Source organism: Streptomyces sp. NPDC006197 (genome assembly GCF_040613865.1).
GTDB lineage: Bacteria > Actinomycetota > Actinomycetes > Streptomycetales > Streptomycetaceae > Streptomyces.
The window spans coordinates 1-57,110 of sequence record NZ_JBEXSZ010000019.1; the positions used below are offsets into that span (position 1 = coordinate 1).

At 73.0% G+C, this 57,110-nt stretch carries 47 protein-coding genes and 1 pseudogene (1 of these 48 running past the window's edge); 25 read left to right on the forward strand and 23 right to left on the reverse strand.

Going from position 1 to position 57,110, the window contains the following annotated elements; all coding sequences use genetic code 11:
* The 5 genes and pseudogenes from ABZ318_RS08615 to ABZ318_RS08635 form a co-directional block, all read left to right on the forward strand.
* Positions 1-965, forward strand: a pseudogene (locus tag ABZ318_RS08615) (PBS lyase); the annotation flags it as partial.
* A gap of 128 nt (positions 966-1,093) precedes the next feature.
* Positions 1,094-1,864: a hypothetical protein gene (locus tag ABZ318_RS08620; RefSeq protein ID WP_356901736.1), complete on the forward strand. Its 771-nt coding sequence runs from the start codon at positions 1,094-1,096 to the stop codon at positions 1,862-1,864.
* Positions 1,861-3,252: an ATP-binding protein gene (locus ABZ318_RS08625; protein ID WP_356901737.1), complete on the forward strand. Its 1,392-nt coding sequence runs from the start codon at positions 1,861-1,863 to the stop codon at positions 3,250-3,252. The genes ABZ318_RS08620 and ABZ318_RS08625 overlap by 4 nt, the downstream gene beginning before the upstream one ends.
* Positions 3,253-3,352: 100 nt before the next feature.
* Positions 3,353-4,717 carry an FtsW/RodA/SpoVE family cell cycle protein gene (locus ABZ318_RS08630; RefSeq protein ID WP_356901738.1) on the forward strand — a complete coding sequence of 455 codons (1,365 nt, stop codon included), beginning with the start codon at positions 3,353-3,355 and terminating at the stop codon, positions 4,715-4,717.
* 92 nt (positions 4,718-4,809) lie between these two features.
* Positions 4,810-6,288 carry a penicillin-binding transpeptidase domain-containing protein gene (locus ABZ318_RS08635; protein ID WP_356901739.1) on the forward strand — a complete coding sequence of 493 codons (1,479 nt, stop codon included), beginning with the start codon at positions 4,810-4,812 and terminating at the stop codon, positions 6,286-6,288.
* Between the two features lie 38 nt (positions 6,289-6,326).
* Here the strand turns inward: ABZ318_RS08635 and ABZ318_RS08640 are convergent, their stop codons facing one another.
* Positions 6,327-6,968 carry a hypothetical protein gene (locus ABZ318_RS08640; protein ID WP_356901740.1) on the reverse strand — a complete coding sequence of 214 codons (642 nt, stop codon included), beginning with the start codon at positions 6,966-6,968 and terminating at the stop codon, positions 6,327-6,329.
* Positions 6,969-7,197: 229 nt separating this feature from the next.
* Positions 7,198-8,310 (reverse strand): ferritin-like domain-containing protein, encoded by a 1,113-nt coding sequence (locus ABZ318_RS08645; RefSeq protein ID WP_356901741.1) that lies wholly within the window; start codon positions 8,308-8,310, stop codon positions 7,198-7,200.
* A 168-nt stretch (positions 8,311-8,478) separates the two neighbouring features.
* Here ABZ318_RS08645 and ABZ318_RS08650 point away from each other — a divergent pair, with 168 nt between their 5' ends.
* From ABZ318_RS08650 to ABZ318_RS08665, 4 genes are all read left to right on the forward strand, one after another.
* Positions 8,479-9,201 (forward strand): TetR/AcrR family transcriptional regulator, encoded by a 723-nt coding sequence (locus ABZ318_RS08650; protein ID WP_356901742.1) that lies wholly within the window; start codon positions 8,479-8,481, stop codon positions 9,199-9,201.
* 27 nt (positions 9,202-9,228) lie between these two features.
* Complete coding sequence (locus ABZ318_RS08655) at positions 9,229-9,552, forward strand: hypothetical protein (RefSeq protein ID WP_356901743.1); 324 nt, start codon at positions 9,229-9,231, stop codon at positions 9,550-9,552.
* Between the two features lie 75 nt (positions 9,553-9,627).
* Complete coding sequence (locus ABZ318_RS08660) at positions 9,628-11,052, forward strand: NlpC/P60 family protein (protein WP_356901744.1); 1,425 nt, start codon at positions 9,628-9,630, stop codon at positions 11,050-11,052.
* Positions 11,053-11,155: 103 nt separating this feature from the next.
* Positions 11,156-12,487, forward strand: coding sequence for an MFS transporter (locus ABZ318_RS08665; protein ID WP_356901745.1), 1,332 nt, complete (start codon positions 11,156-11,158; stop codon positions 12,485-12,487).
* Here the strand turns inward: ABZ318_RS08665 and ABZ318_RS08670 are convergent.
* The 5 genes from ABZ318_RS08670 to ABZ318_RS08690 form a co-directional block, all read right to left on the reverse strand.
* Positions 12,405-13,640, reverse strand: a complete 1,236-nt coding sequence (locus ABZ318_RS08670; RefSeq protein WP_356901746.1) for a styrene monooxygenase/indole monooxygenase family protein — start codon at positions 13,638-13,640, stop codon at positions 12,405-12,407. The two genes, ABZ318_RS08665 and ABZ318_RS08670, sit on opposite strands and share 83 nt — an antisense overlap.
* A 46-nt stretch (positions 13,641-13,686) precedes the next feature.
* Positions 13,687-14,226, reverse strand: coding sequence for an ATP/GTP-binding protein (locus ABZ318_RS08675; protein WP_356901795.1), 540 nt, complete (start codon positions 14,224-14,226; stop codon positions 13,687-13,689).
* 157 nt (positions 14,227-14,383) lie between these two features.
* Positions 14,384-14,797: a DUF742 domain-containing protein gene (locus tag ABZ318_RS08680; RefSeq protein WP_356901747.1), complete on the reverse strand. Its 414-nt coding sequence runs from the start codon at positions 14,795-14,797 to the stop codon at positions 14,384-14,386.
* A 5-nt stretch (positions 14,798-14,802) separates the two neighbouring features.
* The gene (locus ABZ318_RS08685) at positions 14,803-15,294 is read right to left on the reverse strand and encodes a roadblock/LC7 domain-containing protein (RefSeq protein ID WP_356901748.1); all 492 of its coding nucleotides are present in this window, start codon (positions 15,292-15,294) and stop codon (positions 14,803-14,805) included.
* On the reverse strand, positions 15,291-18,179 hold the full coding sequence (locus ABZ318_RS08690) for a nitrate- and nitrite sensing domain-containing protein (protein WP_356901749.1): 2,889 nt from the start codon (positions 18,177-18,179) through the stop codon (positions 15,291-15,293). The genes ABZ318_RS08685 and ABZ318_RS08690 overlap by 4 nt, the downstream gene beginning before the upstream one ends.
* 371 nt (positions 18,180-18,550) lie before the next feature.
* On the opposite strand from ABZ318_RS08690, the gene ABZ318_RS08695 reads away from it, so the two are divergent.
* Positions 18,551-19,378, forward strand: coding sequence for a hypothetical protein (locus tag ABZ318_RS08695; RefSeq protein ID WP_356901750.1), 828 nt, complete (start codon positions 18,551-18,553; stop codon positions 19,376-19,378).
* Between the two features lie 16 nt (positions 19,379-19,394).
* Here the strand turns inward: ABZ318_RS08695 and ABZ318_RS08700 are convergent, their stop codons facing one another.
* The gene (locus ABZ318_RS08700; RefSeq protein ID WP_356901751.1) at positions 19,395-19,877 is read right to left on the reverse strand and encodes a MarR family transcriptional regulator; all 483 of its coding nucleotides are present in this window, start codon (positions 19,875-19,877) and stop codon (positions 19,395-19,397) included.
* Positions 19,878-20,112: 235 nt separating this feature from the next.
* Here ABZ318_RS08700 and ABZ318_RS08705 point away from each other — a divergent pair, with 235 nt between their 5' ends.
* Together ABZ318_RS08705 and ABZ318_RS08710 are read left to right on the forward strand one after the other, a co-directional pair.
* Complete coding sequence (locus ABZ318_RS08705; protein WP_356901752.1) at positions 20,113-20,952, forward strand: lysozyme; 840 nt, start codon at positions 20,113-20,115, stop codon at positions 20,950-20,952.
* A gap of 196 nt (positions 20,953-21,148) precedes the next feature.
* A complete protein-coding gene (locus tag ABZ318_RS08710; RefSeq protein WP_356901753.1) occupies positions 21,149-22,042 on the forward strand; it encodes a lytic polysaccharide monooxygenase in 894 nt (297 codons plus the stop codon).
* Positions 22,043-22,100: 58 nt separating this feature from the next.
* On the opposite strand, the gene ABZ318_RS08715 is transcribed toward ABZ318_RS08710, so the two are convergent.
* Positions 22,101-22,691, reverse strand: a complete 591-nt coding sequence (locus ABZ318_RS08715) for a DUF4240 domain-containing protein (protein ID WP_356901754.1) — start codon at positions 22,689-22,691, stop codon at positions 22,101-22,103.
* Positions 22,692-22,791: 100 nt separating this feature from the next.
* Positions 22,792-25,203 (reverse strand): endopeptidase La, encoded by a 2,412-nt coding sequence (gene lon, locus ABZ318_RS08720; protein ID WP_356901755.1) that lies wholly within the window; start codon positions 25,201-25,203, stop codon positions 22,792-22,794.
* Between the two features lie 131 nt (positions 25,204-25,334).
* On the opposite strand from lon, the gene ABZ318_RS08725 reads away from it, so the two are divergent.
* The 6 genes from ABZ318_RS08725 (at position 25,335) to ABZ318_RS08750 (ending at position 33,497) form a co-directional block, all read left to right on the forward strand.
* On the forward strand, positions 25,335-25,973 hold the full coding sequence (locus ABZ318_RS08725) for a GNAT family N-acetyltransferase (protein WP_356901756.1): 639 nt from the start codon (positions 25,335-25,337) through the stop codon (positions 25,971-25,973).
* Between the two features lie 122 nt (positions 25,974-26,095).
* The gene (locus tag ABZ318_RS08730; RefSeq protein ID WP_356901757.1) at positions 26,096-26,626 is read left to right on the forward strand and encodes a hypothetical protein; all 531 of its coding nucleotides are present in this window, start codon (positions 26,096-26,098) and stop codon (positions 26,624-26,626) included.
* Positions 26,627-26,775: 149 nt separating this feature from the next.
* Positions 26,776-27,447 (forward strand): spermidine synthase, encoded by a 672-nt coding sequence (locus tag ABZ318_RS08735; protein ID WP_356901758.1) that lies wholly within the window; start codon positions 26,776-26,778, stop codon positions 27,445-27,447.
* A 71-nt stretch (positions 27,448-27,518) separates the two neighbouring features.
* On the forward strand, positions 27,519-28,256 hold the full coding sequence (locus tag ABZ318_RS08740) for a response regulator transcription factor (RefSeq protein WP_030688813.1): 738 nt from the start codon (positions 27,519-27,521) through the stop codon (positions 28,254-28,256).
* 56 nt (positions 28,257-28,312) lie between these two features.
* The gene (locus ABZ318_RS08745) at positions 28,313-29,365 is read left to right on the forward strand and encodes a HAMP domain-containing sensor histidine kinase (protein WP_030688811.1); all 1,053 of its coding nucleotides are present in this window, start codon (positions 28,313-28,315) and stop codon (positions 29,363-29,365) included.
* A 331-nt stretch (positions 29,366-29,696) separates the two neighbouring features.
* A complete protein-coding gene (locus tag ABZ318_RS08750; RefSeq protein WP_356901759.1) occupies positions 29,697-33,497 on the forward strand; it encodes a multifunctional oxoglutarate decarboxylase/oxoglutarate dehydrogenase thiamine pyrophosphate-binding subunit/dihydrolipoyllysine-residue succinyltransferase subunit in 3,801 nt (1,266 codons plus the stop codon).
* A 96-nt stretch (positions 33,498-33,593) separates the two neighbouring features.
* Here ABZ318_RS08750 and fxsT read toward each other — a convergent pair whose 3' ends face one another.
* The 7 genes from fxsT to ABZ318_RS08785 all read right to left on the reverse strand — a co-directional run bounded on the left by fxsT (position 33,594) and on the right by ABZ318_RS08785 (position 45,155).
* Entirely contained in the window at positions 33,594-36,611 is a 3,018-nt protein-coding gene (gene fxsT, locus ABZ318_RS08755) for an FxSxx-COOH system tetratricopeptide repeat protein (RefSeq protein WP_356901760.1), read from the reverse strand.
* 59 nt (positions 36,612-36,670) lie between these two features.
* Positions 36,671-37,948, reverse strand: a complete 1,278-nt coding sequence (locus ABZ318_RS08760; protein WP_356901761.1) for an HEXXH motif-containing putative peptide modification protein — start codon at positions 37,946-37,948, stop codon at positions 36,671-36,673.
* Between the two features lie 78 nt (positions 37,949-38,026).
* Positions 38,027-38,233, reverse strand: a complete 207-nt coding sequence (locus tag ABZ318_RS08765) for a hypothetical protein (RefSeq protein WP_356901762.1) — start codon at positions 38,231-38,233, stop codon at positions 38,027-38,029.
* Positions 38,234-38,323: 90 nt separating this feature from the next.
* Positions 38,324-41,464, reverse strand: a complete 3,141-nt coding sequence (locus ABZ318_RS08770) for an SAV_2336 N-terminal domain-related protein (protein ID WP_356901763.1) — start codon at positions 41,462-41,464, stop codon at positions 38,324-38,326.
* Positions 41,465-41,471: 7 nt separating this feature from the next.
* The gene (locus tag ABZ318_RS08775; RefSeq protein ID WP_356901796.1) at positions 41,472-42,488 is read right to left on the reverse strand and encodes a MoxR family ATPase; all 1,017 of its coding nucleotides are present in this window, start codon (positions 42,486-42,488) and stop codon (positions 41,472-41,474) included.
* Between the two features lie 154 nt (positions 42,489-42,642).
* Positions 42,643-44,664, reverse strand: a complete 2,022-nt coding sequence (locus tag ABZ318_RS08780; protein ID WP_356901764.1) for a trypsin-like peptidase domain-containing protein — start codon at positions 44,662-44,664, stop codon at positions 42,643-42,645.
* Positions 44,661-45,155 carry a CU044_2847 family protein gene (locus ABZ318_RS08785; protein ID WP_356901765.1) on the reverse strand — a complete coding sequence of 165 codons (495 nt, stop codon included), beginning with the start codon at positions 45,153-45,155 and terminating at the stop codon, positions 44,661-44,663. Before ABZ318_RS08785 ends, ABZ318_RS08780 begins: the two co-directional genes overlap by 4 nt.
* A gap of 100 nt (positions 45,156-45,255) precedes the next feature.
* On the opposite strand from ABZ318_RS08785, the gene ABZ318_RS08790 reads away from it, so the two are divergent.
* Complete coding sequence (locus ABZ318_RS08790; protein ID WP_024761804.1) at positions 45,256-45,441, forward strand: DUF6104 family protein; 186 nt, start codon at positions 45,256-45,258, stop codon at positions 45,439-45,441.
* A gap of 33 nt (positions 45,442-45,474) precedes the next feature.
* Here ABZ318_RS08790 and ABZ318_RS08795 read toward each other — a convergent pair whose 3' ends face one another.
* A complete protein-coding gene (locus tag ABZ318_RS08795; protein ID WP_356901766.1) occupies positions 45,475-46,290 on the reverse strand; it encodes a hypothetical protein in 816 nt (271 codons plus the stop codon).
* Positions 46,291-46,450: 160 nt separating this feature from the next.
* Here ABZ318_RS08795 and ABZ318_RS08800 point away from each other — a divergent pair, with 160 nt between their 5' ends.
* Together ABZ318_RS08800 and ABZ318_RS08805 are read left to right on the forward strand one after the other, a co-directional pair.
* Positions 46,451-47,326, forward strand: a complete 876-nt coding sequence (locus tag ABZ318_RS08800; RefSeq protein WP_356901767.1) for a DUF4097 family beta strand repeat-containing protein — start codon at positions 46,451-46,453, stop codon at positions 47,324-47,326.
* Position 47,327: 1 nt separating this feature from the next.
* The gene (locus ABZ318_RS08805; protein ID WP_356901768.1) at positions 47,328-48,227 is read left to right on the forward strand and encodes a PadR family transcriptional regulator; all 900 of its coding nucleotides are present in this window, start codon (positions 47,328-47,330) and stop codon (positions 48,225-48,227) included.
* A gap of 50 nt (positions 48,228-48,277) precedes the next feature.
* Here ABZ318_RS08805 and ABZ318_RS08810 read toward each other — a convergent pair whose 3' ends face one another.
* From ABZ318_RS08810 to ABZ318_RS08820, 3 genes are all read right to left on the reverse strand, one after another.
* Positions 48,278-49,663, reverse strand: coding sequence for a cellulase family glycosylhydrolase (locus tag ABZ318_RS08810; protein WP_356901769.1), 1,386 nt, complete (start codon positions 49,661-49,663; stop codon positions 48,278-48,280).
* Between the two features lie 90 nt (positions 49,664-49,753).
* Positions 49,754-50,719 carry a quinone oxidoreductase gene (locus tag ABZ318_RS08815; RefSeq protein WP_030688786.1) on the reverse strand — a complete coding sequence of 322 codons (966 nt, stop codon included), beginning with the start codon at positions 50,717-50,719 and terminating at the stop codon, positions 49,754-49,756.
* A 195-nt stretch (positions 50,720-50,914) separates the two neighbouring features.
* Positions 50,915-52,126 carry an NADP-dependent malic enzyme gene (locus tag ABZ318_RS08820; RefSeq protein ID WP_093874118.1) on the reverse strand — a complete coding sequence of 404 codons (1,212 nt, stop codon included), beginning with the start codon at positions 52,124-52,126 and terminating at the stop codon, positions 50,915-50,917.
* Positions 52,127-52,661: 535 nt separating this feature from the next.
* On the opposite strand from ABZ318_RS08820, the gene ABZ318_RS08825 reads away from it, so the two are divergent.
* From ABZ318_RS08825 to ABZ318_RS08835, 3 genes are read left to right on the forward strand one after another with little or no spacing between them, the layout of a single operon-like run.
* On the forward strand, positions 52,662-53,627 hold the full coding sequence (locus ABZ318_RS08825) for an ABC transporter substrate-binding protein (protein ID WP_356901770.1): 966 nt from the start codon (positions 52,662-52,664) through the stop codon (positions 53,625-53,627).
* Between the two features lie 31 nt (positions 53,628-53,658).
* Positions 53,659-54,609: an amino acid ABC transporter permease gene (locus ABZ318_RS08830; RefSeq protein WP_356901771.1), complete on the forward strand. Its 951-nt coding sequence runs from the start codon at positions 53,659-53,661 to the stop codon at positions 54,607-54,609.
* Positions 54,606-55,373: an amino acid ABC transporter ATP-binding protein gene (locus ABZ318_RS08835; RefSeq protein ID WP_356901772.1), complete on the forward strand. Its 768-nt coding sequence runs from the start codon at positions 54,606-54,608 to the stop codon at positions 55,371-55,373. Before ABZ318_RS08830 ends, ABZ318_RS08835 begins: the two co-directional genes overlap by 4 nt.
* Before the next feature lie 58 nt (positions 55,374-55,431).
* Here ABZ318_RS08835 and ABZ318_RS08840 read toward each other — a convergent pair whose 3' ends face one another.
* A complete protein-coding gene (locus ABZ318_RS08840; RefSeq protein WP_356901773.1) occupies positions 55,432-56,181 on the reverse strand; it encodes a class I SAM-dependent methyltransferase in 750 nt (249 codons plus the stop codon).
* 94 nt (positions 56,182-56,275) lie between these two features.
* Here ABZ318_RS08840 and ABZ318_RS08845 point away from each other — a divergent pair, with 94 nt between their 5' ends.
* Complete coding sequence (locus ABZ318_RS08845) at positions 56,276-56,896, forward strand: CGNR zinc finger domain-containing protein (RefSeq protein WP_356901774.1); 621 nt, start codon at positions 56,276-56,278, stop codon at positions 56,894-56,896.
* On the opposite strand, the gene sodX is transcribed toward ABZ318_RS08845, so the two are convergent.
* On the reverse strand, positions 56,809-57,110 hold the 3' portion of the coding sequence (gene sodX / locus ABZ318_RS08850) for a nickel-type superoxide dismutase maturation protease (RefSeq protein WP_356901775.1). Its footprint extends 124 nt past the window's final position; only the last 302 of its 426 coding nucleotides appear in the window; its start codon lies off the right edge, out of view — the gene reads right to left on this strand; its stop codon occupies positions 56,809-56,811. The two genes, ABZ318_RS08845 and sodX, sit on opposite strands and share 88 nt — an antisense overlap.

Genomic DNA, 57,110 nt, shown 5'->3' on the forward strand with positions numbered 1-57,110 from the left:
GCACCGGGATCACCGGCTACGACAGCAACTCCGACCTCCTCGTGACGGGCGACGGCAGCACCGTCTCCGTACGGGACATGAAGAACGGCGGGGCCGGGGACACCCGCGCGGTTCCGCTGCTCGCCCGCGCCCTGGAGGAGACCGAGGTGCGGCGCGAGCTGCTGTACGCCACGGACGGGCTCGGGCCCTCCGCGGCGATGCTCGCCCCGCTGCTCCGGCGCCGGCTCGCCGAGGTCGAGTTCGACGAGCGGCTGTACGACCGGGCGGCGCCGCTGCTGTACGCCCTGGCGGCCGTGCGGGGCGCCCAGGCCCTGCCGGAGGTGCTGCGGATACTGCGCGAGGCGCCGGAGAACCGGCGCGACTGGGTGCGGGAGGCAGCCCTGCGGACCCTGGCCGCCTTCGGGCCCGCCGCCCGGGAGGCCGTACCGGACATGCGAAGACTCCTGGCCGCCGATTCGGCCGCGGTGGCCACGGCGGCGGCGCGGGCGCTGTGGGCGGCCGAGGGGGACCGGGGAGACGTGCTGCCGGCGCTGGAGCGGTGGCTGCGACCGGGCACGCCGGGCGCGGACTGGTGCGCCGCCGCGCAGGTCCTCGGCGAGATCGGCCCGGCGGCGGCCGCGGCGGCCCCGGTCCTGCGGCCCGGTCTGGTCTCGCGGGACCTGTGGGTGCGGGTCCGCGGCGCGGCGGCGCTGTGGCGGGTGTCCGGCGAGGCGTCGGCGTCGCTGCCGGTGCTGCTCGCGGCCTGGGAGGAGAACCGGCACGCGCGCGTGGACATCGCGGAGTGTCTGGCGGAGATGGGTCCGGCGGCCTCGGGGGCGCAGCTGGTCGTCCTCACCGAGCTGACCCGCAGGCGCCGCCACAACGCCCGTGAGGGCGTCTCCGGCAGCCATGACATCCATCTCGACGAGAAGCTGCTGACCCTGTGCCGGGCGGCGCTGGCGCGGATGGAGCGGGGGGCGTTCTAGTACGACCCGAAGGGCCACCCGAAGGGTCGCCCCGGTCGAAGGCGGTCCGACGATGAGACAAAAAGGACTTCGTTCCGCATAAGGTCTACTGGGAGCCCCATTCCCCACCGACCCGACCGAGGAGCAGCGTGAGACCGCGCGGAGTCCGGAGCGTCGCCGGCGCCCTGTGCGCCCTCGGTCTCGGCCTCGCGCTCACCGGCTGCGGTGGCGGCGAGGGCGGGCTCAAGAGCGCCGGGCCCACGCCCACGGCCGTGGGTCCCGTCCGGCTCTGGCCCGATCTGCCGCCCGCCACGAACCCGCCGATCGACTACGGCGAGTCCGACATCCAGCGCGTCCCCGGCATCGAGGTCGCCGACAACGACGTCCACTCCGTCGACCCGGTGGCGGTCGTCCGCGCCGAGGTGCGCGCCCGTCCCGACACGTACACCGGCGCGGACGGCCTGTACGAGCAGACCGCCCGGGCGATCGAGGCCTGCAAGACGGCGCCGGCCGCCTGTCCGGTCCTGCGGCCGTACTACCGCGACCTCACCGGCAACGGGCGGGACGAGCTGATCGTCGGGATCCGGATGCCGGACCAGCAGGTCGGGGTGCGGGTCTACCTCGCCGAGAACGGCGGCCTGACCCGGATCATGTCCACCGTCGACCAGGTCATCAGCGTGGAGCTGGCGGGCCGGGACCTGATCATGCGGGTCGGCTCGGCCGGCATTCCCGGGTACGAGTACCGGACCGCCTGGTCCTGGGACGAGCAGCAGGGCAGCATGCTGCCCACCCGGGACGAGATCGTCCGGGTGAAGCCCTCCGGCACCGGGCCCTCCATGGTGCCCGCGCCCCACCTGGTGAGCCCGACGCCGACACCCACGGACGAACCCGCCCCCCTCCCCCCGGAGGCGACGCCATGAGAACGCCCCGGCAGCCCGCCTGGACAGCGACCCTCACCTGGAAGGCCGCGGTCTTCATCGCGGTCATGTGCTGCGCCCTCGCCGCCCTGCTCGGCGTCCTCGTCCACGTCTCGGTGGCCGGCCAGACCGTGAACGACTCCCGGGAGAAGGCCCTGACGCGGCTCGCGGAGGTCAGCGGGCTCTACGAGGCGGGCGAGCCGCTCCCCCGGTTCGCGGGCGTCGATCCGCCCGGACTCCCGGCCCCGCTGCGGGCGCTCGCCGCGCGCGGGGAGCGCGGCACGATGGTCGCGGAGTACGAGGGCCGGCCGACGATGTGGGCCGCGGGCCCGGCGGACGGCCCCACAGCGAGCCCGACGGACGGCCCGACGGACCGCCCCACAGCAAGCCCGACAGACCGCCCGGCGGACGGCCCCACAGCAAGCCCGACAGACCGCCCCACGGGGGGTCGCGCCCTCGCCGTACGCCTCGACTACACCCAGAGCGCCGAGACGATCAACGCGCTCGACCGCTCGATCCTCGGCTCCTCCGTCCTGGCCATCGGGGCGACCCTGCTCGTCGGCGCCTTCGCCGTCACCCGGGTCACCCGCCGCCTGCACCTCACCGCGCAGGTCGCCCGCCGGATCAGCGCCGGCGACCTCGACGCGCGCGTGGACGATCCCCGCACGAAGGACCCGACCCGGCCCCAGGACGAGGTGGCCACGGTCTCCGGGGCGCTCGACACCATGGCCTCCTCGCTCCAGCGCAAGCTGCAGAGCGAGCAGCGGTTCACCGCCGACGTGGCGCACGAGCTGCGGACCCCGCTGACCGGACTCTCGGCCGCGGCCGAGCTGCTGCCGGAGGGCCGGCCCTCGGAGCTCGTACGGGACCGGGTGCGGGCGATGCGGGGGCTCACCGAGGACCTCCTGGAGATCTCGCGGCTCGACGCCCGCACCGAGACCGTGGACCTGGCGGTGCACGAGCTCGGGCCGCTCGCCGAACGGGTCGTGCGCGCCTCGGGCACGGACACGGAGGTGCGGGTGCTCCGGGACGCCACGGTGGAGACGGACCGGCGGCGGGTGGAGCGGGTGCTCGGCAATCTGGTGGCCAACGCGCACAAGCACGGGGCGCCGCCGGTGGTGGTGACGGTGGACGGGCCGGTGGTGTCCGTGCGGGACCACGGACCGGGATATCCCGCGTATCTGCTGGAGTCGGGGCCGCAGCGGTTCCGTACCGAGGGCGGGGGCAAGGGGCACGGCCTCGGGCTGACCATCGCGGTGGGGCAGGCGGAGGTGATCGGCGCCGAGCTGGTCTTCGCCACCGGCCCGGACGGGGGCGCCGAGGCCCGGCTGCGGCTGCCGGAGTACGTACGGTTCGACGCGTCCGGGCCCGGGTCCGAGTCCGAGAGGTGACGGCCGTCCGAGTCCGGAGCATGAGGGCGCGCCCCCACACAAACACGGCACACCGTCACACAAAAGGGACATAGGGCATACCGCTTGCTACGTTGCGGCCATGACCGCACCCCCGCCCGGCATCCGCGTCCCGAAGCGGCGCGGCGTGGAGCTGTCGCTCCTGATCGGCGCGGTCCTCATCGCCGTCCTGGGCTACGCCGAGGTCGGTCTCGCCCGCAGCGGCGCCGTGCCGCCCGACGCCGCCCGCTACGGGGCCGGGCTCGGGCTGCTCGCGCTCGTCGCCCATCTCGCGGTCCGCTTCCGCGCCCCGTACGCCGACCCCCTGCTGCTGCCGATCGCGGTCCTGCTCAACGGCCTCGGTCTGGTGCTGATCTACCGCCTCGACCTGGAGACGCCGAAGGACCAGGCGGCGACGACGCAGTTGGTCTGGTCGACGGTCGGGGTGGCGCTGTTCATCGTGGTCGTCCTGCTGCTGCGCGACCACCGGACGCTCCAGGGGTACGCGTACGTGTCGGTGGCCGCCGCGCTCGCCCTGATGATCCTGCCGATCTTCTTCCCCGCGGTGAACGGCGCCAAGATCTGGATCAGGATCGACGGACTCTCCTTCCAGCCGGGCGAGTTCGCCAAGATCCTGCTCGCCGTCTTCTTCGCCGCGTACCTCGCCGCCAACCACAACGCACTCGCGTACACCGGCCGCCGGATCTGGAAGTTCCAGTTCCCGACGGGCCGGGTCCTCGGGCCGATCGTGGCGATCTGGCTGCTCAGCGTCGGCGTCCTCGTCCTGGAACGGGACCTCGGCACCTCGCTGCTCTTCTTCGGCCTCTTCGTGATCATGCTGTACGTGGCGACCGGCCGGACCGGCTGGATCGCGGTCGGCCTCGTCCTGGCCTCCGCCGGCGCCTTCCTCGTCGGCTCGCTCGAACCGCACGTCCACAGCAGGGTGCAGGACTGGCTCGACCCGTACGCCTCGATCCGCGCGGGCGAGGGACCGGGCCAGCTCGCCCAGTCGCTCTTCGCCTTCGCCGCGGGCGGGATGCTCGGCACCGGGCTCGGTCTCGGCCATTCCGTCCTCATCGGCTTCGCCACCAAGTCGGACTTCATCCTGGCGACGGCCGGCGAGGAGTTGGGGCTCGTCGGCCTCACCGCGCTCTTCCTGCTGTACGCGCTGCTCGTCGCCCGCGGCTACCGCGCCGGCCTCGCGTTGCGCGACCCCTTCGGGCGGCTGCTCGCGATCGGCCTCGCCTCGATCGTGGCGCTCCAGGTCTTCGTGATCGCGGGCGGGGTGATGGGGCTGATCCCGCTGACCGGCATGGCGATGCCGTTCCTGGCCCAGGGCGGTTCCTCGGTCGTCACCAACTGGGTGATCGTCGCGCTCCTCATCCGGGTCAGCGACTCGGCCCGCGCGCCCCGGCCGGACGCCGCCGACACCGGGGAGCTCGCCAGGGTCGGGGAGGCCGTGCGGTGAAGGACTCCGGGACCCGAGGGGGTCGCGCGGTGACCGGCTCCGGCACCCGGGGAGGCCGTGCGGTGAAGGACTCCGGCACCCGGGGAGGTCCGATGGTCCGGTACATCCGGCGCGCGGCGGCGCTCTGTCTCGTCCTCCTGGTGGCGCTGCTCGTCAACGCCGCCCGGGTCATGGTCTTCGAGGCCGACTCCCTCGACGACAACCCGGCCAACCGGCGGATCGCGATCGACCGGTACGCGAAGCCGCGCGGCGAGATCGTCGTCGACGGGAAGCCGGTGACCGGCTCCCGGGACAGCGGGCAGCAGCTGCGCTGGGAGCGGACGTACAAGCAGGGGCCGTTGTACGCGCCGCTGACCGGCTACGCCTCCCAGACGTACGGCACGACGCTCGTCGAGCACGCCGAGGACGGGATCCTCGCGGGCACCGACCCGATGCTGGCGCCGCTGCCCCTCTGGGACGACCTCACCCGCGGCCGGCGGCCCGGCGGCGACGTGGTGACGACGGTCCGCGCCCCCATGCAGGAGGCCGCCTTCCGGGGGCTCGACGGGAAGCGGGGCGCGGTCGTGGCGGTCGAGCCGTCCAGCGGCCGGATCCTGGCGCTCGTCAGCTCACCCTCGTACGACCCCGGGGTGCTCTCCGGGACCGGACAGGGCGTCAAGGACGCCTGGCGGCGGCTGAACGCCTCGCCGAACCAGCCGATGCTGAACCGGGCGCTGCGGCAGACGTACCCACCGGGCTCCACCTTCAAGATCGTGACGGCCGCGGCGGCCCTGGACGCGGAGGTGGTGCGGGACGTGGAGGCGCCGACGGACACCCCGGACCCGTTCGTGCTGCCCGGCACCCGGCAGGTGCTGCCGAACGAGGCGACGGGCTGCGGCGACGCGTCCCTCGCGTCCGCGATCCAGTGGTCCTGCAACACGGTGATGGCCGGACTGGGGGTGAAGGTGGGGCTGACGGGGATGGTCGACGCGGCGGAGCGGTTCGGCTTCAACGACACGGGGCTCCGGGTGCCGTCCTGGGTGGCGAGGTCCAACTTCGACCGTGAGATGAGCCCGGACCAGCTGGCCCTCTCGTCGATCGGGCAGTTCGACACGACGGCGACCCCGCTCCAGATGGCGATGGTGGCGGCGGCCGTCGCCAACAACGGGGAGATCGCCCACCCGTACCTCGTCGACCGCACGACGACCTCCCGCGGCACGACCGTGAACCGCACGGGCCGCCGCAGCTACCGGCAGGCGATGAGCCCCGCGACGGCGATGCAGCTCCAGCGGCTGATGGTGCGGGCCGTGGAGGAGGGCACGGGCACGAACGCGGCGATCCCCGGGGCCCGGGTCGGCGGCAAGACGGGCACCGCCCAGCACGGCTTCGGCAACACGGGCACCCCGTACGCCTGGTTCATCGCCTGGGCGCAGGCGGACGACGCGGCCCAGCCGGCGGTGGCGGTGGCGGTCGTCGTCGAGGACGCGGAGGCCTCCCGTACGGACATCAGCGGGGGCGGCAGCGCGGCGCCGATCGCGAAGGCGGTGATGGAGGAGGCGCTGAGGCTGGAGGCGGAGGCGCGGAATCCGTAGCCGGTTCTCCGTGCCCCCGCCCCGGCCCCTCCCGGGGGTCAGCCGATCGGCTTGCGGATCTCGGCGCGGATCCTGACCGTCTTCTCCGCGAGTCCGGCCAGGTCGATGTCCTTCGGGTCGGCCGTGGTCTCCCCGGCGCCGACGAGGGCGATGGCGGCGGCGGTGTTCTCGTCGCCCCAGGCGCACATGGGCAGCGTCGTCGTGCTCAGTCCGTCCTTCGACGTGGTGACCTGGCAGCTGACGGTCACGTCGTACCCGGTGGGAGTGAAGTCCCTGGGCTTGACGACGAGCGTGGAGCCCTTGTCCGTGGCGGCCCCCTTGAGGATGGACGACCGGGTGGTACCGGGGTTCTTGATCTGCCCGTACATCCCGGAGAGCACGAGGACGGACCCGTCCTCGGCGCTGTACTGCCCGACCGCTGCCGTCGCGTCCTTCACGGTGAAGTCGGGGGTGTCCTCGATCTCCTTGCCCTGGGTGTCGGAGAGGTCGGAGACGAGGGTGAACTCGCCATCGAGGACGGTCTGCGAGACGACCAGCTTGTGCTTCGCCTCGGGGAAGGAGCCGGTGACGCCGTCGAGCCCGGCCTTGACCCCGTAGCCGAGGCCGCCGACCACGACCAGGGATCCGAGGACGATGGCGACGATCGCTCCGGCCGACAGCTTCTTCTTCGGCGGCCCCATGGGCGGTTGCCCCCAGGCCCCCGTGCCCGGTCCGGGGTACTGCGGCGGATACCCCTGCGGAGGGCCTTGCGGGGGATACCCCTGCGGCGCTCCGAACGCGCCGGGCTGTTGCGGGGGCGGTACGGGGCCTCCGTACGGATGGTGGGGCGGCGGGCTCGACGATGGCGGCATGGTCATGACGGGCACGCTACGTCACCCGTGTGACCACCCCTCACCCCTCCTCCCGCCCCTACGCCCCCTCCGCCGCCCCCTGCTCGATCGCGGCCTCCACCTCGGCGACCCGCTCCGCCTCCTCCGCCGCGAACCGTTCGCGGTCCAGCGCCTCCGCGATCTCCTCGTCCTGGCTCATCAGCAGGTCGAGGTTGGAGTCGCCGAGGTCGAAGACGCCCATGTCCAGGTAGGCCTTCTGGAGGCGTTCGCCCCAGAGGCCGATGTCCTTGACGCAGGGGACGATCCGGCTGAAGAGGAGCTTGCGGAAGAGGTGCAGGAACTCGCTCTGCTCGCTGAGCTCCTCCGCCTCCTTCTTCGGGATGCCGAAGTTCTCCAGGACCTCGACCCCGCGCAGCCGGTCGCGCATCAGGTGACAGCCCTCGATGACGAACTCCTCGCGCTCGCGCAGTTCCGCGTCGGTGAGCTGCCTGTAGTAGTCGCGCAGCGCCATCCGGCCGAAGGCGACGTGCCGGGCCTCGTCCTGCATCACGTACGCGAGGATCTGCTTCGGCAGCGGCTTGTCGGTGGTGTCGCGGATCATGCCGAAGGCGGCGAGGGCGAGGCCTTCGATGAGGACCTGCATGCCGAGGTAGGGCATGTCCCAGCGGGAGTCGCGCAGGGTGTCGTCGAGGAGACCCTTGAGGTTGTCGTTGATCGGATACAGCATCCCGATCTTCTCGTGGAGGAAACGGCCGTAGATCTCGGCGTGCCGGGCCTCGTCCATGGTCTGGGTGGCCGAGTAGAACTTGGCGTCCAGGTCGGGGACGGACTCGACGATCCTGGCGGCGCAGATCATGGCGCCCTGCTCCCCGTGGAGGAACTGGCTGAACTGCCAGGAGGAGTAGTGCCGGCGCAGGTCGCCCTTGTCCTTCTCGGTCATCTTCGCCCAGTGGCGGGTGCCGTGGAGGGTCAGGACCTCGTCGGGGGTGCCGAGCGGGTCGTACGGGTCGACCTCGACGCCCCAGTCGATCCGGGTGGCGCCGTCCCACTGTTTGTCCTTGCCCTTCTGGTAGAGGGCGAGGAGGCGTTCGCGGCCGTCGTCGTAGTCCCAGGAGAAGCGGGCGGCACCGGCGGCGGGCACCTCCCAGACGGGTCCGGCGGGGACGTTCACGTAGAGGTCGTGCGTCGACACTGGCGACTCCTTCCGTCCGTTCGCAGCAGGCTCACACGTTGGTAGACGGATCGTCAACAAGTCGCGCACAAAGGATCGGCGGTCCCGCGCGCCCGGTGCGGGGCTCCCCCTCCGGAAGCCCCGGGGCCCGCCGCCCGGGGGATGCGCTCCACGGTTACGCTGCGGTCCATGACGAGCGCCGCCACCCCCGCGTACCGCAGGCTCAGCGTCGAGGAGCGGCGCGGGCAGCTCCTCGAAACCGCCCAGGAGCTCTTCGCCCACCGGGCGCCCGAGGACGTCTCGCTCGACGACGTCGCCGAGGCGGCCGGCGTCTCGCGGCCCCTCGTCTACCGCTACTTCCCCGGCGGCAAGCAGCAGCTGTACGAGGTGGCCCTGCGCTCCTCCGCCGACGCCCTGAACCGCTGCTTCACCGAGCCGCCGGCCGGGCCGCCGACGGAGCGGCTCGGCCGGGTGCTCGACCGCTACCTGACCTTCGTCGACGGGCACGACGCCGGGTTCAGCGCGCTGCTCCGCGGCGGCAGCGTCGCCGAGACCTCCCGGACCTCCGCGATCGTGGACGAGGTGCGACGGGCCGCCGCCGAACAGATCCTCGTCCACCTCGGGGCGGAGCGGCCGGGCCCCCGGCTCGGCATGCTCGTCCGGACGTGGATCGCCGCCGTCGAGGCGGCCTCGCTCATCTGGCTCGACGGGGGGAAGCAGCCGCCTGCGGCGGAACTGCGGGACTGGCTCGTCGACCACCTCGTCGCCCTGCTCGCGGCGACCGCGGCGAGCGACGAGGAGACGGCGGGGGTCGTGAAGCGGCTCCTCGCGCAGGAGACCCCCGAGGGGCCGGTGGCGACGCTGGCCCGGCGGGTGATCCCGGTGGTGGGCGAGGCGGCGCACCTGCTGTGAGGCCGGGGGCCGGGAGAGACTGTGGGGGTGAAAAGCGAGAACACCCCCTTCCGCGGTGGCCCCCTCGACGGCCGGGTCCTGCCGATCCTGCTCGGCCCGACCGGCCACCCGCCGAAGTGGTACGAGGTCCCCGTCCCGGCGCACGACGGGCGGCCGCCGACCCTGTACGCCTACCGGCGCGAGCCCGCGGGGTACACGAAGCGGCTCGGACTCCAGCGCGGCTGGGTCTATGTGTACGTCCCCGAGGGGCGGGAGCGGCGCGAGCTGAAGTGGCCGTGGTCGAAGCCGACACCGAGGCCGGAGTCGAAGCCGGAGCCGGAGCCGGAGCCGGAGCCGGAGCCGAACGAGTGACGCGGAGGGGCACGCCCCGATTCGTACGGTAATCGGATGAAGTGACTTGCCATCATCCCCCGTGGAGGTGGTGACGTGTCACGAAGGCTGCTGCGCACGGTCTGCACGGGGGCGCTCGCCGCGGCGACGGCGCTCACGGGGGCGCTCCCGGCGGCGGGCGCCGCCCCGGACCCGCCCGTGGACCCCCCGGCCGAGGCCCCGATCGCCTGGGCGGACCCGGCGGCGGAACCGGTCGGCCCGGTCGACCCCGCCGCACCGGCCGCCACGGGTACGGACGCGGATACGGGTACGGACGCGGATACGGGTACAGACCCCGTGACGGGCGCAGGCCCCAGCGCGGCCCCCACCGGGTCGGCGGACCCGGCCGGCCCCGCCGACCCGGCGCTCCCGCCCTCCCCCTCAACCTCGCCCTCCCCCACGGCCACTCCCCCCGTCGAGGACGACGACGCCGCCGCGCTTCCCGCCCCCGGTGGGAGCTCCGTCAGTGGGCTGCTCACCCGGTTGCGGACGCTGTATCAGCAGGCCGAGGCGGCGACCGAGCGGTACAACGCCGCGGAGGAGGCGCTGAAGCGCCAGGCCGCCGACACGAAGAAGGTCACCGCTCGGCTCACCGCCGCCCGGACGGCGCTGGCGCAGGGCCGTGCCGCGGCCGGGCGGATCGCCCGGGACCAGTACCAGGGCAGGTCCGGGCTCTCCTCGTTCCCCCCGTACCTGCGGCTGCTCTTCGCCGCGGACCCCCAGTCGGCCCTGGACGAGGGGCACCTGCTGGCCCGCGCGGCCCGCGACCGGGTCACCGCCGTCTCCCGGCTCACCAGGGCCGAGCGGCAGGCCGGCAGCCTCGCGAGCGCCTCCCGCAAGGCCCTGGACCGGCAGCAGGGGCTCGCCGCCGCGCAGCGCACCCGGCGTGACGAGGTGCGGGCCAAGTTGCTCCAGGTGGAGAAGCTGCTCGCCGCCCTGTCGCCGGACCAGCTGGCCCGGATCACCGCGCTCGAACGGGTCCAGACCGCCGGCGCGCAGAGCGAGCTGCTCGACTCCGGGGTCCTGGACGGCCCGCGCACCCCGTCCCGGGCGGGCGCGGAGGCGCTGCGCTTCGCGGTGGAGCAGATCGGCAAGCCGTACGAGTGGGGGGCGGAGGGGCCGGAGGCGTACGACTGCTCGGGGCTGACGCAGCAGGCGTGGGCGGCGGCCGGCCGGGAGCTGCCGAGGACCAGCCAGGAGCAGTGGGAGACCCTGCCCCGGGTGCCGCTGGCCGAGCTCCGTCCCGGCGATCTGGTGGTCTACTTCCCGGGCGCGACCCATGTGGCCCTCTATCTGGGCGAGGGCCTGGTGGTGCAGGCCCCGCGTCCCGGCGGGAAGGTGAAGGTCTCCCCGCTCGCGGCGAACCCGGTGCTCGGGGCCGTACGGCCCGATCCGGGGGGAGCGGCCCTGGAGACGTACACCCCGCCCGAGCTTCCCGCCGGCGCCAAGGACGGCGGGGACGAGGGCTACGACCAGAGCTGAACTCCCGCCCGCCGCAAGCCCCTTGCTCCCCCAAGTAATATGCAACAAGCTTGACGGGTCCTTACCGATGGCCGATCGCCTCCACCGGACACGGAGCCCCGTCATGCCCAGCCCCGCCGTACACAGCCCCGTCCTGCACAGACTGCTGCCGGACGCCCGGCCCCAACGCGCCCTCGCCGCCTCGAACTTCGTCAACGCCGTCGGCAGCGGCCTCTTCCTGACCGCCGGAGTGCTGTACTTCACCCAGGCCGTGCGCCTCCCGGCCGCCGCCGTGGGGCTCGGGCTCGGCATCGCCGGACTCCTCTCGCCGGCCGTGGGGATCGCCGTCGGCCACCTCGCGGACCGGCGCGGGGCGCGCGGGGTCCTGGTGTCCACGCCGGCGGTGCAGGCGCTCGCCACGGCGGCCTTCGTCCTCGCCGACGGCTTCTGGCCGTTCGTCCTCGCCGTCTCCGCGGCCACCGGCGCGAAGGCGGCCGGTCTCGCCGCCCGGGCGCCGCTCGTCCGGCACTACGGAGGGGAGAGGCCCCAGGAGTTCCGCGCCCGTCTGCGGGCCGTGACCAACGTCGGCATCTCCTTCGGGGCGCTCCTCGCGGGGTGGGCGGTCCAGGTCGGCACCCTCGGCGCCTACCAGGTCCTGGTCGCCGGGAACGCCCTCGCGTTCGCGGCCTCCGCCGCCGTCCTGCTCCTGCTGCCGCCCGTCGCGCCCGCGCCCGTCGCCCGCGGACCCCGGTGGATCGCGCTGCGGGACCGGCCGTACCTGGCGCTCACCGCACTCGACGGCGTCATGGCGATCCAGTTCAAGGTGCTCACCGTCGCGATCCCGCTCTGGCTGGTGGGGTCCACCACCGCCCCGCACTGGTTGGTCTCCGGCACCATGCTCGCCAACACCGCCCTCGTCGTCGGCCTCCAGGTGCGGGCGAGCCGTGGCGTCGACTCGCCCCGGTCCGGCGGCCGCGCCTACCGGCGCGGAGAAGGGCCGTCAGCCGCCGAAGAACGAGACGATCCCGAGCACCCGGACCCCTCCGAAGACGATCGTCCCCAGCAGGCAGCCGGCGCCCACGACGAAGCCGCCGACCGGCCACCCGCCGGCGTCCGGCGTGTACTCCTCGTCCGCGCCCTCCTCATAGAAGGCGGGATCGCCCCGGTCGACGGGCCGCCCCGACTCCTCGGCACGGGCCGCCCGCACGGTCGCCGGCTGGTTCCCGGCGAACGCGGTGGCGGCCAGGTCCGCGTCCACGCGGGCGAGGGCGTTCCACTGGGACACGAACGCACGATCGAGCACCGGGGCGCACCCCCTCGACCGGATGTCGACGGCCGGGCCCGGCGCCCGGGCACCGGCCGTCGACGGCCCCCTAGCCGGCAGAGACCTCGGCCAGGTACGCGTTCGTCTTCTCCGGGTCGAAGAAGAAGTTCTCGAAGTCCGCCGGGTCGTTGAAGCCGTTGGCGAAGCGGTCGGCGACGGGCTGCAGTTGGCCGGCCGCGCCGAGCAGGTTCAGGACGTGCTCCGGCGGGGGCGCCAGCATCGCGTTCGTCCACTTGGTGACATGCTGGGCCGTCTTCCAGTAGCGGTCGAAGGCGCCCTGCATCCACTCCTCGTCGAAGGGCTTGTCGCCCTGCTCGACGATGGCGGCGAGATACGCGGCGGCGCACTTGGACGCCGAGTTGGAGCCCTGGCCGGTGATCGGGTCGTTGGCGACGACGACGTCGGCGACGCCGAGGACCAGACCGCCGCCGGGGAGCCGGCCGATGGGGTTGCGGACGGTCGGCGCGTACCGGCCGGCGAGGGTGCCGCCCGCGTCGGTCAGCTCGACCTTCGTCGCCCGCGCGTACTCCCAGGGCGTGAACTTCTCCATCAGCTCCAGGGTCAGGGAGAGGTGCTCCGCCGGGTCCTTGACGCCCTGGAAGACGTCGAGCGGGCCGCCGGGGACGCCCTCCCAGAAGAGGATGTCGGCGCGGCCGCCGGTGGTGAGGGTCGGCATGACGAACAGCTCGCCGACGCCCGGGACGACGTTGCAGCGGACCGCGTCGAAGTCCGGGTGCTCGGGGCGGGGGCCGAGGCCGTGGACGTACGCGACGGCCAGGGCGCGCTGCGGCTCGCTGTACGGCGAACGGGACGCGTCCCGGCCGAACATGGAGACCAGCTCGCCCTTTCCGGCCGCGACGAGCACCAGGTCGTAGCTGCGGGAGAAGTAGTCCAGGTCGCCGACGGCCGCGCCGTGGATCACCAGCTGTCCGCCGCGCTGGGCGAAGGTGTCCATCCAGCCGGCCATCTTCACGCGCTGGTCGACGGACTGGGCGTAGCCGTCGAGCCGGCCGACCCAGTCGATCAGGCGGGCGGAGTCGGGGCCGGCGACGGAGACGCCGAGGCCCTCGATCTTCGGGGCCTGGGACTCCCAGAAGTTGAGACCGAGGTCCCGCTCGTGCTGGAGGGCGGTGTCGAACATGCACTGCGTGGACATGACCCGGCCGGTCCGGATCTCGTCCGCGGTCCGGTTCGACATGAGGGTGACCTCGTACCCCTGCGACTGGAGTCCGAGGGCGAGCTGCAGGCCGGACTGGCCGGCGCCGACTATGAGTATCTTCCGCATGGGCGGGGCTCCTGGCGTGACGGGTCGAACTGTTCGGGGGGCGGGCTTATTCGGGCGTGGCTTCGAGGGCGTGCGCGACCATCGTGAGCAGGCTCTCGACGACGCTGTACCGCTTGCGCGCGTCCATGATCACCACGGGCACGTGCGCGGGCACGGTCAGGGCCTCCCGCACGTCGTCCGCCTCGAACAGCTCGGTGCCCTCGAAGTGGTTGACGGCCACGATGTACGGCAGCCCGCAGCTCTCGAAGTAGTCGAGCGCCGGGAAACAGTCGGTGAGCCGCCGGGTGTCGGCGAGCACGATCGCCCCGATCGCCCCGCGCACCAGGTCGTCCCACATGAACCAGAAGCGCTGCTGTCCCGGCGTGCCGAAGACGTACAGCACCAGGTCGTTGTCGAGGGTGATCCGGCCGAAGTCCATCGCCACCGTGGTGGTGAGCTTGTCCGGGGTGGCGGTGAGGTCGTCGGTGTCCTCGCTCGCCCGGGTCATCAGCGCCTCGGTCTGGAGCGGGGTGATCTCCGAGACGGCGCGGACGAAGGTGGTCTTGCCGACGCCGAAGCCGCCCGCGACGACGATCTTCGTCGCGATCGGGGCGCGGGAGTGGTCGAGCTGCCAGTCCTGGGCGCCCTCTTCGGCGTCGACCCCGTCGGTGGCGGCCTCGTCGGCGGCCGGTTCGCGCGACGCGGACCCCGGCTGGGCGGGGATGCCGACGGCGACCGCCGGCGTTTCGGAGACGGCGGTGGCGTCAGAGACGACGGAGTCCACTCAGCACCCTTTCGAGGAGCGCGCGGTCGGGCTGCCCGGTGCCGTGACCGGTCCCGTACACACGGATCTTTCCCTGGTCGGCCAGGTCGCTGAGCAGCACCCGGACGACCCCCAACGGCATCTTCAGAAGCGCCGAGATCTCCGCGACCGTCCGCATCCGGCGGCAGATCTCGACGATGGCCCGCATCTCCGGCATCAGGCCGCGGGCGGCGGGCCCACCGTCCGTCAGGACCTTGCGGGAGGCGGGCGCTTCGAGCGCCGCCACGAAGGTCTCGACGAGCAGGATGTGACCGAAGCGGGTCCGGCCGCCGGTCAGCGAGTACGGGCGCACGCGCGCGGGGCGCCGTCCCTCTCCCCGTACCGGCAGCTTGAAGGCGTGATGCGCCGAGGACATGGCCGTCACCGGGTGCTCTCCATCGATTTGCGCAGCTCACTGCGGACTTCGGGGGTGAGTACGTGACCGGCGCGGCCCACGAAGAGTGCCATGTGGTACGCCACGACGCTCATGTCGCAGTCGGGCGTGGCGTGCACGCCGAGCAGCGAGCCGTCGCTGATCGACATGACGAAGACGCTGCCCTCCTCCATCGCCACCATCGTCTGCTTGACCCCGCCGCCGTCCATCAGCCGGGCCGCCCCGATGGTGAGGCTGCCGATGCCGGAGACGATGGTGGCCAGATCGGCGCTGGAGCCGCGCGGCCCGTCGGGACGGCCGGCGTCCGCGGCGACCGTCGTGGCCTGCTGGATGGCCGGGTCCGACGAGAGCAGCATCAGTCCGTCGGAGGAGACGACGGCCACCGAGCGGACCCCCGGGACCTCCTCCACCAGATTCCCCAACAGCCATTGCAGGTTGCGGGCTTCCGTGCTCAGTCCGAACGTTCCCGTCGCGGTCAACTGCGTGCCTCCTCGACTGTGTCCCCCGTCTTCTCCCCTGTACGTGCGGTCTTCGTGGCTTCTGTGCGCGCCGTGCCCAGCTCCGCCTCCACGTCCCGGCGCCCGGCCTTGGCGCCCTGGTGGAAGCCGCCGAGCCGGCGGCGCAGGGCCTCCGCGTCCACGCCGCCCTGGCGGGGCGCGGTGGGGGCGGAGGGCTGGCGGACCACCTGCGGGGTGCGCTTGGGCAGTCCCTTGTCGGTGACCCGCTCCCACTGCGCGGGGCGCGGACCGGGCACCGTCCCGTCGGCGGCGATCGCCTCGCCGGGGGCCGCCTCGACGGGGGCCGCCTCCTCGCCGTCGGCGACGCGCTCGTGGGTGTCCGGCTCCGGCGGCGGGTCGGGCAGCCGGACCTGGAGCGTGGTCTCGGAGACGGACTCGTACGACGCCTCGTACGACGCCTCGGACGCGGCTTCCGGCTCGGGGACGTACGGCGGCTCGGGCTCGGGGGTGTACGCGGGCTCGGGCTCGTACGCCGCTTCCGGCTCCGGGGCGTACGGCGGCTCGGGCGCGGCCTCCGGTTCCGGCTCCGGGGCGTACGGCGGCTCCTGCTGCTGCGGCTGTTCCGTGTCCGCCGCCAGGAACGCGGCCTCCGCCGCCTCCACGAGGGGGTCGCGGTGCCGGGGCGGCAGGGTGTTGGAGTTGGCCTCCGCGACCGAGCCGGGCAGCTGGATCGCGGGCGCGGTGCCGACGACCCGTACGGGCTCCGACACGGCCGTCGGCGGGGTGGTCGGCAGCAGGGGCAGCGGCAGGACCACGACGGCCGCCGTGCCGCCCGGCTTCTGCTCGCGCAGCTCGACGCGCACCCCGTGGCGGGCGGCGAGCAGGGCGATGACCCGCATGCCGAGCCCCTCGCCCTCGAAGGCCTCCGGGTCGGCCTCGGCGAGGCGCGCGTTGAGCTCGGCGGACCTGGAGGCGGTCATGCCGATGCCCGAGTCCTGCACGGAGAGCATCACCTCGCCGCTCTCCAGGAGCCAGCCGGAGAGCTGGACCTCGGCGTCGGGCGGCGAGAAGGAGGTGGCGTTCTCCAGGAGTTCCGCGACCAGGTGGCTCAGGTCGTCCGCGGCGAAGCCGGCGACCTGGGCGTGCGGCGGCAGCGACTGGATGGTGACCCGCTCGTACCGCTCGATCTCGCTGACGGCCGCGCGCAGCACGTCGACGAGCGGGACGGGCCCGGCGTGGCCGTGGACGTGCTCGTGGCCGGCGAGGACGAGGAGGTTCTCGCTGTGGCGGCGCATGACGGTCGCCATGTGGTCGAGCTTGAACAGGGTCGCGAGGCGGTCCGGGTCCTGCTCGCGCTCCTCCAGCTTCTCGATGACGCCGAGCTGCCGCTCGACGAGCCCGAGGCTGCGCAGCGAGAGGTTGACGAAGGTGTGGTGGACGGTGCCCCTGAGCCGTTCGAGGTCGGCGGTGAGGAGGGCCACCCGGCCCTGGAGGTCGGCGCGCTGGGCGGCGAGCTCCGCGCCGACGGCGTCCTTGGCGGCGGCCAGGTCGGCGCGCTCGTCGGTGAGCCGCTCGGTCTGCGCGGCGAGGCCGGCGAGCTTGCCGTGCAGGGCGTTGAGGGAGCGGACGACCTGGGCGAACTCGTCGTTGCGGCCGGTGAAGCGGATCGCTTCCTCGGCGTGCGGCTCGGGGGCCGCGGCGAGCCGGGCGGCGCCGAGGCGGAGCACGGCGAGCGGCCGGGTGAGGGTGCGGGCGACGTAGGTGGAGATGCCGATCGCGACGAGGAGGCAGCCGCCGAGGAAGGCGATGCGCAGTTCGAGGGCGGTGACGTCGTCGTCGCGGAGCGCGGCGAGGCGTTCGACCCGCTGGGTGGCGAGGGCGGACTCGACGCCGCGCATCTGCTCGATGCGGGCGGAGAGGGCGGCCTCCAGGGCGACCGGGTCCGTGCCGCGCTCGGCCTCGGTCAGCCTGGGCTGGTCGGTGAGGCTGGCGAGGGCGAGCTCGGCGGTCTTGACGTCGGGGCCGGTGACGGTGGCCGCGAGGGAGTCGCGGGCGGTGGAGCCGGCGGCCTGGTCGAAGTCGCCGAGGGCGGCGAGCTCGCGGACGCGGGCCTGCTGGGCGGCCGCGGTGAGGCCGTCGCGGGCCCGCTCGGCCTCGGCGGCGCCCTCGGGCTCGTCGGCGACGTAGGTGCCGGTCCGGGAGTCGTAGTGGACGCCCCCGGTGGGCTCGGGCTGCGGCGCGGAGAGCGCGCCGAGGAGCAGGCCGCGGGTGGCGGAGGCCTGTTCGACGGCGCGGCCGAGGGCGGCGGGGGCGCGGGTGGCCCCGGTCAGCGCGGTGTCGGAGGCGCGGGCCGGGGTCTTGTCGGCGAGTTCGTCGGCGAGGGCCTGGAGCTTGCCGATGACGTCGGAGTACGCCTTGTGGGCCTCCAGGGCCGTGCCCTTGCCGGTGAGGGCGGTGCGGCGGACGGAGGGGACGCCGGCGAGGTCGCGGCGGAGTTCGGCGGGGGCGGCGTTCCGGATCTCGTCGATCTGGCGGTCGACGCGGGTGGAGCGCGCGTCGGTGACCTTCCGCCGGTGCTCGGCGTCGCCGCTCTGGGTCTCGCGTCCGGCGGCGATGTACGCCACGACCTCGTCGCGCTCGTCGGCGAGGGAGTGCGCGAGGGTGACGGCCTGCCGGTCGAGTTCGGCGAGGGTGACGAGGCGCTGGGACTCGGTGAGCTCGGTGGAGGCGGCGAGGATCGCGGGGGCTCCGGCGGCGAGGACGGTGACGCCGACGAGGGCGACGCCGGCGACCAGCCGGTTGCGGACGCGCTTGGGCCGGCCGGTGGGGGCCTGCGGCTCACCGGGGGTCTGGCTCTGCGTGCCGTTGTTGCTCCGAGGCCGCTTCTTCTGCACCGGTGCTCGCATTCTTGATTCGTCCGCCGATGAAGCAGAGGTGACGGTCGGTCACATGGAGCGCCCCCACCCCTGGTACGGCTTCCGACCATTCCAGCGCTTCCGGCAGGGGGACGGGCATCGGCCGCTCCGCCACCCGAACGAGTGAACAACACTCAGTAGTTGGCGAACAACTTCCGGAGGCGGCTTCCGGGGGCTCGCGCGGGGCGCCGGTTGGATCTTCCGGGCGGCCTTTGGCAGGATGCCCGCCCGCAGCTTCCCGGAGGTGCTTCTTCCGCCTCTCGGGCCGCGTCCGCGAGGTTGGTACAGGCCTTTTCCGGTCATTTGCAGGTCCCGTGAAGGAATTCCGGGAAGAATGCGCGGGGGCGGGCAGACTGGACGCCATGCGCAGTGAAGTCGCCTCCCTTCCCGGCAGCCCCGAACGCCCCAATGAGGACTGGGTGGCCGCCGTTCCGTCCACCTCGGACGGCGGAGGGGCGGTCGTCCTGCTCGACGGCGTCACGCCCCCCGTCGGTGATGACGGTTGTGTGCACACGGTCCCGTGGTTTACCGCGCGACTGGGCGGAGCTTTGACCGAACTGTCCGGTTCTCGCCGGGACATGCCCCTGTCCGAGATCCTGTCGCTGGCAATCCGGCGCACCGCGGACGCCCACCGCAACACCTGTGACCTTTCTCACGTGCGAACGCCCCAGGCGACCGTGGTGCTCGCCCGCTGGGACGAGACCCGGGTCGAGCACCTCGTCCTCTCCGACTCCGTCCTCCTCCTGGAGGCTCCCGACGGGACGGTGCGGGCGGTGGTCGACGACCGGCTCGACCGGGTGCCGGACGAGGTGCGGCGCTCGCTGGAGGCGACGGACCGGCTGCGGAACCGCGTGGGCGGCTTCTTCACCGCGGCGGCGGACCCGGCGGTCGCGGCGCGGGCGGTCACCGGGACGACCCCGCGCGCGGAGGTGCGGGCCCTGGCGGCGCTCACGGACGGGGCGAGCCGCTGGGTGGACCTGTTCGGCGAGGGCGACTGGGCGGACTGTTTCGGCGTGCTGCGCGAGGAGGGTCCGGCCGGTCTGCTCCGCCGGGTGCGGGCCCTGGAGGCGCGAAGCGACGGGGGCGCCCCCGGACGAAGCCCGGGGGGCGGCGCGCGGGTGGGCGGGCCGCTCCGCTGGAAGCTCCACGACGACGCGACCGCGGTGTACGCGGAGCTGTGGGACCGCTGAGCGGCGGCCCCGGGCGTCAGCCCTCCGAGCGGACGTTGAAGTGGTTCAGGAGGCGGGCCAGTTCGGCGACCTCGGCGCGGTCCCAGTCGGCGAGTTTGCGGACGTAGCGTTCGCGCCGGGCGTCGCGGACGCTGCGGAAGCGGCTGCGGCCCTCCTCGGTGAGGCGGACCAGCGAGGCGCGGCCGTCGGCGGGGTCGGGGTCGCGGGCGACGAGCCCGAGGTCCTCCAGGGCGCGGAGCTGGCGGCTCATGGTGGCCTTGCCGACGCCGAAGTAGCCGGCGAGTTCGGTGGCCCGCTGGGGTCCGGCGTCGTCGAGGCGTACGAAGAGGCCGTAGGCGGCCGGCTCCAGTTCGGGGTGGACCTCGCGGGCCATCTCGCCGGACTGGGCGCGGGCGCGGCGCAGAAAGACCGCCAGCTCCCGTTCGAGGGCGAGGAATTCCTGGTCCACACCACCTCCGGCGGTGGCCCGGCCTTCACTTCCCGTACCGCTTCCGTGCACGTCAGCACCTCCCGCACGCTTTCCGGTCGCTGAAAGTTTCTTGCCGAGGCGTCCATCGCCGCAGCTCCTTCAGTATTTCGCAGGCGTAGACCAACGGCGGCAACCGGGCCCTCTTCCGTGGGCGGGTCTACGTGCGTAGCGTCTTTCCCGGCAGCCCTGAGTGACATGTCCATTCCAGGTCGTGTCGTCCGGCCTGCCCCCACCGCTCCCCCACCGAGCCTTTCGGAGGCACGCAATGCGTGTGCACAGATCCGGAACGACCCTCGCCGGCGCCGCCCTCGCGGCCCTGACCCTCCTCCTCCCCCTCGGCCTCTCCGGCACCGCCACCGCCGCCCAGGACCCGGGCGCCGAGAAGGCGACCCCCGCCCGCGGCTCCGCCTACATGGGCATGGGCGTGATCGCGCACGACGGCCAGGGCGCCAAGCCCGGCGGCTTCTCCACCCTGGCCACCCAGACGGAAGGCGTCGACGTCTCCGGCCACCAGGGCAACGTGGCCTGGTCGACCCTGTGGAGCAGCGGCGTGAAGTGGGCCTACGTCAAGGCGACGGAAGGCACGTACTACAAGAACACCTACTTCGCGCAGCAGTACAACGGCTCGTACAACGTGGGCATGATCCGCGGCTCGTACCACTTCGCGACCCCGGACACGACCTCCGGCGCCACCCAGGCCGACTACTTCGTCAACAACGGCGGCGGCTGGTCGAGGGACGGCAAGACCCTGCCGGGCGTGCTGGACATCGAGTGGAACCCGTACGGCGCGACCTGCTACGGCAAGACGGCGTCCGGGATGGTCGCGTGGATCCAGGACTTCGTGAACCGCTACCGGTACCGGACCGGCCGCGACCCGGTGATCTACACGGCCACCAGCTGGTGGAAGCAGTGCACCGGGAACTCCGCGGCCTTCGCCTCCACCAACCCGCTGTGGATCGCGCGGTACGCCTCCGAGGTCGGCGAACTCCCGGCCGGCTGGCCGTACTACACGATGTGGCAGTACACCTCCTCCGGCCCGACGGTCGGCGACCACGACCACTTCAACGGCGACCTCTCGCGGGTCCAGGCGCTCGCGAACGGCTGAGCCGGCTCCCTCTCCGCCCGACGGCGGCCTCCCGGGTGTGCGGCACCCCGGGGGGCCGCCTTTTTCCGTCCCTCCCCTTGCCCATTGGTATGGACCAATGCGAGGCTTCCTCCGCCGGTCACCCGGGGCCCAACTCCCGGGTTTCCGGAGCGCGTTGCTCACCCGTACTCCCCCACGCACGAGAGAGAGCCCCCGCATGCCGTCCTTCCGCCGCACCGTCACCGGCGCCGCAGCCCTGTCCGCCGCCGCAACCCTGGTCAGCCTCGCCCCCGCCACCGCGAGCGCCCACGGGGCCGTCTTCAACCCCGTGAGCCGGGTGGCGGCCTGCTATGCCGAAGGCCCCGAGACGCCCAGGTCGCAGGTGTGCAAGGACCTCGTCGCCGACTCCGGCACCCAGCCGCTCTACGACTGGAACGAGGTCAACATCGCCGACGCCGCCGGGCGGCACCAGGCCCTCATCCCGGACGGCAGGCTCTGCTCGGCCAACCGCGAGAAGTACCGGGCCCTGGACTGGGCGCGCACCGACTGGCCGGCCACGGCCGTCGCCGCCGGCTCCTTCGACTTCAGGTTCCGGGTGACGGCCCCGCACTCGGGCACGATGACCGTCTACATCACCAAGGCCGGCTTCGACCCGACCCGCCCCCTGAAGTGGTCGGACCTGGACCCGACCCCCGTCGCCGTCCACGCCACCGGCCGCACCGCCACCGACGGCTACTACAACTTCACCGGCACCTTCCCGGCCCGCACCGGCCGCCACATCGTCTACAAGATCTGGCAGCGCAACGACAGCCCCGAGGCCTTCTACAGCTGCTCGGACGTCACCTTCGGCGGTACGGCGACGGCGACGGGAACAGGGACGGCGACAGGGGCCCAGGCCCCGACCGAGGCGAGGATCGCGGCCGGCGCCGAGCTGTCCACCGTGAGCCACGCGGGCCACGGCGGCGACGAGCAGCCCCCGGCCCTCTCCGCCGACACCGCCGAGGCCCCCTCCTCGCCGCTGCCGACGGCCCTCACGGGCGCGGGCGCCCTCGCCGTCTTCGCGGCGGGCAGCCTGCTCCTGGGCCGCCGCCGCAACACGTCCGCCTCCTGAGGCCGCGGGACGCCCCCGGCTCCCAGGACTTGTCCGACCCTGATCCGCCGGACGGCCCCTAGGCGCCCGAGGCGAGCGGGAAGAGGGCGGCGAGCCGGGGCGTCGCCGGCACCTCCGGCCGAGGCCCCCGGTCCTCCTCGTCCTCTTCCCACTCCCCCGCCGCCTCCGCGGCGTCCTCCGCCTCCTCGACGGCGTCGAGGAACTCCTCGCCGTCGTCGTCCTCCTGGCCCGTCAGCTCGTCGTACGCGTCCTGGGCGACGTAGTCGAGCTCCTCCCACTCGGGCCACTCGTCGTCGTCCCACTCGTCGCGGTGCCGGCCCACGAGCGCGCGCACCGCGGGCACGTCGGCCAGCGCGTCCGGGTCGGCGAGGACCGACTCGTACGCCTTGCGGCCCTGGCCCACCAGCCAGAGCGTGAAGTAGTGGAAGCCGTCGTCCGTACAGACGCCGCCCTCGATCCGGTTCGCCGCCGCCCACACCGCGCGCGTGTCCGCGGCCTCGCACGCCCGCTCCAGCCGCACCTGGAAGTCCACGCTCTCGGCCACCGGACGCCGTATCAGCTCCTCCCGCAGCCATTCGAGGCGCTCGTCCCGGTCACCGGTCCGGCGGATCGACTCGTCGATGAGAGCCCAGAAGGCGTCGTCGTTCATGCGTACGAGCATGCCAGTCCCGACTGACATCCGGGTAACGAGATCCGGGCGCGCCGGAGCGGGGTGCCGCGGACGGCACCCCGCTCCGGGACGTGGGAAGTTACGCGGCCACCTCCACCGGCACCACCGCCGGCGCGAGGGCGATCTCCAGGACCTGGCGGACGTCCGTCACCGGGTGGACCTCCAGCTTCTCCAGGATCTCGGCCGGGACGTCGTCCAGGTCGGCCTCGTTCCGCTTGGGGATCACGACGGTCGTGATGCCCGCCCGGTGCGCGGCGAGGAGCTTCTGCTTCACACCGCCGATCGGCAGCACCCGGCCGGTGAGGGACACCTCGCCGGTCATGGCCACGTCCGTGCGGACGAGCCGGCCGCTCAGCAGGGAGGCGAGGGCGGTCGTCATGGTGACGCCCGCGCTCGGCCCGTCCTTGGGCACCGCGCCCGCCGGGAAGTGGATGTGCACGCCCCGGTCCTTCAGGCCGGTGACGGGCAGCTCCAGTTCCGCGCCGTGCGAGCGGAGGAAGGAGAGCGCGATCTGCGCCGACTCCTTCATCACGTCGCCCAGCTGACCGGTGAGGGTCAGGCCGGCGGCGCCCGTCTCCGGGTCGGCGAGGGACGCCTCCACGAAGAGGACGTCACCGCCCGCGCCGGTCACGGCGAGCCCGGTGGCGACACCCGGCACGGCCGTCCGCCGCTCCGCCGGGTCCTGGGCCGACTCCGGCACGTGGTGCGGACGTCCGATGAGCTCCCGCAGGCCGTCGGGGCCGATCGCGAACGGCAGCTCGCGGTCGCCCAGTTCGTGCTGGGCCGCGACCTTGCGGAGCAGCCGGGCGATCGAACGCTCCAGGGTGCGGACGCCGGCCTCGCGGGTGTACTCGCCGGCCAGCTTCCGCAGCGCGGCCTCCTCCAGGACGACCTCGCCCGGCTCCAGACCGGCCCGCTCCAGCTGGCGCGGGAGCAGGTGGTCACGGGCGATGACGACCTTCTCGTCCTCCGTGTAGCCGTCGAGGCGCACCAGCTCCATGCGGTCGAGGAGCGCCTCGGGGATGGCTTCGAGGACGTTGGCGGTGGCCAGGAAGACGACGTCGGAGAGGTCGAGCTCGACCTCCAGGTAGTGGTCGCGGAAGGTGTGGTTCTGCGCGGGGTCGAGGACTTCGAGGAGCGCCGCCGCGGGGTCGCCGCGGAAGTCGGAGCCGACCTTGTCGATCTCGTCGAGCAGGACCACCGGGTTCATCGAACCGGCCTCCTTGACGGCGCGGACGATCCGGCCGGGCAGGGCGCCGACGTACGTCCGCCGGTGGCCGCGGATCTCCGCCTCGTCGCGTACGCCGCCGAGGGCGACCCGGACGAACTTCCGGCCCATGGCGTGGGCCACCGATTCCGCGATCGACGTCTTGCCGACGCCGGGCGGGCCGACCAGGGCGAGGACGGCGCCGCCTCGGCGGCCGCCGACGACGCCGAGGCCGCGGTCGGAGCGCCGCTTGCGCACCGCGAGGTACTCGGTGATCCGCTCCTTCACGTCGTCGAGGCCGGCGTGCTCGGCGTCCAGGACCTCGCGGGCGCCCCGGATGTCGTACCGGTCCTCGGTCCGCTCGTTCCACGGCAGTTCGAGGACGGTGTCGAGCCAGGTGCGGATCCAGGAGCCCTCCGGGGACTGGTCGCTGGACCGCTCCAGCTTCTCGACCTCCTTGAGGGCGGCCTCGCGCACCTTCTCGGGCAGGTCGGCGGCCTCCACGCGGGCGCGGTAGTCGTCGGACTCGTCGCCCTCGGACTCGCCGTTGAGGTCGCGCAGTTCCTTGCGGACGGCTTCGAGCTGGCGGCGGAGCAGGAACTCGCGCTGCTGCTTGTCGACACCCTCCTGGACGTCCTTGGCGATGGTCTCGGCGACCTCCTGCTCGGCGAGGTGCTCGCGCAGCTGGGCGGTGGCGAGCTTGAGGCGGGCGACCGGGTCGGCGGTCTCCAGGAGTTCGACCTTCTGCCCGACGCTGAGGAAGGGCGAGTAGCCGGAGTTGTCGGCGAGGGCGCCGACGCCGTCGATCTGCTGGACGCGGTCGACGACCTGCCAGGCGCCGCGCTTCTTGAGCCAGCTGGTGGCCAGCGCCTTGTACTCCTTGACCAGTTCGGTCACGGCGCCGGGCAGCGGGTCGGGGAGGGTCTCCTCGACGGTGCTGCCCTCGACCCAGAGGGCGGCGCCGGGGCCTGTCGTTCCGGCGCCGATGCGGACGCGGCCGAGGCCGCGGATCAGCGCGCCGGGGTCGCCGTCGGACAGACGGCCGACCTGCTCGACGATGCCCAGGACGCCGGTGCCGGCGTAGGTGCCGTCGACGCGCGGCACGAGCAGCACGCGGGGCTTGCCCGCGCCGGCGCGGGCCGCCGCCTGGGCGGCCTCGACGGCGGCCCGTACGTCGGTGTCGGACAGGTCCAGCGGCACCACCATTCCGGGCAGCACGACCTCGTCGTCGAGCGGCAGCACAGGCAGAGTGAGCGGCACGGACGCCATGGACTCAGAAGCCATGATCTCCCCTTCGGCAGTCAAGTTGAGCTATGTGCACTCAATGCTTGTGAGCCTCGGGATGTTCCCGGACGTCCGTTCGCTCTGAGCGATCACCCCCACACGCGCCCGCGCGGGGCGGATGTAATGCCTGCATGGATATGGCAGCTATTACTTCCGCCTGGGTGGCGGGCTGGACCGTCTCGCGGGGCACCCCGTCCGCCGTCGCCGAGCCCTGGGGCTACCGGATCGACGTCGGGCTGCCCCGGCACGTCGTACGGCACGTCCTGCCCGCCCCCGACGCGGCCTCCGTCGGCGCGCTCTGCGCCCGGCTGACCACGCCGTACAGCTGGCTCAAGGTGATGGCGGGGCCGGAGGAGGTGGCGCCGTGGATCACCGAGGGGTGGACCGTCCCCGACGATCCGGGCTTCATGATGGTCAAGCCGCTGGACCCGGGCGTCCGCCCCGCGCCCCCCGAGGGGTACGCCCGGACCACCGAGGTCGAGGACGGCGTCATCCGGGTCCGGATCCTCGCCCCGGACGGCACCCTCGCCGCCCGCGGCCAGATCGCCCCGACCGGCTCCACCGCCGTCGCCGACCAGATCGAGACCGACCCCGCGCACCGGCGCCGGGGCCTGGGCTCGAACGTCATGCGCACCCTGGAGGCCGCCGCCGCCCAGGCCGGCGCCGAGACCGGGGTGCTCGCCGCGACCACGGACGGCCTCGCGCTCTACGACTCGCTGGGCTGGCGCCACCGGGGGCCGCTCACCGGGATCGTCCGGACGGACCCCTGAGGCTCCCGACGCCCCCTGACGTCCCCCGGGACTCCTGACACTCCCCGGTGCCCCTGGTGTTCCACGACGCTCCCCGCCGCGTCCGGCTGCGCGCGGGGCCCCGGAGCGGGCATGCTCGTTCCATGGTGCGAGGCGTACGGGGTACGGGAACGTGGTGCGGGACCCTGCTGCTGGCGGGAGCCCTGGTCGGCGGCGCGAGCGGCTGCGGCCCCGGGACGCCGCCCGCGCCCGGCGGACCGTCGAGCGTGAGCGCATCGGCCCTGCCGAGCCCCACGACGGACCCCGGCACCCCGGCGGCGGACCCCCAGCCGGGCGAGGTCCTCGTCGAGGTGGTCGTCAACGGCGGCCTGGCGGGCGTCCGCAACCGGCTCGTCGTCCACTACGACGGCAGCTGGACCAGCCGCTCCGGCACCAAGCCGCCCCGGACCGGCAGACAGACCCCCGCCGAGGCCGCCGAGCTCCGGGCGGCCCTGGAGGACCCGGCGTTCGCCCTGGTCCCGGAGCGCCCGACGGGCAGGCCGATCCCGGACGGCTTCCAGTACTACGTGACGTACCGCCACCGTCTGGTCGTCGCGGACGACGGCGAGCGCTCGCCCGCTCTCCAGCGGGTCTTCGCCGCCCTGCCGGAGGGCGGACCGCCGACGAACCCCTGAGCGGGTCCGCGGGCGGACCGGCCGCGGGTGACGGCCCGTCACCTATTCGTCCCGGCCGCGCGTGCGGCTCGTTATGCGTTTGTCCCGGCCGTCGGCGCCCCGCGAGGATGGCCGGACGAACCGGACGCACACGAGACAACGGAGTGATCATGACCAGCCCCGTCACCCTCGACCGACGTGAAGGGCCGTACGGAGAAGTGGTGCTCCGCCGCCACGCCGAGCACTACGAGATCATCGCCAACGGCACCTTCCTGATGGACACCTCCGACGGGCGCTCCGAGCGGCTCCTGATCGACGCGGCCCTCGACGCCCTCCCCGAGGAGTCCCGTACCGGCGCCTCCGTCCTCGTCGGCGGCCTCGGCGTCGGCTTCTCCCTGGCCCACGCCGCCGCCGACCCCCGCTGGGGCCGGATCACGGTCGCCGAGCGTGAGGAGGCGATCATCGACTGGCACCGGCAGGGACCGCTCGCGGCGATCTCGGGGGCCGCGCTCGCCGATCCGCGGACCGTGATCCTGCACACGGACCTCGTGGCCCACCTCCGCACCACCACCGACACCTACGACGCCCTCTGTCTCGACATCGACAACGGCCCCGACTGGACGGTCACCGAGGACAACGAATCCCTGTACTCGGCCGAGGGATTGGCGACCTGCGCGGCCCGCCTGAACCCCGGCGGGATCCTCGCCGTGTGGTCCGCGCAGCCGTCCGCCGATTTCGAAGAGTCGTTGCGGAATGCCGGATTCAGCGGGGTACGGACGGAAGAGATCCCCGTTGCCCGGGGCGTCCCCGACGTGGTCCACCTCGCGGTCCGTCCCGGATAGCTCCTGGATAGCCGGGACACCGCCGGTACCTCTAGGCTGCTGCACCGACATCGGCGACGCGAGGCGGGGCAATGGAGCAGACACACACCACTCACCACGGTGCGGCGGCCACTCCGGGGGCCCAGCGGCGCGTCCTGGTGGTCGAGGACGACGCCACGATCGTGGAGGCGATCTCCGCGCGGCTGCGCGCCGAGGGCTTCCTGGTGCAGACCGCGACCGACGGCCCCGCGGCCGTCGACGCGGCCGAGGCCTGGCAGCCCGACCTGATGGTCCTGGACGTGATGCTGCCCGGCTTCGACGGCCTGGAGGTGTGCCGCAGGGTCCAGGCCCAGCGCCCCGTCCCGGTCCTCATGCTGACCGCCCGCGACGACGAGACCGACATGCTGGTCGGCCTCGGCGTCGGCGCGGACGACTACATGACCAAGCCGTTCTCGATGCGCGAGCTGGCCGCCCGGGTGCACGTGCTGCTGCGCCGCGTGGAGCGGGCCGCGCTCGCGGCGGTCACCCCGCGCAGCGGGATCCTGCGCCTGGGCGAGCTGGAGATCGACCACGCGCAGCGCCGGGTCCGGGTCCGCGCGGAGGACGTGCACCTGACCCCGACCGAGTTCGACCTGCTGGTCTGCCTGGCGAGCACCCCCCGGGCGGTCCTCTCCCGCGAGCAGCTGCTCGCCGAGGTGTGGGACTGGGCGGACGCCTCGGGCACCCGGACCGTGGACAGCCACATCAAGGCGCTGCGCCGGAAGATCGGGGCCGAGCGGATCCGTACGGTCCACGGCGTCGGCTACGCGCTGGAGACCCCGGCGCCGTGAGCCGGCCGGGGCCCGGGAGGCCGCACACGGGACAGGGGCCGCGCCGGCCCCGCCGGATCGTGATCTCGATCAAGACCAAGCTGGGCGCCCTGGTCGTCGGGGCGGTCCTGCTGACCTCCTGCCTGGCCCTGGTGGCGATCCGCACCTCCACCGAGTTCCGGTACATCACGATCTTCGCGATGATCGCAACCCTGCTGATCACCCAGTTCGTGGCGCAGTCCCTGACGGCGCCGCTGGACGAGATGAACACGGTGGCGGGATCGATCTCGCGCGGGGACTTCAGCCGCCGGGTGCGGGGCGCGGACCGGCGGGACGAGCTGGGCGACCTCGCCTCGACGATCAACCGCATGGCGGACGACCTGGAGGCCGTCGACCGGCACCGCAAGGAGCTGGTGGCCAATGTCTCGCACGAGCTGCGCACGCCGATCGCCGCGCTGCGGGCCGTCCTGGAGAACGTCGTGGACGGGGTGTCCGAGGCCGATCCCGAGACCATGCGGTCGGCCCTGAAGCAGACGGAGCGGCTCGGACGCCTCGTGGAGACCCTGCTCGATCTGTCACGTCTTGACAACGGTGTCGTCGCGCTCCGGGCGAGCCGTTTCGAGGTCTGGCCGTATCTGTCGGGCGTCCTGCGGGAGGCGAACCTGGCGGCGTCCCAGCGCGGCCTGTCGTCCACCTCGGGACTGCACCGCCGTACGGACGTGCACCTGCATCTGGACGTCTCGCCGCCCGAGCTGGTCGCGCACGCGGACGCGGAGCGGCTGCACCAGGTGATGGCGAACCTGATCGACAACGCGGTGAAGCACTCCCCGCCGCACGGCCGGGTCACGGTCCGGGCCCGGCGCGGCCCGTACCCGGACTCGCTGGAGCTGGAGGTCGAGGACGAGGGTCCCGGCATCCCGGAGTCGGAGCGGCACAAGGTCTTCGAGCGGTTCAACCGGGGCTCGGCCAAGGACCGGCAGGGGCCGGGCAGCGACGGCGGCACGGGCCTCGGGCTCGCGATCGCCCGCTGGGCGGTGGATCTGCACGGCGGCGGGATCGGAGTGGCCGAATCGTCACGTGGATGCCGCATCAGAGTCACTCTTCCGGGCAGCCTTCCCCCCAGAGATTGACGTAGGGTTCGAACCGGAAGCGCACGTTCTGCGTGTACGTGAGCAGGACCTGCGTCAACGTGAGCGGGAGTGCGCTTCCGTGAGCGAGACCTGCGTCTACGTGAGCGGGACGTGATCAGGGGTGCGGCCGAACCGGGCCGTGCTCGCGCTTTTCCGTACCCTCACACATGGTGAACCACGGTTGTTTCCCGCCATTCACAGCGTCGAAACACCTCGTCAAGTGTGACTTGCACGACGTTGGACTGCCCGGCCTGCACCTCCCGGCCGGACAGGCGTAGCCTTTATTTCCGCTGTCCATCACCTTGTGAAGCGGAAGAGGGCGGTTGCCGCCGTGTCGTCTCAGTCCCCCAGTACCCCGAGCTCCCCGACCGACCAAGACGGGCAGGGCCAGAACCCTGCAGCCGCCTTCGGTGCCAATGAGTGGCTCGTCGACGAGATCTACCAGCAGTACCTCCAGGACCCGAATTCGGTCGATCGTGCCTGGTGGGACTTCTTCGCCGACTACAAGCCCGGAGCGTCGGACACCCCGGCCGCCCCGGCCCCCACCACCACTCAGAGCGCGCCCGCCGCGCCGCAGGCGGGCCCCGCACAGGCCGCGCCTTCGGCTCCGGCGGCCGTCCCGGCCCCCGCGCCCGCCCCGGCCGCGGCCCCGGCCCCGGCTCCCGCTCCGGCGAAGCCCGCGGTGGCCGCCCCGGCCGCCGTGAAGGCCGCTCCGGCCCCGGCTCCGGCGAAGCCCGCGGCCTCCCCGGCCGCCGAGGCCCCCGCCGGCCCGGAGCTGATCACGCTGCGCGGCCCCGCCGCCGCGGTCGCGAAGAACATGAACGCCTCCCTGGAGGTGCCGACGGCCACGTCCGTCCGCGCCGTCCCGGTGAAGCTGCTCTTCGACAACCGGATCGTGATCAACAACCACCTGAAGCGCGCCCGGGGCGGGAAGATCTCCTTCACGCACCTCATCGGCTACGCGATGGTGCAGGCGATCAAGGCCATGCCGTCGATGAACTACTCCTTCGCGGAGAAGGACGGCAAGCCGACCCTGGTCAAGCCGGAGCACGTGAACTTCGGCCTCGCGATCGACCTGGTGAAGCCCAACGGCGACCGCCAGCTCGTCGTCGCGGGCATCAAGAAGGCCGAGACGCTCAACTTCTTCGAGTTCTGGCAGGCGTACGAGGACATCGTCAAGCGCGCCCGCGTGGGCAAGCTGACGATGGAGGACTTCTCCGGCGTCACGGTCTCCCTGACCAACCCCGGCGGCCTCGGCACCGTCCACTCCGTGCCGCGTCTGATGCCCGGTCAGTCCGTCATCATGGGCGTCGGCTCGATGGACTACCCGGCCGAGTTCCAGGGCACCTCCCAGGACACCCTGAACAAGCTGGGCATCTCGAAGGTCATGACCCTGACCTCGACGTACGACCACCGCGTCATCCAGGGCGCCGCCTCCGGCGAGTTCCTGCGCGTCGTCGCCAACTACCTCCTCGGCGAGGAGGGGTTCTACGACGAGATCTTCAAGGCCCTGCGCATCCCCTACGAGCCGGTCCGCTGGCTCAAGGACATCGACGCCTCGCACGACGACGACGTCACCAAGGCCGCGCGCGTCTTCGAGCTCATCCACTCCTACCGGGTCCGCGGCCACGTCATGGCCGACACCGACCCACTGGAGTACAAGCAGCGCAAGCACCCCGACCTGGACATCACCGAGCACGGCCTCACCCTGTGGGACCTGGAGCGGGAGTTCGCGGTCGGCGGCTTCGCCGGCAAGTCGATGATGAAGCTCCGCGACATCCTCGGCGTGCTCCGCGACTCGTACTGCCGCACCACCGGCGTCGAGTTCATGCACATCCAGGACCCGAAGCAGCGCAAGTGGATCCAGGACCGCGTCGAGCGCCCGCACTCCCGCGTGGAGCGCGAGGAGCAGCTGCGGATCCTGCGCCGGCTGAACGCGGCGGAGGCCTTCGAGACCTTCCTGCAGACGAAGTACGTCGGCCAGAAGCGCTTCTCCCTGGAGGGCGGCGAGTCCGTCATCCCGCTGCTCGACGCGGTCATCGACTCGGCCGCCGAGTCGCGCCTCGACGAGGTCGTCATCGGCATGGCCCACCGCGGCCGGCTGAACGTCCTGGCGAACATCGTCGGCAAGTCGTACGCGCAGATCTTCCGCGAGTTCGAGGGCAACCTCGACCCGAAGTCGATGCACGGCTCCGGCGACGTGAAGTACCACCTGGGCGCCGAGGGCACCTTCACCGGCCTGGACGGCGAGCAGATCAAGGTCTCGCTCACCGCCAACCCCTCGCACCTGGAGGCGGTCGACCCGGTCCTGGAGGGTGTCGTCCGCGCCAAGCAGGACGTCATCAACAAGGGCGGCACGGACTTCACCGTCCTGCCCGTCGCCCTCCACGGCGACGCGGCCTTCGCCGGCCAGGGCGTCGTCGCCGAGACGCTGAACATGTCGCAGCTGCGGGGCTACCGCACCGGCGGCACGGTCCACATCGTCATCAACAACCAGGTCGGCTTCACCGCCGCCCCGGAGTCCTCGCGTTCCTCGATGTACGCGACCGACGTGGCCCGCATGATCGAGGCGCCGATCTTCCACGTGAACGGCGACGACCCGGAGGCCGTGGTCCGCGTCGCGCGGCTCGCCTTCGAGTTCCGCCAGACGTTCAACAAGGACGTCGTGATCGACCTCATCTGCTACCGCCGCCGCGGTCACAACGAGGGCGACAACCCGCAGTTCACCAACCCGCAGATGTACAACCTGATCGACAAGAAGCGTTCGGTGCGCAAGCTGTACACCGAGTCGCTCATCGGTCGCGGCGACATCACCCTCGAAGAGGCGGAGCAGGCGCTCCAGGACTTCCAGGGCCAGCTGGAGAAGGTGTTCGCGGAGGTCCGCGAGGCCACCGCCGCCCCGGCGTCGGCCACCGTGCCGGACGCGCAGGCCGAGTTCCCGGTCGCCGTCACCACCGCGGTCTCCCAGGAGGTCGTGAAGCGGATCGCCGAGTCGCAGGTCAACATCCCGGAGCGGATCACGGTCCACCCGCGTCTGCTCCCGCAGATGCAGCGCCGCGCCGCCTCCATCGACGACGGCACCATCGACTGGGGCTTCGGCGAGACCCTCGCCATCGGCTCCCTGCTGATGGAGGGCACCCCGGTCCGCCTCTCGGGCCAGGACTCCCGCCGCGGCACCTTCGGCCAGCGCCACGCGGTCCTGGTCGACCAGGAGACCGGCGAGGACTACACCCCGCTGCTCTACCTGACCGAGGACCAGGCCCACTACAACGTCTACGACTCGCTGCTCAGCGAGTACGCGGCGATGGGCTTCGAGTACGGCTACTCGCTGGCCCGCCCGGACTCCCTGGTCATCTGGGAGGCCCAGTTCGGTGACTTCGTCAACGGCGCGCAGACCGTCGTCGACGAGTTCATCTCCTCGGCCGAGCAGAAGTGGGGCCAGACCTCCGGCGTCACGCTGCTCCTGCCGCACGGCTACGAGGGCCAGGGCCCGGACCACTCGTCCGCGCGCCCGGAGCGCTTCCTCCAGATGTGCGCCCAGGACAACATGACGGTCGCCATGCCGACGCTGCCGTCGAACTACTTCCACCTCCTGCGCTGGCAGGTGCACAACCCGCACCACAAGCCGCTCATCGTCTTCACCCCGAAGTCGATGCTGCGACTGAAGGCCGCGGCGTCCAAGGTGGAGGAGTTCACCACCGGCGGCTTCCGCCCGGTGATCGGCGACTCGACCGTGAACCCGGCCGACGTCCGCAAGGTCGTCTTCTGCGCCGGCAAGGTCTACTACGACCTGGAGGCCGAGCGCCAGAAGCGCGGCGACACGGAGACCGCGATCATCCGTCTGGAGCGCCTGTACCCGCTGCCGGGTGCCGAGCTGCAGGCCGAGATCGCCAAGTACCCGAACGCGGCGAAGTACATCTGGGCCCAGGAGGAGCCGGCGAACCAGGGTGCCTGGCCGTTCATCGCGCTCAACCTGATCGACCACCTCGACCTGGCGGTCGGCGCGGACATCCCGGCGGGCGAGCGCCTGCGCCGGATCTCGCGTCCCCACTCCTCCTCCCCGGCGGTCGGCTCGGCCAAGCGCCACCAGGCGGAGCAGCAGCAGCTGGTCAACGAGGTCTTCGACGCCTGACGGACCGGAGCACGTACGGAGGCCCGGCACCCCACTCGGGGTGCCGGGCCTCCGGCGTTTCCGCCGGCTGCACAGGGTCCGCCGGCCGTACGGGGCTCAGCCCAGGTTGGCCTCGAAGTCCCAGTACGGCCGGTTGCGCTGACGTGCCGACAGGGTGTGCGGGTGCTGGGCGCCCAGCGTGCGGGTGAGGGTGAGCAGCGCGTCCTCCTCCAGCTTCCCGGCCTCCTCGGTCTCCCTGAGCCCGCGCAGATCGGTGGCGAGGGCCACCTGGCACGACAGGGTGAGCGGGTGCTCGTTGCCGAGGGTGTGCCGGGCCCGGCGCAGGGTGTCCCGGCTGAGCTCGGCGGCGTCGGTCACCCGGCCGTTGAAGTTGCGGGCGGCGGAGGCGTTGAGGGCGCAGCCGAGCACCCAGGGGTGGTCGGGGCCGAGCGAGGAGGTCAGTCCGGCGAGCGCGGCCTCCAGGATGGCCAGGGCGTCCGCGCGTTCGCCGGACGCCTGGAGGACGAGGGCGGTGTTGGCGAGGACACCGGTGGCGACCGGGTGAGCGGGGCCGAGGAGGGCGCGGTAGCCGGCCTCGGCCTCGTGGCTGAGCTCGCGGGCCTGGTCGAGGTCGCCGTGTTCGCGGAGGTAGTTGGCGTAGTTGTTGAGGGAGGAGAGCGTCACGTAGTGGGTGCGGCCGTGCACCTGCTCCAGCTGGTCGAGCAGGCTGGCCATGGCGGCTCCGAGGTCCTGCTGGAAGCCGCCCTCACGGCGCCGGCACAGGGCCAGCTGGGTGCGGGCGTACAGGGTCTGCAGGTGCTGCGGGCCGAGCACCTGCACATGGCGCAGGACGTTGGCCTCCTGACGGGCGAGAGCCTCGCGGTACTGGCCGAGCAGCCGCAGGTCGTGCGCGAGGGCGTTGCTGGAGTTGAGGGTGTGGGAGTGGCGTTTGCCGAGGACCCGCTCGCTGTGGGCGAGGGTCTCGGCGTCGGACTCGTACGCCTCCTGGAAGCGGCCGAGCTGCCGCAGGGCGATGCCGAGGTTGTGGCGGGCGACGAGGGTGGAGAACTCGCTGCTGCCGAGGAGGCGTTCGGCGTCGGCGAGGACGCTGCGCTGGAGCCGCTCCGACTCCTTGTACTGACCGAGGAAGCGCAGGTCGCTGGAGATGGCGCTGCTGGAGAGCAGGGTGCCGAGTTCGTTGGGGGGCTGGGCGGTGGTGAGGAGTTCCCGCTGGGCGAGGTCGAGGTCGTACGCCTCGCGGAAGCGGCCGAAGGAGCGCAGGATGTTGCCCTGCTGGGTGGTCAGGTCCAGCATGGGCTGGTCCAGCGGGTCCATGAAGGTGGACCAGTTGTCCCGGATCTTCTCGGCGAGCTGGATGCCGGCCTTGAACTCGCCGCTGCGGAAGCAGTAGCGCAGGCAGTTGAGCACGGCGGTCTGGGTGCGCGGGTTGCGGCTGAGGAGCGCGCCGGAGGGTTCCATGTGGGGCAGGAGTTCGGCGTAGCGGGGCCAGTGCCGGCTGTCCATGGGGTTGCCGGGGTCGGCCTCGGCGAGCAGGGTGCGGACGGCCTGGCGGTGGGCGGCGCGGTGGTCGCCCTCGGTGAGCCGGGCGACGATGTCGTGGACGAGCCGGTGCATGTGCACGGACTCCTGGTGCGGCCCCACCTCGGCGTTGTTGACGGGACCCCGGGTCTCGCGGGTGAGCACCGAGTAGTTGACCAGGGTGTCCAGGGCCCGGGACCAGGCGGCGAGATCGGTGACCATCCAGCGCAGGTCCTCGGGGAGGTCCGCCTGCGGATAGGCGCGGATGAGGCCGAGCGGGATGCGGCCGGGGGCGAAGGAGGCGCACAGGCTGAGCACGTCGATGGCTTGCGGCTGGGCGCGTCGGAGCCGGTTGATCAGTATCGACCAGGAGGTCAGGGACGCCTGGGGGAAGCCGTCGCCGGACGGCTCGACGGCGGAGATCCGTCCGTCGCGGACCATGTGCAGGTACTCGGAGACCTCCATGCGGGACTCGCCGAGCCAGGCCGCGGCCTGGACCAGCGGCAGCGGTACGTCTCCGAACTCGGCGGCGACCTCGTCGGCCTCGGGCGCCGTGATGTGCGGGGCGCGCCGCATCAGATAGGCGGTGGACTCGGCGCGGTCGAAGCCGGGGATCTCCAGGATGTCGGTGTAGTCGCCCCAGCCGCGGTTGCGCGAGGTGACGAGGACGTGGCCGGGGCCGTGCGGCAGCATGACGTTCGCGCCGTCCGTGTCGTCCCAGCCGTCGAAGACGATGAGCCAGCGGGAGTGCGGGTCGCCCCGGCGCAGTGCCTCGCGGACGGCGCGGATGCGTTCGCCGGGTTCGTTGCCCGTGGAGAGGCCGAGTTCGGCGGCGAGCTCGCCGAAGCGGTCGCGCTGCACGTTGCGGTCGTCGGAGCTGACCCACCACACGACGTCGTAGTCGGAGCTGAAGCGGTGGGCGTACTCGGCGGCGATCTGGGTCTTGCCGATGCCGGACATGCCGAGCAGGGTGCACGCGGCGTTGCCGCGCTCGGCGTCCATGAGCCGTTCCTGAAGCTCGGTGAGCAGGTCGTCCCGGCCGGTGAAGCGCGGGTTGCGGCGCGGGATCTCGCCCCAGATCTCGGGCGGGGTGTCCGGGAAGCGGACGAGTGATCCGGCGGGCAGCCGACGGCCGGTGGCGCGGCGGGGTTCGACGCCGAGCCGGCTGAGCAGCCGGACTTCGGCCTCCTCCTCGCCGACGCCCCACAGGCTGACGGGTTCGAGGACGGCGGTGGCCGGAAGCAGGGTCCGGTTGGTGAGGTTGACCGCGGCGAACCGCTCGGCATGGGCGGCGACGAAGCCGCGCAGGACGTCGTTCCACTCGCCGGCCGCACGCGGGCCGAGTTGGAAGAACCAGTCGTCCAGGACGAGCAGCACCTGGCCGCGCGCGAGCAGCAGGTCGCCGAGCGAGTCCTCCAGGGGCACCTCGCGCGGCGGGTCCCAGCGCTGGAGACTCGCGCGGACCCCGTACGCGTCGAGCCGCTGGTTGATCCAGGTGGCCCACGGGCGGTTGTAGCCGGGGAAGACCACGAGGACGTGTTCCGGCGCGCTCCTGACTCCGTGATCCGCCGCACCGCCCGATCGCTGTTCCGCCATCTGTCGTGTCTCCCGTCCCGCTCCCGCGCAACGCAGTGTTATATGCCGTGGGCACAGTGTTACCCGGCGACCAGGGGGGTCGCGCCGAGGCTCGCGTGATGCAGCCTCATTTGCTGCACGAACTCCCTTCCTTTCACGGTCAGTTCATCGGATTCAAGCAGGATCCGCAGCGCCACGCCCACCTGATCGTGGATGTCGTCGAACTGTTGCCCGGCAGCGGTCCGCCAGGCTGTCGGCACCCCCTCGGCGGTGACCGCGCGCCGCCACAGATCGGCCAGGGCCAGATGCGCGTAGGCGCCGTGCAGCACACCGGCGATGGGCCGCGGATCCGATCGCCAGCCGACCTGGTGCACGGCGTCCCGCCCGGGGCCGTACAGCGGCACGAGTTCATGGAGCGTCGCCAGCTTGCTGTGGTGCAGCTCGTGCACGAGCGTTTCGGCCATCCCCTGCCCCTCGGCGGGCAGCGAGGTCAGTACGGCTCCGGGGGCGGCGCTCAGCGTGACGCCCAGGTGCCGGGGTCCGCGCGGAACGACCGGGACGACCACGCGGACGCCACGGGCCACCTCGGCCGCCCGCCCGGGGTCCGTACGACCGAGGAGGTCCTGGGCGGCGCGCCAGGTGGCGGACCAGGCGGCGTGATCGGTGTCGGCGGGGTCGGCAGCGGTGACCACCGTGCCGCCGCCCGCGCCGGACGGGACCCGGTACGGATCGAGATCGTCCAGGCGCGCGGCGCTGCGGGGCAGCGGGCGGACCGCGCGCCAGCCGGGCCCGCGGCCCGTGAGGACACCGCGGCGCCGGCCGGTCAGGGTCAGGACGGCGGGTGCGGCGTGGCGGGCACCGTCCGGGTGGAACCGTACGGCCCGCCCGCCGGCGCTGACCCGGACGCGGTCCGCGGCCACCCTCAACCGGCCCACGCCGGGCAGCGAGAGCAGGCCGTCCGGGGTCTCCACGGTCAGGTCGAGCGGGCCGCCGCCGCGCAGGGCGGCGGTGATCGCGAGGTTGTCGAGGTGGCCGAGCAGCCTGTCGAAGACCGGTCCGGCGGGCTCGGCGAGCGCGCCGGCCAGCCAGGCCCCGGTCGTCGGGTAGTCGAGGACGTCCCGGACCACGGCGGGGTGGCGCCGCTCGACCCGTTCGAGCAGTTCCCAGGAGCGCTCGAACCGGTCGAGCGCGACCGGTTCGACGGACGTCCGGTGCCGGTGGACGCGCACCAGGAGCGCTTTGAGGAGCAGCAGCCGCCGGGCGTGCAGAGCGGACCGCAGCAGCGTGAGCCCGTCCGGGGCGGGGCTGAGCCGGGCCAGTCGGGCGAAGACGGGCGCGGGCAGGGGCGCGATGCTCATTCCCGCCTCCAGGGGCCCGCGGCGGGCGGTGCGCATCTGACCGAAAACGGCCGGTCGGCGCGCCCCCTCCACCGGAGGTCAGCCGTGCACCCTGTCCCCGGCGGTCTCCGCCCAGGAATCGGCCAGCTCCTGCGGATGCCAGAGCACCCGCTCCACGGCGGCCGACAGCTCGGGATCGTCCATGAAGCGCAAGGTCCGCAGGTCCACACCGGTGAGGTCGGGGAAGCGCCATGGCCGTTCGCCGCCCCGGTCGACGCCTGCGACCCGCTTCGTGTGCTCCAACACCCTCGGCTCCTCCTCACCGACCCTTGTCCCCCACGGTCGTAGCGGCGGAGCGGTTCTTCCCGACGCCCCAGAGGCGGAAACCCGTTCGACTCAACTGCGCCCATGCGCGCCCCCGTTATCAAGCCGTTCCGCCTCCCCTTCGTGCCACGCCCACCAGGGCGGCGCGATCCTGCGCCGTTCCTCGCGGGAGAAGCGGTCCGGCCGCGGGCGGGGGTCGGCGCCGACCTCGGCGAGCAGGGCCCTGGTCCGCTCCACGTCCGCCCAGTCCACCGCCACCAGCACGCCGTCAAGGCGCCGCCACTGCTCGGCGGCCTCCTCCAGGACGGTCGCGGCGTGGCCGACGCGGTCCATCAGGTACAGCACCGCCCCCTGGGCGTGGAGCGCCCGCGCCAGGGTGATCGTGCCGGGGGTGTCGCCGCGGGCGGCGCGGGTCTCGTCGGCGGCGCGCCGGAAGGCGGTGAGGGCGCCGACGAGCTGCCCGTCCCGCGCGGCCTCGCTCAGCTGCAGTTGCACCCAGCCCAGCTGGAGCCAGACCCCGGCCCGGGTCGCCGGGTCGCGGGTGGTGCGGAGGGCCTCGTCGAGGAGGTGGCGGCTCTCGTACAGGTCCGGCAGGAACCCCGCGCGGTCGAAGCGCAGGGCGAGCACGCTGCCGATGAGGATCCGGGCGCGCTCGCGGGCGGCGGCGCCGGCGGGGAGACAGGTGAGGGCCTCGCGCAGCACGGACTCCGCGCGGTCGACCGGCCGGGTCCCGGTGCCAGCGGCGGCGCGGCGCAGCAGGGACTCGCCCCAGGTGAGCAGGAGCCGGCCGCGCTGTTCGCCCTCGGCGGGGGTGAGCAGGGTGGCCTGCTCGTAGGCCGCGTCGGCGGCCGGTCCGTCGCCGGCGGCCTCGTACAGCCGGGCACGCGCGGCGGCGTGACGCAGCCTCAGCGGGCGGCCCTCGCCGAGGAGGGCTCCCGCGCGGTCGAGGACGGGGCCGATGCGGTCGGGGCCGGCCTCGGCGAGGTGCAGGGCGTCGGCGAGGTCGAGCAGGGCCGCGGCGCTCTCCCCGAGGGCGAGGGCCGCGGTGAGCTCCTCGGCCGCCGCGGCGCCGTCGCCGCGCGCCAGCAGCAGCCGCCCCCGGCGCAGGTGCAGGGTGGGCCGGGCGGCCGGGGGCCACTGGTCCGCGTCCTCGGCGAGCGCGGCGAGGGCGGCGTCGAGCTGCCGGGAGTCCCCGGTCTCCTGCCACAGGGCGTGATGGACGACGGCCCGTTCGAGGCGGGCCTCGGCCCAGTGGTCGTCTCCGGGCCGGGCCAGCTCCGCGGCCTGGAGGAGGATGTCGGCGGCCCGGGCGAGGAGCTCGCCGCGGCGTCCCGCACGCCGGGCAGCCCCCGTGCCCGCCTCCGCGTGCATGACGCGGCCGAGGACGACCCGGGCCTCGACGGGCGCGGTGGGGAGCGCCTCCTCGGCGCGCTCGCGGGCGGCGGAGAGGAGGGCGGGGTCGGACTGGGCACGCCCCTGGTCGAGGAGGCGGCGGGCTTCGGTGAGGGGGTCGGGGGTGACGAGGTCGGGGTGGTAGAAGCGGAGCACGCGCGCGGGGATGCGGGCGAACAGTTCCGCCTCGGCGCCCTCGCGTCCGGTGGGTTCGTCGGGGTCGTCGGGCGCCGTGCCGGGGCCGGGACCGCCCTCGCCGTCGGCGGCAGGGCCGTGGCCGGCGAGTCGGGCGGCGGCGAGCGCCGGGAAGTTCCGCGTGCCCTGGCCGAAGTTGCGCTCCACGTAGGCGGAGCAGTGTTTGAGGACGAGAGCGGCGGCGCCGGGATCGAGCGAGGAGAGCAGGAGCTGCTGTATGCCGGGCGGATAGCTGAAGCAGGGGTACGGGGTGGGGCCGGGCAGTCGCCGCAGGAGTCCGCTGAGCAGGACCTCGGCCAGCTCCATCGGCCCGGTGTCGGGCAGCATCGCGCGCTGGACGAGCTGCATGACGGGGAGGGTGAGCGGGGCCGCCGCGAGATGGACGGCGAGCCGGAGCGCCCCCGGGGAGGCGCCCGCCCGGAAGGCGCGCAGGAGTTCCTCGTCGTCGCGCGGCACGCGGGGCGTCCGGGGCGCCGGCGGCCGCGTCGGCTCGGGGGCGAGCCAGGCGGCCCAGCCGCGGACGGTGTCGCCGCCGTGGCCGGTGTGGAGCCGGGCCCAGGAGGCGAAGGCCTCGGGGGTGGGGGTGAGCACGGGAACGGCCTGCCTGGCCGGGTCGGGAACCGCCCAGGGTTCGTCGTCGGAGCGGAAGGCGGCGGGGCCCCCGGGGCTCGTGGAGCGCTGGAAGGCGCCCGGTTCGGCGGGGAGCGCCGTGCGCGGCCAGAGGCGCGGCGGCAGCGGCTGGACGAGGGCGAGCGGGGAGTGGCGGGGCCACTGGCGCAGGAAGCGCTGGGCGGCGCCGCGCTGCCAGAGGGGTCCGACGCAGTCGCTGACGACGAGGGTGAAGCGGCGCCCGGTGGGGTCGTGGAGCTGGTCGACGGGGCGGAGCCGGGGGCGGCCGTCGGCGCCGGAGGTGGTGGTGACGAGCGGGGGGCCTTCGCCGGTGTCGTACAGGCGGTGCACCTGGACGTCGCGGAAGGCGCCGGACTGCTGGCAGGCCTGGCGGAGCTCCTCGACCATGCGGTCCCAGACGACCATGGCGGGGCCGGTGTCCATGAGGAGCTGGATGTCGGGGCGGCGGCCGGCGGCGGGGCGCAGGACGGGCGTCAGGATGCCCGCGGCGGCGCTGCGTTCGGCGGTGGCCTCCTCGTCGAGGGTGCCCTCGCCGGGGCGGGGCGGGGCGGGTGCGTACCCCCGCAGCGGGCGCAGGGCCTTCTGCAGGCCGAGGAGTCCGGGCAGGGCGTTGGCGCCGGGCGCGCGTACGGGCAGGGCGGCACCCCGGCGCGTCCTTTTGTCCGCGCCGCCGTGCGCTCCGTCCGCCGGGACGGCTCCGGAGCGCATGTGGAGGGCGACGGACTCGTGGCTTCCGGTGCGCTGGGGCGGGCGCGCGGGCGGGCGCTCGGACGCCTCCTCTCGATTGGCCGGATCTCGCCCCTCGCCGGTGGGCCGGGCGGTCTCCGTGCTCCCGTCGTCCGCACGGGACGACGGTTCCGGATCGGGGGTCTCCGGTTCCGGCAGCCACTGGGACAGCCAGAGCGCGTCCGCGACCGCCTCGGCGGACGGGTCCACCCCGCCCGCCCGCAGTCTGCGGGTCAGCTCCTCCAGAGGCATCCGGCGCGTCCGGCGCATCCGGTCATCACCTCGGCTGATCGAGCGGCTGCATGAGCATGTCCGCGATGCGTTCCCTGGTCACCCGCTCGGCGCGGGAGGCGTGCTGGGTGAGGTAGAGCGCGTTGAGCAGCTGGTCGGTGGCGATGACCTCGCCCGGCTCGCGGTTCAGGAACCGCTGGACGAGGCCCTGTTCGCCGTCGCCGGCGGTGGCGTCGGCCCCGAGGTGGGCCTCGATCATCGCGCCGAGCTGCTCCTCGCCGGGCGGTTCGAGCTCCAGGCGGATGCAGCGGCGCAACAGGGCGGCGGGGAAGTCCCGCTCGCCGTTGGAGGTGAGCACGATGAAGGGGAAGGTGGTGCAGCGGATCCGGCCGCCGTACACCGGCACCTTGCGGCCGTCGTCGCTGAGCACCTCGACGACGGGCTCCCGGTCGGCGAGCCGCTCCAGCTCGGGGATGGCGAACTCGCCCTCCTCCAGCGCGTTCAGGAGGTCGTTGGGCAGGTCGAGGTCGCTCTTGTCGAGCTCGTCGATGAGCAGCACCCGGGGCTGCTCGGAGGGGAGCAGCGCGGTGCCGAGGGGTCCGAGCCGGATGTACGAGCCGATGCCGGCCGGGGCGGCGGCCGCGGAGCCGGGCGCCCCCGTCTGGGCGCGCTCCAGTTGGACGTCCTGGAGGCGGCCGATGGCGTCGTACCGGTAGAGGCCGTCCTGGAGGGTGGAGCGGCTGACGATGGGCCAGCGCAGCACGCGGCCGAGGCGCAGCTCATGGGCGACGGCGTGCGCGAGGGTGGACTTGCCGGTGCCGGGGTTGCCGGTGACGAGGAGCGGGCGCCGCAGGTACAGGGCGGCGTTGACCGCGTCGGTCTCGGCGGGCCGGGGGTGGTGGTTCTGGACGAGTCTGCGCTTGACGCCGAGCCGTCGGTCGGAGCCGGCGAGGGTATCGTCGGCGCCGCCCGTCGAGAAGTCACGCCAGGGCGGTGGGGCGGGCAGGCGCCGTATCTCGTCGTGCGGATGCCCGGCCCCACGGTAGATCCGCCAATCGTTCACCATGAACTCCTTCTGGCTGTGGTGTGCTGGCCGGGCCCTCCGAACGTACTGCTCGGGGACCACCCCTGCCGACCCCCAAACCGGTCGTCCGGGACGAGCCCGGGAGTCGCCGGACTCACGGGACGCCCGGGGCCGGGGGCGCGCCCCGCGGGACTCACGGGTCCTCCTCGCCGAGCAGCGGCGGGGCCTCCAGGCGGCCGGCGGGCGGCGGGCGGTCGGGTGGGTCGTACAGGACGGCGATGGTCTCGGCCCAGGCGAGGTCGGCCCGCTCCGGCGCCAGGGCGCGCAGGGAGCGGACGGACTCGCCGAGCCCTTGGGCCGTGCGCGCGTCCGCGAGCATCCAGTCCGCCTCCACGTGGAAGGCCGCGCAGTCGGTGTGGTCGTGGGCGCCGGTCCGCCAGAGGGCCAGCGGGTGGCCGGCGGCCAGGGCCGCGTTCATCGCCATGAGCCCGTCGCCGCTGCCCACCGGGCCGCAGTAGACGGGAACGGTGCCGCCCTGGGCCTCGCGGAGCCGGTCGTACGTCTTCGCCCAGGGCTCCCGGCGCACGCGCGGAGTGTGGGCGTCCGGGCCCGCGCCGGGCACCTCGGCGCGCAGCGGGACCGCGCGCAGCGGCCCGCGTTCCCCGGCCGCCCAGCGCTCCCGCCACTCGGGCGACGGCGGTCTGCCGTGGCGCCGGGCGTCCCTGATGACCACGATGCGGCGCTGCCCGAGGGTGGTGGACCCGCACGCCTCGTCGGGGCCCTGCGGGGGTTCGAGCCGCCAGGTGTCGAGCGGCTCGTCGAAGAGCTCGCGCGGCAGCACCGCCTCCACGGAGGCCAGGTACGGCCCGTTGTCGCCGAGCCGGAGGGCCTCGGCGAGCGGCCCGCGCAGGGTCTTCTTGAGCTCGGCCCGCTCGACGCCGCGGTCGTCGCCGTGGAGCGGGGTGACCATGTGCCCGTCGCGGAGCAGCTTCACCCGCCAGGGGTAGCGCCGGTCCCAGCGGGGCGTGTCGATCTCCAGGAGCACGTCCGCGCGTGCCCGGCGCTCGCGGACGTCGGCGGTGCCGGAGCCGATCAGGTCGTCGATCTCACGGCGGAGGAACGGGCCCGCGTCGGCGGCCCGGTCGATGAGCCAGCCCCGGAAGGCGGCCTCGTCGCCCAGACCGCCGGGGCGCCCGGAGACGCGCCGGAGGACGTGGGCCGCGTACAGGAGCACGGCGTCGAGGCCGGGGTCGCCCGGATCACTGCGGTCGGGCGCCCGCAGCCCGTACAGCAGGGCCGCGCCCTCGCCCCACGTGCGCGGGTCGTCCTCGAACGCGTCCGGGGCCGTGGTGTTCCTGATCCAGGCCTTGACCTGGTCGACCAGGTCCATGATCTCGCCGGGGTTGATCGGCGGCGGCAGGGCGGCGAGCTGTCCCCGCAGCCTGGTGCGCAGGTTCGGGCTCAACGGGTGCGGGCCGCCGAGCCGTTTCTGCGCGCGCGTCCAGTCGGATCCGTCCTCCAGCGACCGGAGGTAGTGGTCGAGGTGATGACGGTCGTGGTCGCGCAGGGCCTCGGCCCAGAACCGGCCCCCGGGGGCGTCGTGCAGGCGGCGCAGGGCGATGAGGGGGACGAGTGCCCCCTGGTCGGACCAGCGTCCCTTGTTGAAGCCGATCACGGCGCCCTGGAGGTCGTCGACGACGGGGCCGCCGGAGCAGCCCTCGACGGGCAGCACCCCCTCCGTCACGAGGGCCCGGGCGTCGACGCCGCTGAGCCGGCCGTGGACCTGGCGGATGCCCAGCTCCCCGGTCTCCCGTGACCAGCCGTGCAGGCCGACCTCGGTGGTCCGGGCCGGAGGCCGCTCGGAGAGCAGGACGCAGGAGGCCTTGCCGGTGCCGGGCACGCGCACGAGCGCGACGTCGGGGAAGCCCCAGGGCTCGGGGCGCACGTCGGGGTCCTCGGGCCGGGGCAGGGCGAGCACCACCGTGCCGATGGACCGGCGCGTGGTCCTGCCGTCCTGCCAGGTGATGCCGACGGCCGGCTCTTTCCTCCACACCTCGCCACCCCCCTCGGCCACGACATGGGCGCACGTCAGCACCCAGCCGGGGGCGATGAAGAAGCCGGTGCCCCAGAACTGGTCGCCGTGCGGGTCATACCCGCCGTCGGGAGCGCCGATGCGTACGAGTGCGGGGCGCACGAGAGCGTCGAAGGCGCTCATGCGGTGCCATCGGCCGCCGGACGCCGCTGCGGGACGACGCCCGGCCGTTGTTCCGCGGCCTCAGGCCCGGAGAAGCCGGGCGCGGCCACCGGCTCGGCGGAGCCGGACGCGGTCTCCGGCTCGGCGGAGCCGGACGCGGTCTCCGCCGCACGCCCGGTCGTCGGGCCCGGTTCGGTCCAGGTGAGGGAGACGTTCACGGAGGCCTTGCCCGCGCCGTCCGCGAGGACGCCGATCACCTTGCCGGACTGCGCCGACAGTTCGATGCCGAAGCTGACGGCGACCTCCACCGGCCCCTGGGGGTCGAGGCCGGCGCGCAGGGAGCCGACGACCCCGCGCACCACGTCCGTGAGCCCGCCGGCCATGGAGACGACCCGGTCCCTGACCCCGGTGTCCTGGAAGCCGCCGCCCCGCCCGAGCTCCTCCGCGTCGCTGACCCGCGCCCACACGGGCGTGCCGTCGTCCAGTCGAATCCGAGCGATCCCGTGTGCCACAGCGGCCCCCCGCTCCCCGAAGCGATGTTGGATCCAGAAGGCTAATCGGTGGGACTGACGGGCGACAGGGGACGGGAGGGGTACGGCCTATCCTGAGCGCATGTACTTCACCGACCGTGGCATCGAGGAACTGGAGAAGCGGCGCGGCGAGGAGGAGGTCACCTTCGAGTGGCTCGCCGAGCAGCTGCGGACGTTCGTCGACCTCAACCCCGACTTCGAGGTGCCGGTCGAGCGCCTCGCGACCTGGCTGGCCCGCCTGGACGACGACGAGGACGACGACGAGTAGAAGACGCGCCCGGCGGCGGGACCGGCGGCCCGGTCACCGCTCCCGCAGCCGGTCGTAGGCGAGCCCGAGCGCGCCGTGCGCGACGAGCAGCGCGCCGGCCGCCGCCCAGCCGCCGCTGCGCCGGCCCACGCCCCAGAGCAGCAGCGGCACCCCCGCGAGGAGCTGCACCCCGCCCAGTACGCGCGCCTTGGGGCCGCGCAGGTACGGGCCGACGGGACCGCTCTCCACCACGTCCAGCTCCGCCCGCACGGCGTCGCGCCAGCCGTGCCCTTCGAGCTGCTCGGCGCCCTGGTCGAGGGCGGCGGAGCGGAGCCGGTCGGCGCTCTCGCCGGGGACGAGTCCGGCGGGCAGGGCGAGTCCGGCGCGGGCGAGGACGGCGACGACTCCGACGAGACGGGCGTGGGCGTCGGCGTCCGGGTCGGGCCCGGTGAGCGGTTCGAGGGCCTGCACGTCCAGGACGGGATCGAGGGCGAGCCGGGCGGCGAAGGTGCGCATGGCCTCGTCCTCGCCGACGGGGGTGCCGTCCGCGAGCCAGGTGTAGCCGACCGTGCGGCGGAAGCCGGCGGCGAGCGTGAGGCCGGCGCGGTCGCGGTCCCACCAGAGCGCGACGACGGGCCGGCCGCCGGCCGGGACGGCGAGGGCGGTGGCCCAGCCGGTGACGACCTGCTCGACGGACTCCCCGCCGTGCAGCCAGGGCTTCCCCTCCGGTACGAGCACGGTCCACTCGGCGCCCGCGGGGGCGAGGAGCAGCTGTTCCCGGAGGAGCCGGGCGGGCGGCCGGACCTCCGGCGGCTCGCCGCGGCAGAGCAGCAGGGCTCCGGCGGAGTGCGGTCCGGGTGTCGCGTTCATGGCCCCACGCTAGGGCAATTTGTCCATATATGACGGCAATCACCCCGCCCCTGTCAGGGGTGAGTGAGGGATGAGTCAGGGTTGACTTCGCAAGGCCGCGATATATCGTGTCTTTCGAGAGACGCGATATGTTGCGTTGCCGATACGGGAGGTCAGCACCATGACAGAGTGGTCCGTCACCGAGCCGACGAAGCTGGCTCCGGCCGACCCCGTGACGCTGCTGCAGGTCCGCATCGTCAATGGCACGGTGAACGTGGTGGGGACGGACGAGAGTTCCGCCCGCGTGGAGATCTCCGAGATCGAGGGGCCGCCCCTGATCGTGACGCAGGACGGCTCCACGCTGACCGTGACCTACGAGGACCTGCAGTGGAAGAGCATCCTCAAGTGGTTCGAGCGCAAGGAGTACCGGCGCCGGGCCGTCGTCTCCGTCGCCGTCCCCGCGGGTGTCGACGTCGAGGTGGGCGTGGTCGGCGCCGAGGCGGTCGTCACGGGGATCAGAGGGCGTACGGAGGTGCGCGGCGTCACGGGCGACACCACCCTCCTCGGACTCTCGGGCCCGGTCCGGGCCGAGACCGTCTCGGGGAACCTGGAGGCCCAGTCGGTCACCGGCGCGCTGCGCGTCAACTCCGTGACCGGTGACGTGACGGTGATCGAGGGCTCGGGCTCCTCCGTGAAGGCCGACACCGTCAGCGGCGACATGGTCATCGACCTCGACCCGGCCCGGCTCGACGGACCGCCCGCCGACATCCGGCTCACCAGCGTCTCCGGCGAGGTCGCCATCCGGCTCCCGCACCCGGCCGACGCCCGGGTCGAGGCGAGCACCACGAGCGGCGCCGTGTCGAACGCCTTCGAGGACCTGCGGGTGGGAGGCCAGTGGGGCGCCAAGTCCATCACCGGCACCCTCGGTTCGGGCCGGGGGACGCTCAAGGCGACCACCGTCTCCGGCTCCATCGCCCTGCTCCGCCGCCCCGAGTCCGAGGAGGACGGCGACCCCGCCCCCTCGTCCGCCCCCTCTGCGACAGGAAAGGTGCTCTGACATGCCGCCCGTCTTCGCCCACGGACGCCTCCGCCTCTACCTCCTCAAGCTGCTCGACGAGGCCCCCCGCCATGGGTACGAGGTGATCCGGCTCCTGGAGGAGCGCTTCCAGGGGCTGTACGCCCCCTCGGCGGGCACGGTCTATCCGCGCCTCGCCAAGCTGGAGGCCGAGGGCCTCGTGACCCACGCCAGCGAGGGGGGCCGCAAGGTCTACTCGATCACCGACGCAGGCCGCGCCGAGCTGGCCGGGCGCGGGGCCGAACTGGACGACCTGGAGCGGGAGATCCGCGAGTCGGTCTCGGAGCTGGCGGCGGAGATCCGCGACGACGTGCGGGGCGCGGCCGGCCGGGTGCGCAGCGAGATGCGTGCCGCCGCCGGGCAGAACCGCACGGTGGATCCTCCCTCGTTCGCCGAGGCCAAGGAGGAGATGCGCCGGTTCAAGCAGGAGTGGAAGCGGCAGGCCCGCGAGGCCCGCGAGGAGGCCCGGTCGGCGCGGCGCCAGGCGAAGGAGTTCCAGCGGATCGCCCAGCAGGTGCAGGATGAGGTCCAGGACCGGTTCGCACGGGGCGACTGGCCCAAGGGGGTCTGGGAGGGGATCTCGGGCATCACGGCCCAGCTCGGCGACCTGGTGGCGGGCACGACCCACCCGAAGGCCGCGTCGCCGGAGCCGTCGTTCACCGAGGTCCCGGTCGACGAGGCATCGGAGTGGGCGCGGGACACGACGAGCTCGGGCGACCCGGCCCGCGACCTCGACCGCCTCCTCGACCGCTTCCGCGACGAGATCCGCGACGCGGCCCGCGACCACGGCGTGACCGAGTCCCAACTCACCGAGGCCCGCAGCCACTTGTCCGCGGCGGCAGCCCGCATCACGACCCTGCTCCGCCCGGAGCGAAAGGCCTGAGGGGCGCGCACCGGGGCCGGGACCCCGACCCCGACCCGGTCCCGGGCCCCTCAGCCCCGAATGACCGTGACCGTCACTCGGGCGCCGGGGGCCGCGAGGATCGAAGCCCTGCCGCGGTCCTTGCGGAGCACCAGCGCGGCGCCGCGGACGGTGATCCGCCAGTCGCCGGGCGGGAGGGAGAGCTCGGTGACGCGGGGGCCGCGCCGGCCGGCCGCGTCGTAGGACAGGCGGTAGACCCCGGCCCCGGAGTTGTACGCGGCGGAGCGGACCGTGCCCGCGACCGCCTCCGCGTACGGCTCGGCGGTCAGCTCCTTGTTCGTACGGAAGGCACCGGAGCCGTCCACCGCGCAGTAGCCGCCGCCGTAGCACCACACGTAACCCGCCCAGCCGGAGGTGTAGCGTCCAAGGGAGGCCATGGCCTCGCGGTAGAAGCGGTTCATGTTCGGCAGGGAGTTGTTGAGCGGTCCCCACTCCCCCACCACCACGGGGACCTTGTACTCCTTGGGGTACAGGGTGACGGCCTGCTCGTAGTTCTCGATCCAGCCGGCGGCGGGGTCGTAGTCGGTACCGGCCTCCATGCCGGTGTTGTAGAAGTGCGGGGCGTAGACGGTCTTCGGGTCGTCGATCCTGCCCAGTCCGGTGGGCACGCCCTCGCCGACGATCGGGGTCGGCTCGACGAAGACCCAGGCGTCCCGGTCGGCCGAACGGACCGCGTCCGCGAGGCGGTTGTACATGGGGGTGAGCTGGTCCCGTTCGATGCGCCGGGCCGCCGTGGGCAGGTCCTCGCCCTCCCGCAGCTCGCCCATCGGCTCGTTGATGAGGTCGTAGCCGAGCACGGCCGGGTGGTCCTCGAAGCGGTCGGCGAGCACTCGCCACATGCGGGCCTGGGCGCGCCGCAGGTCCTCGTCCTCGTACAGGTGGGTGAAGGCCCGCTGGACGGCGGGCTCGAAGTACTCGGAGAACCAGTCGTCCGGGTGCGGGGTGAAGGGCAGCCCGTCGGTCCTGGTCGCCCAGGCCGGCACGCCCCGGTGGCCGAAGGCAGGGCCGAAGACGTCCTGGTGGGCGTCGATGAGGACCTTGACGTCGTACTTCTCGGCCCAGTCCAGGATGCGTTCGATCTTCCGCAGGTAGGTCTGGCTGTACCGGCCGGGGCGGGGCTCCAGGTCGTCCCAGAAGACGAGCAGGCGGGCGAAGCTGAAGCCCTTGGACCGCAGGTCGCGGAAGTGCTTCTCGGTGATCGCGGAGAGGGCGGCGTCGCCTCGGTTGGCCTTGTCCTCGACGTTCCAGCCGCGCAGGGTGAGCGCGCGGCCGTGCTCGTCGGTGAGGGCCGGTATCGCGTCCCCTCCGGTCTCCGCCGGCTCCGCGTGGGCGGCCGTCGGGGCGAGCAGGGCGGCGACGACGAGGGTCGCCGCGAGGGTGGTTCGCGTTCGCAGCAAGGAAGACCTCCGGCACGAGGAAGTGAGAGATGTTCACGTTTCGCGTGCCGGAGATCCCATCAGCAGTACTGACGAGTCATCAAGAGGTCGTCACGAGGTCTTCAGGACGATCTTCCCGAAGAGCTCGCCGGAGGCCATCTTCTCGAAGCCCTCCCGCGCCCGGTCCAGCGGCAGCACCTCGTCGATCACCGGCCGGAGGCCCGTCGCCGCGCAGAACGACAGGAGGTCCTCCAGCTCGTCCTTGGAGCCCATCGTCGAGCCGACGACCTTCAGCTCCAGGAAGAAGATCCGGGTCAGCTCGGCGTGCGAGGGACGGTCGCCGCTCGTGGCGCCCGAGATGACGAGCGTGCCGCCGGGCCGCAGCGACTTGACCGAGTGCGACCAGGTGGCGGCGCCGACGGTCTCGATGACGGCGTCCACGCGCTGCGGGAGCCGGGCGCCCGGCTCGTACGCCTCGACGGCGCCGAGCTCGACGGCCCGCTTCCGCTTGGCCTCGTCGCGGCTGGTGGCGAAGACCCGCAGGCCGGCCGCCTTGCCGAGGGCGATCGCGGCGGTGGCGACGCCGCCGCCCGCGCCCTGCACGAGCACGGAGTCGCCGGGGCGCACGCCGGCGTTGGTGAAGAGCATGCGGTAGGCGGTCAGCCAGGCGGTGGGGAGGCAGGCGGCCTCCTCGAAGGACAGCTCCTTCGGCTTGCGCAGCACGTTCCAGCTGGGGACGGTCACCCGCTCGGCGAAGGTGCCCTGGTAGCGCTCGGTGAGGATGGACCGGGGCTCGTCGGGGCCGACGCCGTGGCCCGTCTGGCCGATGACGGAGTGCAGGACGACCTCGTTGCCGTCCTCGTCGATGCCGGCGGCGTCGCAGCCGAGGATCATCGGCAGCTTCTCCTCGGGCAGTCCGACCCCGCGCAGCGACCACAGGTCGTGGTGGTTGAGCGAGGCGGCCTTGACGGTGACGGTGGTCCAGCCGGGCCGTGCCTCGGGTTCGGGACGTTCGCCCAATTCGAGGCCGTTCAGGGGCTGGTCGCGGTCGATTCTGGCAGCGTAGGCAGCGAACATGGCCCCGACCCTAGGCCGCCGCCGGTGGGCGACGGAACCACGCACCCGTGTGACCCGTGTCGCCTGGACAGCGCGCGCCGGCGCCCCCACCTCCCGTGCGCCCCGTACGCCGAAGGGCCCCGTCCCGGCGTGCGGAACGGGGCCCTTCGGCGTGGCGAGGCGCGTCAGCGGTGACCGCGCGGCCGGGTGGGCGCGTCAGCGGCGGGCGACGCCCTCGGCGCGGGCGGCGGCGGCGACCGCGGCCGCGACGGCCGGGGCGACCCGCTCGTCGAACGGCGACGGGATCACACAGTCGGCGGCGAGCTGGTCGCCGACCACGTCCGCGATGGCGTTGGCCGCGGCGATCTTCATGCCCTCGGTGATCCGAGAGGCCCGGACCTGGAGCGCGCCGGCGAAGATGCCGGGGAACGCGAGGACGTTGTTGATCTGGTTCGGGTAGTCCGAACGGCCGGTCGCCACGACGGCCGCGTACTTGTGCGCGACGTCGGGGTGGACCTCGGGGTTCGGGTTGGCCATGGCGAACACGAAGGCGTTCGGCGCCATGGCGGCGACGGCCGCCTCGGGGACCGTACCGCCGGAGACGCCGATGAAGACGTCCGCGCCGGCCAGGGCGCTCTCCAGGGAGCCGGTGAGGCCCGCCTTGTTCGTGAGCTCGGCGATCTCGCGCTTGACGTCCGTGAGGTCCTCGCGGTCGCGGCTGACGATGCCCTTGCGGTCGGCGACGCAGACGTCGCCGAGGCCGGCCTCCAGGAGGAACTTCGCGATGGCCACACCGGCCGCACCGGCGCCGGAGATGACACCGCGCAGGTCGCCGAGGGTCCGGCCGGTCAGCTTCGCCGCGTTGCGCAGGGCGGCGAGGGTGACGATGGCGGTACCGTGCTGGTCGTCGTGGAAGACCGGGATGTCGAGGCGCTCCTGGAGCTTGCGCTCGATCTCGAAGCACCGCGGGGCCGAGATGTCCTCCAGGTTCACGCCGCCGAAGGACGGGGCGAGGCGGACGACGGTCTCGACGATCTCGTCGGTGTCGGTGGTGGCCAGGGCGATCGGGACCGCGTCCACGCCGCCGAACTGCTTGAAGAGGATGGCCTTCCCCTCCATGACCGGGAGGGAGGCCTCCGGGCCGATGTCGCCGAGGCCGAGCACGGCCGTGCCGTCGGTCACGACGGCGACGACCTGGGACTTCCAGGTGTAGTCGTTGACCAGCTCGGGCTGCTCGGCGATCGCGGTGCACACCTTGGCGACGCCGGGCGTGTACGCGAGGGACAGGTCGTCCTTGTCCCGCAGGGGGACGGTGGCCTGCACGGCCATCTTGCCGCCCCGGTGAAGGGCGAAGACAGGATCGAAGGGCTCCTCGGGAGCTCCATCCGTACCACTGTCGTTGCGAGGATTGACGATCTCCGCTGCCATTGGGTTGACCCCTTAAGTCTGCTTCATTTGAGGGTTGGCCGCTCCTGGTGTGGAGCGGTGGGCGGGTCCCGCGGCCGCCGTGTCTGGCAGCCGCGCGGGCGCGCCGCACAACGCGCCCTGAGCCCCGGATGAGGGGTGTAAGGATCCTTCTTACCGGACGGACGGCACCGCAGACGAGTTCATATCCGTTCGGTGACGCGACTCATACCGAGTGCATCCGGACGGGGGCGGAGGCCGACACGTCACCCGATGTCCCGATAGATGCTTTCCCCACCCGATTGGCGGACTTCCACTCGTCCGAATGGCGAGATGAACCGCAGATTTTCCGGTGACAGGGGAGGGATTCCGCAGAAGATCCGGCCCTGATGTACCGGCCTGTCGGGATTTCGGGGTCACCTGTTATCCGATTTTGACATCCGGGGCCGTCGGTTTGTGGCAGTCCGAATGGCAAGATGCCGTAATCACACGAGGTCGCGACACTCGAAGTTGTGTACGCGACACCTGGCAGCACCTCACACGCCGGAGGAACCCGACCATGACCGCACGCTCCACGCGCTGTACGACCGCCAAGACCCGCACGTCCCGTCTTGCCGCGGTCGCCGCCATCGCGGTCGCCGGCTCGATGCTGCTGACCGCCTGCGGCGACCAGACCGAGAGCGGCAGCACCAAGGAGGGCGGCTCCTCCTCCGCCGCCGCGAGCAAGGCCCCGCTCTTCTCGAAGCTGCCCGCCGACATCCAGAAGTCGGGCGTCATCAAGGTCGGCACGGACGCCTCGTACGCCCCGATGGAGTTCACCGACGGCGGCAAGATCGTCGGTGTCGACCCGGACCTGGGGCAGGCCCTCAGCAAGCAGCTCGGCGTCAAGCTCGAGTTCGTCTCGGGCACCTTCGACGGCCTGATCACCTCGATCTACTCCGGCCGCCAGCAGCTGATCATGTCCTCGATGACGGACAACAAGAAGCGCCAGGAGGGCCTGGACGACAGCGGCAAGAAGATCGGCAAGGGCATCGACTTCGTCGACTACTTCAGCTCCGGCGTCTCCCTGCTGGTCAAGAAGGGCAACCCGCAGGGCGTCAACTCCCTCGACGACCTCTGCGGCAAGACCGTCGCCGTCCAGCGCGGCACGATCTACGAGGACACCTTCAAGGCGCAGGCCGCCAAGTGCGGCGACAAGAAGCTGACCATCCAGGCCTTCGACACCGACGCCGAGGCCCAGACCCGTGTGAAGGCGGGCGGCGCGGTCGCCGACCTGAACGACTACCCGGTCGCCTCGTACATCGCGAAGACCTCGGGCGGCGGCAAGGACTTCGAGGTCGTCGGCAACCAGAGCGACGTCGGCCTCTTCGGCATCGGCGTCTCGAAGGAGAACACCCAGCTGCGCGACGCCGTCAAGGAAGCGCTCGACGCGATCATCAAGGACGGCTCCTACGCCGAGGTCCTGAAGAAGTGGGACGTCGAGGGCAGCGCGGTCAAGTCGGCCACGATCAACGCCGGCAAGTGACCTCTCCTCGTACCACTGAAGGGCAGTCGTCATGACTGACAAGATCAGCAAGGACCCGGCCGCCGCTCCGGCCGGGCCCACCCCCTCGGGCGTCCCCTACGAGGCGATCAAGGCCATCCCCGTGCGCCACTACGGCCGCTGGGTCAGCGGTGTCGTGGTCGTCGTCCTCCTCGGGTGGCTCGTCTACGCCTTCTCCCAGGGCGATGTCGTCTGGGCCACGGTGTGGGACAAGGTGTTCGACTCCTCCGTCATCGACGGCCTGTGGAACACCATCATCATCAGCGTCGCGTCGATGGCGCTGGGCCTCGTCCTCGGCATCGTCTTCGCCGTGATGCGGCTCTCCAAGAACCCGGTGACCGGCGCGGTCGCCTGGCTCTACATCTGGTTCTTCCGCGGCACCCCGGTCTACGTCCAGCTGCTCGTCTGGTTCAACCTGTCGCTGATCTTCCACTACATCAACCTCGGGCCGATCTACAAGAACGAGACCGTGGACGTCATGACGCCGTTCATGGTGGCCCTGCTCGGCCTCGGCCTGAACGAGGGCGCCTACATGGCGGAGATCGTCCGCGCCGGCATCCAGTCGGTCGACGAGGGCCAGACCGAGGCGGCGCACGCGCTGGGCATGTCCCAGACGAAGACCATGGGCCGCATCGTGCTCCCGCAGGCCATGCGGGTGATCGTGCCGCCCACGGGCAACGAGTTCATCAACATGCTGAAGACCTCGTCCCTGGTCTCGGCCGTGCAGTACACCGAACTGCTGCGCGCCTCGTCGAACATCGGCAACACGGCCGGTGCCGTGATGGAGATGCTGTTCGTCGCCTCCATCTGGTACCTGGCGCTGACCAGCGTGTTCAGCGTGGGCCAGTACTACCTGGAGCGGCGTTTCGCCCGCGGCGCGACGCGCAACCTGCCGCCCACCCCGTGGCAGCGCGTCAAGGCGAACCTGACCACCTTCAAGCGCTCCCCGGAGGCAACGGCATGACCGGCCAGCCCATGGTCAAGGCGGAGGGCGTCCACAAGTCGTACGGCGCCGCCCACATCCTCCGCGGCATCGACCTCGAAGTGCAGAACGGCGAGGTCTTCTGCCTCGTCGGCCCCTCCGGCTCCGGAAAGTCGACCTTCCTGCGCTGCATCAACCACCTGGAGCGCATCGACGGCGGCCGGCTGTCCGTCGACGGCCAGCTGGTCGGCTACCGGCAGAAGGGCGACAAGCTCTACGAGCTGAAGGACAGCGAGGTCGCGGTCCAGCGCCGTGACATCGGCATGGTCTTCCAGCGCTTCAACCTCTTCCCCCACATGACGGCCCTGGCCAACGTCATGGAGGCGCCCATCCAGGTGAAGGGCGAGTCCAAGGCGGTGGCGCGCGAGCGGGCCGAGCGCCTGCTCGACCGGGTCGGCCTGCGGGACAAGATGGTGAACTACCCGTCCCAGCTCTCCGGCGGCCAGCAGCAGCGCGTGGCCATCGCCCGCGCGCTGGCGATGGAGCCGAAGCTGATGCTCTTCGACGAGCCGACCTCGGCGCTCGACCCAGAGCTCGTGGGTGACGTCCTCGACGTCATGCGGGACCTGGCCGAGTCGGGCATGACGATGATCGTCGTCACGCACGAGATGGGCTTCGCCCGGGAGGTCGGCGACTCGCTGGTCTTCATGGACGGCGGCGTGGTGGTCGAGTCGGGCAACCCGCGGGACGTCCTGGGGAACCCGCAGCAGGACCGGACGAAGGCGTTCCTGTCGAAGGTGCTGTAAGACGCGGGAAAGGGGCGGTACGGGCAGGAGCCCGCACCGCCCCTTTCGCACATCGCGGCTACTTCACGGCGAGGACGAGGGTGTCGCAGGGCGAGGCCCAGACCGGCCGGGCCTCGCCGAAGCCGGCGGCGAGGAGGGTGTCGACGTGCCAGCGGGCGGAGGGGGCGTCGCCGTCGGCGTGCTCGCCGTAGATCTCGAAGCGGCGGGCGGTGGGCTCGGCGAGGACCGGGTCCTCGGCGGCGACGGCCCACCAGTCGGCCCAGTCGAGGACTCCGGCGGCCTTCTCCCGGTCCATGCGGGCGTGCCGCTGGGCGCGCTCGGCGGCGTTGATGCGGGGCGTGGCCTCGTCGATCATGTGGTCGGCGTTCATGAAGACCCCGCCGTCGCGGACGAGGCCGGCGAGCTGCCCGTAGAGAGCCGTCAGGGGCTCGCTGTGGAGCCAGTGGAGGGCGGTGGCGGTGAGGACGGCGTCGTACGAGTCGTACGGCAGGCTCGCGGCCCACGAGGGGTCCTTGAGGTCTGCGGTGACGAAGGTGACGCGCTCGTCGCCGGCGAAGGAGCCTTCGGCGATGGCGAGGAGGGCCGGGTCGAGGTCGACGCCGACACTGGTCGCGTCGGGGAACCTCCGGAGCAGCCGGCTCGTGATACTTCCCGTACCGCACGCGAGGTCGAGGACGCGGGGCTTCGGCCCCACCAGCGCCTCGACCATGTCGAGCATCACGCCGAACCGCTCCTCGCGGTCCGGCATGTACCACTCCTGCTGACGGTCCCAGCTCTGCTGCCAGGCCGCCCAGTCGGTTCCGGTCATGGTGGTTCCTCCCCGCCTTCGTAATACCCTCGAAGGGGAAACAGGCGTTACCCCTTCCGACCGGGACACTAGCCCGCCGAAGTAAGGACTACAAGTGGAACTGGCCCATTACTCGGACTTCGCCGTACGTCTGGTCAACACCGAGGAGCCGGCCCGCAACAAGGACACGCTGACCTCCGTCGAGGTGCTCCGGGACCTCTTCGGCCCCGCCACCCAGATGGCCCGGCGGGTCACGGAGGCGGACCTGCCGCGCTTCCGCACGGTGCGCGCGCGCCTGCGGGCGGTCTTCGCGGCGGCGGACGAGGGCGACCACACGGGGGCGGTCGACCTCCTCAACTCCCTCCTCCTGGAGTTCCCGGTCAGCCCGCAGATCTCCGGCCACGACACCCTCGACGAGGAGGGCCGGCCCCGGTGGCACATGCACCTCGCCGACCACTCCTCGAACGCGACCACGGGCTACGCCGCGATCTCGGCGATGGGCCTCGCCTTCCACCTGACGGAGTTCGGCGCGGACCGGCTCGGCCTCTGCCAGGCGCCGCCCTGCCGCAACGCCTACCTGGACACCTCCACCAACCGCTCCCGCCGCTACTGCTCGGACCGCTGCGCGACCCGCGCCAACGTGGCCGCCTACCGGGCCCGCAAACGCCTGGAGGCCGAGCGCACGGGCCTCACCGAGGACACCAGCCAGGAAAGCGTCACGGCCAGCGAACGCTGACGCCCCGGCGTCACCGGCCGGTACCGCGCCCACACCCGCCCGAGGACCAGTTCGGGCGGCACGGCCCCGAAGACCCGGCTGTCCCCCTCGGCGTCCGGGTTGTCACCGAGCACCCACCAGCCGCCGTCACGTCGCTCGATCAGCCGCTTCACGATGAGCAGATCCTGCTGGAGCGGATGCCGCAGCACGGCCACACACCCGGCCCGCAGCCGCG

Excerpts from the sequence above, each read along its gene's own strand:
- ABZ318_RS08735 (WP_356901758.1), top strand. The coding sequence starts at position 26,776 with ATGACCAGCCCCGTCACCCTCGACCGACGTGAAGGGCCGTACGGAGAA.
- ABZ318_RS08725 (WP_356901756.1), top strand. The coding sequence starts at position 25,335 with ATGGATATGGCAGCTATTACTTCCGCCTGGGTGGCGGGCTGGACCGTC.
- ABZ318_RS08805 (WP_356901768.1), top strand. The coding sequence starts at position 47,328 with ATGCCGCCCGTCTTCGCCCACGGACGCCTCCGCCTCTACCTCCTCAAG.
- ABZ318_RS08690 (WP_356901749.1), bottom strand. The coding sequence starts at position 18,179 with ATGCGAGCACCGGTGCAGAAGAAGCGGCCTCGGAGCAACAACGGCACG.
- ABZ318_RS08770 (WP_356901763.1), bottom strand. The coding sequence starts at position 41,464 with ATGCGCCGGACGCGCCGGATGCCTCTGGAGGAGCTGACCCGCAGACTG.
- ABZ318_RS08780 (WP_356901764.1), bottom strand. The coding sequence starts at position 44,664 with ATGAGCGCCTTCGACGCTCTCGTGCGCCCCGCACTCGTACGCATCGGC.
- ABZ318_RS08740 (WP_030688813.1), top strand. The coding sequence starts at position 27,519 with ATGGAGCAGACACACACCACTCACCACGGTGCGGCGGCCACTCCGGGG.
- ABZ318_RS08795 (WP_356901766.1), bottom strand. The coding sequence starts at position 46,290 with ATGAACGCGACACCCGGACCGCACTCCGCCGGAGCCCTGCTGCTCTGC.
- ABZ318_RS08815 (WP_030688786.1), bottom strand. The coding sequence starts at position 50,719 with ATGTTCGCTGCCTACGCTGCCAGAATCGACCGCGACCAGCCCCTGAAC.
- ABZ318_RS08650 (WP_356901742.1), top strand. The coding sequence starts at position 8,479 with ATGACGAGCGCCGCCACCCCCGCGTACCGCAGGCTCAGCGTCGAGGAG.
- ABZ318_RS08715 (WP_356901754.1), bottom strand. The coding sequence starts at position 22,691 with ATGAACGACGACGCCTTCTGGGCTCTCATCGACGAGTCGATCCGCCGG.
- ABZ318_RS08670 (WP_356901746.1), bottom strand. The coding sequence starts at position 13,640 with ATGCGGAAGATACTCATAGTCGGCGCCGGCCAGTCCGGCCTGCAGCTC.
- ABZ318_RS08680 (WP_356901747.1), bottom strand. The coding sequence starts at position 14,797 with ATGTCCTCGGCGCATCACGCCTTCAAGCTGCCGGTACGGGGAGAGGGA.
- ABZ318_RS08695 (WP_356901750.1), top strand. The coding sequence starts at position 18,551 with ATGCGCAGTGAAGTCGCCTCCCTTCCCGGCAGCCCCGAACGCCCCAAT.
- ABZ318_RS08625 (WP_356901737.1), top strand. The coding sequence starts at position 1,861 with ATGAGAACGCCCCGGCAGCCCGCCTGGACAGCGACCCTCACCTGGAAG.
- ABZ318_RS08640 (WP_356901740.1), bottom strand. The coding sequence starts at position 6,968 with ATGGGGCCGCCGAAGAAGAAGCTGTCGGCCGGAGCGATCGTCGCCATC.
- lon (WP_356901755.1), bottom strand. The coding sequence starts at position 25,203 with ATGGCTTCTGAGTCCATGGCGTCCGTGCCGCTCACTCTGCCTGTGCTG.
- ABZ318_RS08665 (WP_356901745.1), top strand. The coding sequence starts at position 11,156 with ATGCCCAGCCCCGCCGTACACAGCCCCGTCCTGCACAGACTGCTGCCG.
- fxsT (WP_356901760.1), bottom strand. The coding sequence starts at position 36,611 with ATGGCGGAACAGCGATCGGGCGGTGCGGCGGATCACGGAGTCAGGAGC.
- ABZ318_RS08825 (WP_356901770.1), top strand. The coding sequence starts at position 52,662 with ATGACCGCACGCTCCACGCGCTGTACGACCGCCAAGACCCGCACGTCC.
- ABZ318_RS08800 (WP_356901767.1), top strand. The coding sequence starts at position 46,451 with ATGACAGAGTGGTCCGTCACCGAGCCGACGAAGCTGGCTCCGGCCGAC.
- ABZ318_RS08830 (WP_356901771.1), top strand. The coding sequence starts at position 53,659 with ATGACTGACAAGATCAGCAAGGACCCGGCCGCCGCTCCGGCCGGGCCC.
- ABZ318_RS08840 (WP_356901773.1), bottom strand. The coding sequence starts at position 56,181 with ATGACCGGAACCGACTGGGCGGCCTGGCAGCAGAGCTGGGACCGTCAG.
- ABZ318_RS08730 (WP_356901757.1), top strand. The coding sequence starts at position 26,096 with ATGGTGCGAGGCGTACGGGGTACGGGAACGTGGTGCGGGACCCTGCTG.
- ABZ318_RS08710 (WP_356901753.1), top strand. The coding sequence starts at position 21,149 with ATGCCGTCCTTCCGCCGCACCGTCACCGGCGCCGCAGCCCTGTCCGCC.
- ABZ318_RS08760 (WP_356901761.1), bottom strand. The coding sequence starts at position 37,948 with ATGAGCATCGCGCCCCTGCCCGCGCCCGTCTTCGCCCGACTGGCCCGG.
- ABZ318_RS08630 (WP_356901738.1), top strand. The coding sequence starts at position 3,353 with ATGACCGCACCCCCGCCCGGCATCCGCGTCCCGAAGCGGCGCGGCGTG.
- ABZ318_RS08705 (WP_356901752.1), top strand. The coding sequence starts at position 20,113 with ATGCGTGTGCACAGATCCGGAACGACCCTCGCCGGCGCCGCCCTCGCG.
- ABZ318_RS08835 (WP_356901772.1), top strand. The coding sequence starts at position 54,606 with ATGACCGGCCAGCCCATGGTCAAGGCGGAGGGCGTCCACAAGTCGTAC.
- ABZ318_RS08635 (WP_356901739.1), top strand. The coding sequence starts at position 4,810 with ATGGTCCGGTACATCCGGCGCGCGGCGGCGCTCTGTCTCGTCCTCCTG.
- ABZ318_RS08820 (WP_093874118.1), bottom strand. The coding sequence starts at position 52,126 with ATGGCAGCGGAGATCGTCAATCCTCGCAACGACAGTGGTACGGATGGA.
- ABZ318_RS08790 (WP_024761804.1), top strand. The coding sequence starts at position 45,256 with ATGTACTTCACCGACCGTGGCATCGAGGAACTGGAGAAGCGGCGCGGC.